The following is a 40,910-nucleotide window of genomic DNA, read 5'->3' as shown; positions in this document are numbered from 1 at the left end:
ACATCGTGGTCGTCCCGAAGCGGCACATCCCGTCGCTGGTGGACCTCGGCGACGGTCCGGGCGGCCACGGGCTTTCGGTCCGCCCTTCGGCTCTTCGGTCAGCCCTTCAGCGGCGGCCGGTAGGCGGTGTCCGGGCCCTGCGGGCCGACGCCCGGCTCGACCACCTCGCCCTGGATCACCTTGCCGTCCGGGCGGTGGATGCGCAGCTGCTCCTGCAGCCGCATCGCGTCCGCGAGCGGATCGGCGCCGACGGCGGCGGTGCTGCGCAGCGCCTTGTCCGCGAAGCGGCGCCCGGCGGCCCGCCAGAGCGCCCGGGTCGGCGGGAAGAGCAGGGTCAGCGCCAGCGCGTCCGAGAGGAAGCCCGGCAGCATCAGCAGCAGGCCGGCCAGCACGGTGAGGCTGGTGCCGGTCTGCGGCTGCTGCGACTTCGGGTCCCGGCTCTGGTCGATCGCGGCCGAGAAGGCCTTCAGCCCCGCGCGCTTGATCAGCGAGCCGCCGATCACCGCGCCGGCGATCAGCAACAGGACGACGGTCAGGCCGCCCAGCCACGAGCCGACCTGGACCAGCAGCCAGATCTCCAGCACCAGCCAGGCGGTGACCACCAGCGGCAGTACCCGGCGGAGCTTTCCGCGCCGGGCCTGAGGGGCAGGGGTAGCTTGCTGGCTCACGGTACGAATCCACTCCATAGCGGTGCTCTGCGCGCCGCACGGGAGGTCCGGGCCGGCTACGGCACCACCTGGTCCAACGATCCGCCGGCGGCCGGTGTTCCGAGCCCCGAACGGCGGCGGGCGAGCCGGTCACTCGTCCGGGCGGGACACCCCCGGGCCGGTCACTCGGCCTGGCGGGTGCCCCGGCGGCGGCCGATCAGCACGGCCGCGCCGCAGGCCAGCAGGCCCGCGACGGCCAGCGTCCACTCGGGCCCGGCGCCCACCCGGTCGGCCACCGTGGTGCCGTCGCGCAGCGGGACGACGGCGGACAGCTCGGCGGCGGTCAGCTCCTCGGTGCGCTGCTCCACCGTGCCGTCGGGGGCGATCACGGCGCTAATCCCGCTGGTTGCGGCGATCAGCACGGCCCGGCCGTGCTCGACGGCGCGCAGCCGGGACATCGCCAGCTGCTGTTCCGGCTGCCCGGTCTTCGCGTAGGTCGCGTTGTTGGTCTGGACGACGAGCACCCGGGCGCCCTGGTCCACGCTGTCCCGGACGATCTCGTCGTACGCCACCTCGAAGCAGATGACGTCGCCGATCCTGGCCGGCCCGAGCTGCATGACGCCGTTGTGGTCACCGGGGTAGAAGTCACGGGCGACCCGCTGCAGGCGGGTGATCACCTTGGAGAGCTGGTCGCGGAACGGCACGTACTCGCCGAACGGGACGGGGTGCTGCTTGGTGTACGAGGCGCCCGGGCCGGTCTTCGGGTCCCAGACGATGCCCTCGTTCTGGACGTGCTGCTCGTCCGGCCCGTCGACCAGGGTGCCGACCAGGGTGGGCACGCCGATCGCCTTCACGGCCTCGTCGATGCGCCGGTAGGCCAGCGGGTCGCTGAACGGGTCGAGGTCGGAGGAGTTCTCCGGCCAGATCACCAGGTCCGGCTTCTCGACCTTGCCGGCCTTGATGTCGGCGGCGAGCTTCTCGGTGGCGGCGGCGTGGTTGTTGAGGACCATCATCGGCCGGCCGAGGAAGTCCATGCCCGGGTTGGGCACGTTGCCCTGGACCAGGGCGACCTTGACGGTGTCGGCGGCCGCGGTGGGCACCGGGACGAGGTAGCCGGCCAGCAGGGCCGCGACGGCGCCCAGCGCGGCCAGCGCGGCGGCCCGGGGCGCCCGGCGGGGACCGCGCAGCCGCAGCGCCGCCCAGGCCAGCAGGGCGCCGGCCAGCGCGACGGCGAAGGTCACCAGCGGGGCGCCGCCGATCGCGGCGAGCGGCGTGAACGGGGTCGCGGTGTTGGCGAAGGCGAGCCGGCCCCAGGGGAAGCCGCCGAGCGGCAGCCGGTCGCGGGCCCACTCCTGGGTGATCCAGAGGCAGGCCGCCCAGAGCGGCCAGCCGGGCAGCCGGGAGGTGAGCGCCAGGCCGGAGCCGAGGGCCGCCAGGAAGAGCGCCTCGATCACCGAGAGGCCGACGGTGGCGTCCCAGCCGACCACCCGCAGCCAGCTGAGCAGCAGCAGGAAGAACGGCAGGCCGAAGGCGAAGCCCGTCCAGGCGGCCTGCCGGACGGTGCGGCCCCTGGTGAGCAGCGAGAGCGCCGCGACGCCGGCCAGCGAGAGCGGCCAGAGGTCGAACGGCGGGAACGCGAGCGCGAGCAGCAGTCCGGCGAGCACGGCCAGGCCGGTGCGGGGCAGCCCCGCACGGACCCTGGCGAGGGCGCGGGCGGCCCGGCCGGCGACGGGGGCGGCGGGCGTCACGGACGCCTCGGGGAGGGCATCCGGCCGCTCCTGTGTGACGGGCAGTGCCACCGGCGCACCATCTTCCTGGTCGGGCTGTCCGCGCTTGGCTGTCCGTTGGCGCGTTCTTCACCGCCCGTTGAGTTCGGACGCTGTGCGAAAGACGGTACCCCGGAACCGGCCCCGTGCGTGAGGCCGGGTGGCCCGCCGAACTGCGGGTTCCCGGCCCGGCGGCGCGGCGTCAGCGCGGGCTGTAGCGGACCGCGCGCAGCGGCCAGTCGGCGGCGAGCCAGGCCGACACGGCGCGGTACAGCGGGGCGTCCAGCTCGGCGCGGTCGGCGCGGACCCAGGAGCTGACCACGGTGGTCGCCGGGTCCTCCCGGTCGGGGTGGATGTACACGCAGCCGACGACGTCGTCGCCGGGGCTCGCCAGGACGGTGTAGGTGAAGCTGCGGCGGTGCTCGAAGTCGGCGGCGTACCGGCGCAGGTCGGCGAGGTTCCGCTCCGGCGTCATGCCCTCGGCGGGCGGCCAGGTGCCGGTCCAGCCGGGGGTGGCGTGGATGTGGTCGATGCTCGACGTCCAGGCCGCGAGGTCGGAGGCGTTGTGCTGCTCGCCGAGGGGCTCCAGGCGGAACCCCTCGGCGGCGAGGGCGCGGGGGACGACGAAGTCGGCGGGTACCAGCGGATGATCACTCATACCGTCAACCTACGCGGTGCGGTCGTCCCGCCCCCCCGGACCTACCGCACGGCGCCGCCGCCCGCCGCGGCCTCGTGCGGCGCCGCGGCCTCGTGGACGGTCCGGCCGCGGACCACGGTGCGCAGGCAGACCGGGAGCGGGCGGCCCGGGGTGAGGTCGGGCAGACCGGGGGTGCCGGAGCGCGGGTCGGTGGACCAGCCCGCCACCCGGGAGTCGGGGGCCTGCACGACGAGCTCGTCGGCCGCCCAGACCGCGTAGCTGGCGATCGCACCGGGGACGAGGACGCCGTCCTGGTCGCGGCCGATCGCCCGCCAGCCGCCCCGGGTGTGGGCGGTGAAGGCGGCGCGGGCCGAGATCCGGTGGTCGAGGGTCCGGTGGAAGGCCGCCGCCCGGACGGTGCCCCAGGGGTCGAGCGGGGTGACCGGGGCGTCCGAGCCGAAGGCCAGCGGGACGCCGGCCCGCAGCAGTGCGGCGAACGGGTTGAGCGCCGCGGCGCGCTCGGCGCCGAGCCGCTGGACGTACATGCCGTCCGGGCCGCCCCAGGCGGCGTCGAAGGCGGGCTGCACGGAAGCGGTGAGACCGAGCTCGGCGAAGGCCGCGACGGACGCCTCGTCCAACGCCTCGGCGTGCTCCACGCGGTGGCGCTGCGCCTTGACGCGGTTGGCGCCGACCCGCTCGCCGGCCGCCCGGACGCCCGCGATGACGGCGCCGACGGCGGCGTCGCCGATGGCGTGGAAGCCGGCCTGCAGCCCGGCCTCGGTGCAGGCGGCGACATGGTCGGCGACCTGTTCGGCAGTCAGGTAGGAGGCGCCGGTGTGGTCGGCGTCGGCGTACGGGCTGTTCAGGCAGGCGGTGTGCGAGCCGATCGCGCCGTCGACGAAGAGGTCCCCTCCGGCGCCCACCGCGCCGAGCCGGCGGGCCGTCTCGACCCCGCCCAGCTCGCCCCAGTAGCCGAAGACTTCGGGCCCTTCACCGTCGGCAGCGAGGGCCAGCAGGGCGGTCAGGTCCTGCTCCGAGGAGATCTCCGGACCGGCGCACTCGTGCAGCGCGCCGATACCGAGCTCGGCGGCCCGGGCCAGCGTCGCGCGCTGGGCGCGCCGGCGCTGCTCGGGGGTGAGCCGGGAGAGCGCGGTGCGCCGCACCGCGTGGTGGGCGTCGCGGGTGAGCGGGCCGTCGGCGGCGAAGCCGGGCCGGTCGGCGAGGCCGTCGGCGAGCGCGCGCAGCGCCGTGGTGGCCAGTGCGGAGTGCACGTCGGTGCGGGAGAGGTAGAGCGCGGCGCCGTCGGCGGCCGCGTCCAGCTCGGCCAGGGTCGGCGGGCGGCCCTCGGGCCAGCCGGTCTCGTCCCAGCCGTGGCCGATGAGCACGCCGCCCGGCTCGGGGCGGGCCGCCACGAAGGCCGCGACGGCGTCCAGCGCGGCGGCGAGCGAGGGCAGGCCGGTGAGGTCCAGACCGGTGAGCGCCAGGCCGGTGGCGGTGGCGTGCACGTGGGCGTCGACGAAGGCGGGGGTGACCAGGGCGCCGTCGAGCTCGACGATCTCGTCCGCGGCGTCGGCGTACGCCTCGGCGGCGCCGTCGCTGCCCACCCAGGCGACGTGCTCGCCCTCGACGAGCATCGCGGTGGCGAAGGGGTCGGCGGGGCTGTAGACGGCGCCGCCGCGCAGCAGGACGGTTCGTGGGCCCCTCCTGCCCGAGGGCGGGCGAGGAGGGAGGGTGCGTTCGGTCATGACGCCAAGTCTGCACCTCCCCGGGGGGCGGTCAGAGCTTCGGGGGCCTCGCCTCGTAGGGCGTGGAGAGCACGACGGTGGTGCGGGTGGAGACGCCGGCCGCGCTGCGGATCCGGGCCAGCAGGTCCTCCAGGTCGCCGGGGGCGCCGACGCGGACCTTGAGGATGTAGTTCTCGTCCCCGGCGACGCTGTGGCAGGCCTCGATCTCGGGCAGCCCGGCGAGGCGTTCGGGGGTGTCGTCGGGCGCGCTGGGGTCGAACGGCTTGACCGAGATGAACGCGGTCAGCGCCAGATCGACCGCGTCGGGGTCGACGATCGCGGTGTAGCCGCGGATCACGCCGCGCTGCTCCAGGCGGCGCACCCGCTGGTGCACCGCCGAGGTGGACAGGCCGGTGGCCTTGCCCAGGTCCGTGTAGCTCATCCGGCCGTCCTCCAGGAGCAGCTGAACGATACGTTGGTCGAGATCCTCCACAAGGCGCAAACCTACCCGGTCGGGGGCGCGCGCGACGCCACCGAGGGCGCGCACGGAGTCACTCGTGGTCGCCCGGGGTGCCGGGCGGGCACATGCCGGGCGAATGTGGCGAAGGACACACCCGGTGCATCACAGTGCACCGGCCTGCAGGGTTATGAGTCCGCATCGGCGGGAAGTGCTGGTTGTGGCCCCGGGCGACCACGCCGGGCCCGATCCGAGGGGGATCACCATGCGTGCAACTGACCGGCATTCGCTGAGCGCCGACGACACCCACGATATGACCGGCCGCGAGGATCTCGCGGTCCCCCACGACCTCGCGGCGGGGGTGGATCCTGGCGAGGGCGAGACCTGGGAGATCTTCCGGGTGCACTGCCCCGAGTGCCGGCGCCCGATCGCCCTGGTGGGCGATGAGGAGCGGCTGCCGCAGCACGCCGTGCTGCCGACCGCCTGGCACCCCTTCTCGCCCGCGCTCTGCCCCGGTTCGGGCGCACCGACGGACGACCTGGCGGAGGTGGAGTCGGCGGAGGACGCCGAGGTCGCGGGCCTGGCGGCGCTGCTCGCCCTTCCGGCCGAACTCGACTGGCGCACCCAGCCGTTCTCCCACGCCGTGGCGCACCATCCGGTGCGGACGGCGCCCGCGCCGGCCATCCCGCAGCAGCGCAGTCGTCTCGTCCGGCGCTGACGACCGCCCCCGCCACAGGGGTTGACCGACCGTCAGTAATGGGTCGACCCCGGGCGGGAGACGCCTCCGGGCGCCACTCCGCACCCTGGAGTGACACCCGGAGGCCGTTCCGGGGGCCGTCAGCCCGCGGTGAGGTGGCGGCCGATCACCAGGCGCTGGATCTGGTTGGTGCCCTCGACGATCTGCAGCACCTTGGCCTCGCGCATGTAGCGCTCGGCCGGGAAGTCCTGCGTGTAGCCGTAGCCGCCGAGCACCTGGACGGCGTCGGTGGTGACCCGCATCGCCGCGTCGGTGCAGAACAGCTTGGCCATCGCCGCCTGCTTGGAGAACGGCCGGCCGGCGTCGCGCAGGCGTGCGGCGGCCAGGTAGAGGGAGCGCCCGGCCTCGATCTGGGTGGCCATGTCGGCGAGCATGAAGGACAGGCCCTGGAAGTCGGCGATCGGCCGGCCGAACTGGCGGCGGGTGCCGGCGTAGTCGACCGCGAGGTCGAGCGCGGCCTGGGCGACACCGATCGCGCAGGCGGCGATGCCAAGCCGGCCGGAGTCCAGGGCGGCGAGCGCGAGCTGGAAACCCTGGCCCTCGGTGCCGATCAGCCGCGCGCGGTCGACCCGGGCACCGTCGAAGTGCAGTTGCGCCGTCGGCGAGGAGCGCATGCCCATCTTGTGCTCCGGCGGCGCGGCCGAGAGGCCGGCCACCCCGGCGGGCACCAGCAGGCAGCTGATGCCGCGCGGGCCTGGCTCGCCGGTACGCACCAGGGTGCTGTAGAAGTCCGCCTGCCCGCCATGGGTGATCCACGCCTTGGTGCCGCTGACCACGTACTCGTCGCCGTCCAGGTCGGCGCGGGTGCGCAGGGCGGCGGCGTCCGAGCCGGACTGCGGCTCGGAGAGGCAGTAGGCGCCGAGCTGCTCACCGGAGAGCATGCCGGGCAGCCAGGCGGCGCGCTGCTCGTCGCTGCCGAAGCCGGCCAGGGCGTGGCAGGAGAGCGTGTGCACGCTGACTCCGAGGCCGACCGCCAGCCAGCCGCCCGCGAGCTCCTCCAGGACCTGGAGGTAGACCTCGTACGGCTGGTCGCCGCCGCCGTACTTCTCCTCGTACGGGAGGGAGAGCAGGCCGGCCTCGCCGAGGGTGCGGAAGAGCTCCCGCGGGAAGCGCCCGGCGGCCTCGTCCTCCGCGGCGCGCGGCTGGATCTCGCGCTGGACCAGGTCCCGGGTGAGGCTGAGCAGTTCGCGGGCCTCATCGGTCGGCAGCTGGCGTTCCACGGCGTTCGCAGGGGACGGGGTCATGGCGGCTGGTCGCCTCCTCGTTCGGGCATCGGACCCTGGTGTGGCGGGCCCGACGCGGGGTGTGGCAGGTCGGCCCGACCGGCACCGGGTTGCGGTGAACGGCCGTTCACATGCGTGGCGAAGTGAGTATGCCCGATCCCGGCGCTGCCGTCACGACCTGCGGAGAATCACTGTCCGTCCTGGCGTACGGGCCACCGTAGGGTTGCCGATGTGGCCTCTTCCGAAACCTCCAGAACCCCTCCGGGCGACCTGACGGCCCCTGCGGCCGGCGGGGCGCGCGACGCCCACGGCCGGCACCCGGAGCGCGGCCCGTACGACGCCCGCGGCCCGCTGGACGCACTCGCCGCCGAGCTTCGCGCGCTTGCGCCGTCCTGCGGCCCGGTCCGGCTGGTCGCGGTGGACGGGCACGCGGGCTCCGGCAAGACCACCTTCGCCGGCCGGCTGGCCGCCGCACTCGGGGGTGCGCCGGTGGTGCACCTGGACGACCTGGCGACTCATGCCGAGCCGTTCGGCTGGACGGAGCGGCTGCGCGCGCAGGTACTGGACCCGCTGGCGGCCGGCCGGAGCACCGCGCACCAGGTGTACGACTGGACGCTGGGCCGCTTCGCGGGGACGGCGGCGGTGCCGCTCGCCCCGGTGGTGCTGATCGAGGGGGTCGGCGCCGGGCGGCGGGCGGTGCGGCCACGGCTGGCCCGGCTGATCTGGATGGAGCTGGCGGCCGAGGACGCGCGGCGGCGTGGCGAGGAACGGGACGGGCCGGCGCTGGCCGAGTTCTGGGCGGGCTGGGCGCGGGCCGAATCGGCACATTTCGCAGCCGACCCCAGCCGCCCGTACGCCGGCACGACCGTGGACGGGGTGACCGGGCGGATCTCGCCGGGCACCGTCGGTGAACCTTCAACAAGCCCTTGACCTGCGACATCACCAGGACTTAGGTTCTCTCCAGTTGCCGAAATCGTTGATCGCGCAACATCGGACTCGGCATCCCCGGCTTGTTCCCCCGTGAGCCGGGGGTGCCGTCCCCCCTCCCGCCGCCCGGCGTCGTCCTCCCGGGCCGGCGCCCGGCCGGATCCGCACCGGCGCCCAATCACCGCACGCCCGATCGTATTCGGCTTCGCACGGCACTCTTCCGGATCAGCGCCGCGCCGGTACGATTCCTGAAGGCGCATATGCGCCCCGGGGGATATCGACGACCGGCCGGCTTCTCCGCACCTCGAATCGCCGACCGAGCCCCGAGGCACACCGCGGGGGGCGTGAGTGACGACGGTGGACAGTTCCGACGGCAACAACGCGGGCGGCCCGGCTCCGAACCGGCTCGCCGACCGCGCCTGGCTGCGCGCCATGGACGCCTACACGGCGGGCGCCTACGCCCGCGCCGAGGAGGAGTTCCGCGCGGCCGTGCGGCTGGATCCGGGGATGGCCGACGCCTGGCTGGGCCTGCACGCCCTGCGCAGCGACACCTCCGGCGCGCTGCTCGCGATGTACCGCCACCGGAAGCGTTTCGGCGAGCAGCGCCGGCTCCACCGGCGCCCGCTCAGCTCCTGGTACTGGCTGGGCTGGTGGGTGCAGCCCGTCCTGGAGGACGGCCGCGACCTGGCACTGGCGCACGCCTCGCACTGGCTCGACGGCCGCCATCTCGCCGAGCTGGAAAAGGCGTTGGGGCAGTGTCCGCTCCCCGAGGAGGACCCTTCGGCGCGCTTCCTGCACGCGTGCCGCTCCTACCTGCTCAAGGACTGGGAACAGCTGATCCGGGACACCGACCGGCTGCTGGACGACCCCCTGCTCGGCATCGAGGCAGGCCTCTTCGCCGGCATGGCACGAGTCCGGCTGGACATGTGTGCCCAGGCCCAGGCGCCGCTCGCCGCCTCGCTCGCCCGCTGCCGCTCCGAGCAGCCGCAGCGCAAGGAGCTGCGGTACTGGCTGGCGCGGGCCTACGAGGGGGCCGGGCGCAGCGCCGCCGCGCTGCCCCTCTACCGGGCGGTGCACCGGGCCGATCCGGCCTTCATGGACACCGCGGCGCGGCTCGCCGCGATCTCGGCCGAGGACGGTGTGGTCGACGCCCTGCTGGACGCGGTCGGCGGCCTCGGCCGCGAGGCCGGGACGTCGGCGGGCGGCGACGAGGGCTTCGACGCCCTGTCGTTGGGTCTGGACACGGTGGGCGCCGAGGAGTCGGAGCTGGATCCCTCGGCGCTGGAGGCCTCGGGATGCGAGGCCGCCGGCCTCGACTCCGGCGGGTTCCCGGCCGAGGCGTTCCCGGGCGAGGCGTTCCAGGCCGAGGCCTACCCCGGTGAGACGTTCCCGGGCGAGCCGTTCCAGGCCGAGGCCTACCCGGCCGGGGCCGGTGGACCGGTCGCACCGGAGCCGCCGGCCGAGGAGGTGGCGCCCGACCGGGAGGCCCGGCCGCCGCTACCCGCCGGCGAGCGCTCCGGCTCGCCGCCGCCCCCGCCGGCCTCCGTCGCATCGGCCGGGCCCGCGGCGCCGCTCCGGGGCGAGGCGCTGACCAGACCGGCGGGCGGCGGCTTCGCGCCGGCCGGACGGGGCGGCGACGAACGGGAGTTGGACGCGGCGCTGGCCGAACTCTCCCGGATGGTCGGCCTGGAGCCGGTCAAGCGGCAGGTCCGGGCGCTCTCCGCACAGCTGCGGATGTCGCGGCTGCGGGCCGCGCAGGGCCTGCCGGTGCAGCCGCCCAAGCGCCACTTCGTCTTCTCCGGCCCCTCCGGCACCGGCAAGACCACCGTGGCCCGCATCCTCGGGCGGGTCTTCCACGCCCTCGGGCTGCTCTCGGGTGACCACCTGGTGGAGGCTCAGCGGGCCGATCTGGTGGGCGAGTTCCTCGGTCAGACGGCGGTCAAGGCGAATGAGCTGATCGACTCCGCGCTGGACGGCGTGCTCTTCATCGACGAGGCGTACAGCCTCTCCAACTCCGGCTACAGCAAGGGCGACGCCTACGGCGACGAGGCGTTGCAGGTGCTGCTGAAGCGGGCCGAGGACAACCGCGACCGGCTGGTGGTGATCCTGGCCGGCTACCCGGAGGGCATGAACCGGCTGCTCGCCACCAACCCCGGCCTCAACTCCCGCTTCACCACCCGGGTCGACTTCCCCAGCTACCGCCCCGGCGAGCTCACCGCGATCGGCGCCGCGCTGGCCGACCGGGACGGCGACGGCTGGGACGAGGACGCCGCCGAGGAGCTGGCCAGCATCTGCATCCACGTGGTCCGCGAGGGCTGGATCGACGACCTGGGAAACGGGCGGTTCATCCGCACCCTGTACGAGAAGTCCTGCGCCTACCGGGACCTGCGGCTCTCGCTGCTGCGCGAACCGCCGGGCCGTGAGGACCTGGCGACGCTGCGGCTGCCGGACCTCGTCCAGGCGTACGGCGAGCTGATCGACGGCCGGGGCTGAGCCGCTCGGCCCCGGCCGTCGTGCAGGCGTGCAGGCGTGCACGCCTTCGGGCGTGCGGGCCTGCCCGCCTGCAGGCGGTCAGGCCCGGATCTCGACCCCGAGCACCTTGGCCTCCCGCTCCGCGTCCAGGCCGACCACCGGCCGGTCCGGGCGCTGGGGGGCCGTACCGCCGATGGACCGCAACCACGCCCAGGTGTCCGCGACCGTCTCCGTGACCGGGCGGCAGCGCAGCCCGGCGGCGACCGCCTTGGCCACGTCGGAGCCGTGCAGGGTGTCGTGCAGCTCGCCCCGCGGGAGCCAGACCGGCAGGTCGCTCCACGGTTCGATGCCGGCCGCCAGGATCGGGGCGGGCTCCGTCCAGCGCAGCTCCGCGTCCGAGGCGGTGGCCCCGACACAGGCCGTCAGCAGCTCGCCCATGGTGGCGTGCCCCTGCGGGCTGACCAGGTCGTACGCGCCGCCGAGGCCGGCCGCCAGGGCGTCGAGGGTCCAGCCGGCGAGGTCCCGGGCGTCGATGAACTGCACCGGCAGGTCGCGCGGGCCGGGGGCGAGCACCGGGCCGCCGCGGGCGATCCGGCCCAGCCACCAGGGCAGCCTGCCGATGTTCTCGTACGGGCCGAGGATCAGCCCGGCGCGGGCCAGCAGCGCCCGGTCGCCGAAGGCGTCGAGCAGCGCCAGTTCGCCGCCGCGCTTGGCCTGCGGGTAGGGGACGTCGCCGGCGTCCGGCGAGCCGTCGACGACCGGCGCGGTCTCGTCCGCCCCGGCCGGGGTCGGGTACGCGTACACCGACCGGCTCGACACGTAGGCGTAGCGGCCGACCCGGTCGGCCAGCAGACGGGCGCTGTCGCGCACCGCCGAGGGCGCGCCGGACCAGGTGTCGACGACGGCGTCCCACTCCCCCTCGGCCAGCGCGGCCAGGCCGCCCTCGGCCGTCCGGTCTCCGTGCAGGGCGCGCACACCGGCCGGCGGCTCGTGCGTCCCCCGGTGGAAGACCGTCACCTCCCAACCCCGCGCCAGCGCCTCCTCGGTCACGGCCCGACCGACGAACTCCGTCCCACCCAGCAGTAGCAGTCTCATGCCGACCACTCTGCCCAGCGAACGGCCGTCTGGGTACAGCCGCATGCTCAGAGCAGAATCGCCCTGAGCGAAACAGAGCGAAGCGGAACAGTGCGGAACGGCGCGGAACCGGGCGGAGCCGAGCCCAGCCGAGCAGGACGGAACAGTGCGGAACGGCGCGGAACCGGGCGGGGCGGGCGTCAGGCGGCGGAGCGGTGGTCCGGGTCGTGCACCTCGCCGACCAGCTCCTCCACCACGTCCTCCAGGGTCACCACGCCCAGCGTGCGCCCGTCCTGGTCGAGCACGGCGGCCAGGTGGCAGGCGGCCCGGCGCATCGCGGCGAGCGCGTCGTCCAGCGGGAGCGTGCCGCGCAGCACGGTGATCGGGCGCCAGAGACGGGCGGGCACCGGCGCCGACTGGTCATCGACGTCCAGGATGTCCTTGAGGTGCAGATAGCCCAGGTAGCCGTGGCCCGCCGGGTCGCCGTCGGTGACCGGGAAGCGTGAGAAGCCGGTGCGCAGCGCCAGCTCCTCGACCTGGCCGGCGGTCACCCCGGTGTCCACGGTGACGAGCTGCTCGGGCCTGAGCAGCACCTCGGTGACCGGGCGGCGGCCCAGCTCCAGGGCGTCCTCCAGGCGCTCCTGGCGACCCTCGTCGAGCAGGCCGGCGTCCCGCGAGTCGACCAGCAGGTACATCAGCTGCTCGGTGGTGAAGACGGACTCCACCTCGTCCTTCGACTCGACCTTGAACAGCCTCAGCACGACGTTGGCGAAGGCGTTCAGGAAGACGATCACCGGCGTGAGCCAGCGGGCGAGGCGGTCCAGCGGCGGGCCGAGCCAGAGCGCGGCCTTCTCCGGCCCGGCCAGCGCCATGTTCTTCGGCACCATCTCGCCCATCACCATGTGCAGGAAGACCACCACGGCCAGCGAGATCCCGTACGAGAGCGGGTGCATCAGCGCGGCGGGCACGCCGAGGGCGTGGAACGGGCCCTCCAGCAGGTGGGCGATGGTCGGCTCGGCGAGCGCGCCCAGGCCCAGCGAGCAGACGGTGATGCCGAGCTGGGCGGCGGCGAGCATCGCGGAGACGTTGGAGAGCGCGTGCATCACGGTGCGGGCGCGCTTGTTGCCGGCCTCGGCGAGCGGTTCGATCTGGCTGCGCCGGACGGAGACGACCGCGAACTCGGCGCCGACGAAGAACGCGTTGCCGAGCAGGAGCAGGAGGGCGACGGCCAGTTGGAGCGCGGTCATCGGGTCCCGTCCTCGTCGTCGCCGGGGTGCGGGCGCCCGGTCGTGCGCTCCACCCGCACCCGGCTGGTGCGGTGGCGGTCCACGGCCTCGACGGTGAACCGCCAGCCGGGCAGCTCGGCCTGCTCGCCGGGGACGGGCAGCCTGCCGAGCAGGTCCGAGACCAGGCCGGCCAGGGTCTCGTAGGGGCCGTCGGGGGCGTGCAGACCGATGGACTCCAGCTGGTCGAGCCGGGCCCGGCCGTCGGCGGCCCAGACGGGCAGGCCCTGGAGCGGCGGCAGCGGCAGCAGCTCGGGCGTGTCGGCGGGGTCGTGCTCGTCCTGCACCTCGCCGACGAGCTCCTCGACGATGTCCTCGACGGTGACGACGCCGGCGGTGCCGCCGTACTCGTCGACCACGATGGCCATCGGCTGGAGCCGGCGCAGCTGGTCGAGCAGGCGCTCGGCGGGGAGCGTCCCGGGGACGAGCAGCGGCGCCACGGCGAGGTCGCCGACCCTGACCAGGGAGCGCCGGGCGGGCGGCACCGCGAGGGCGTCCTTGAGGGTGACGGTGCCGGTGACCTCGTCCAGGCTGTCGGTGTAGACCGGGAAGCGGGAGAGGCCGGTGGCCCGGGTGAGGTTGAGCACGTCGGCGGCGCTGGCGTCGTGTTGGAGGGCGGCGACGTCGATGCGCGGGGTCATCACGGACCCGGCGGTGAGGTCCCCGAGGCCGAGGGTCCGCACGAACAGGGTGGCCGACTCCTCGTCGATCGCCCCCGCGCGGGCGGAGTGCCGGGCGAGCGAACCCAGCTCGGCCGGGGTCCGGGCGTGGCCCAGCTCCTCCTGCGGTTCGATGCCGAAGGCACGGACGGTGCGGTCCGCGGAGCCGTTCAGGAAGCTGATCAGCGGGCGACAGGCGTGCGAGAACGCCGTGTGCGGGGTGACCACCGAACGGGCGACCTGGAGTGGCCGGGAGATCGCCCAGTTCTTCGGGACGAGCTCGCCGATCACCATCTGCACCACGGTCGCCAGCAGCATGCCGACGATCACCGCGATGCCCCGGGCGACCCCGTCGGGCAGACCGACGGCGGTGAACACCGGCTTCAGCAGGACGGAGAGCGCCGGCTCGGCGAGCATGCCGACCACCAGCGAGGTGACGGTGATGCCGAGCTGTGCGCCGGAGAGCTCGAAGGAGAGGTGCCGCAGGGCCCGGGAGACCCGGCCGGACTTGGCGTCGCCGGCGGCGGCGGAGCGTTCCACCGCGCCGCGCTCGACGGTCACGAAGGCGAACTCGGCGGCCACGAACAGGCCGTTGGCGAGGATGAGCAGGAACGCCGCGAGCAGCAGCAGCCAGGCGGTGATCACAGTGCCGCCTGCCTTCCGATACGGGGAGGTCGGGCGGCGCAGGTACTACCGGACGGATCGTCCATGGACGGGGGGAGTCACTCCTCAAGTCGATTCCGGGCAGGGCCCGCTGTCAAATGGCATGGCTTTGCCCTGCTTTTTACCAGCGTAGACGATACCTGTGCGACTGTCGGCCCCCCGTTCGGCCCGCCACGAGGGGTGGCGCGAGACGGCCCGGGCGGCCGTGCGAGGGCGTCCCCGCCGGCTCCGGCCGCGGCGCCCGACCGGGTCAGAGACCTCGGCGCTCCACCAGGTCGCGCAGCGCCCGGGCGTCCGCGATCGCCTGTGCCTTGCCGACCCCGGACTGGATGCCGACCGCGGCCAGCGAGGTGCCGTCGGCGAGGTCGAGGGTCGCCCACGGGTCGCCCTGGCGGAAGTTGACCCGGACGATCTCGGCCCAGGCCAGCCGCCGGCGGCGGACGAAGTTCACCACGGTGATGCCCTCGGCGTCGGCGCTGACCCGGGGCCGGGCCAGCATCAGGCCGGCGCCGGCGAAGAGAACGCCGCTGAGCACCATCATGAGCCGGTCGTTGAACTGCCAGCTCGCCGGGAGCGCGAAGGCGAGCGCGACGAACATCACGACCAGCAGCACGCAGACCGGCAGCAGCACGGCCCGGGTGCGGCGCGGGGCCCAGGTGACGGGGAACTCGTCGGGGGTGGTCACGTGGGGTCTCCGGGGGTCCAGTCGGGGTGGCCTCCGACAACCAGCTGCCGGCTGTCGGCTGTCAGCGAAGGGGCGGGGGCGCCGACCGGCGCCCCCGCCCCATTGAACCGCTGCTTAACTCCGCGCCTTCACGCGCGGGGGTGGTTCAGAGCCGGCAGGCGTGGATGTTGGTGACCAGGATGGCCCGCGCGCCGATGCCCCAGAGGTCGTCCATGATCCGCTGGGCCTCCTTGCGGAGCACCATCGAGCGGACGGCCACCCAGCCCTCGGTGTGCAGCGGGGAGACGGTCGGCGACTCCAGGCCGGGGGTCAGCGCGACGGCGGCGCCCACGCTCTCGGCGCGGATGTCGTAGTCCATCAGCACGTAGCGGCGGGCCACCAGCACACCCTGGAGACGGCGCAGGAACTGGTCGACGCCCGCGTCCTCCCCCGCGCCCTTGGGGCGGATCACCACGGCGTCCGAGATCAGGATCGGCTCGCCGAAGACCTCCAGCCCGGCATTGCGCAGGCTGGTCCCGGTCTCCACCACGTCGGCGATCACATCGGCCACGCCCAGCTGCACCGCGGTCTCCACCGCGCCGTCCAGCTTGGTGACGGTGGCCTTGACCCCGTGGTCGGCCAGGTGCTGCTCCACCAGACCGGTGTACGAGGTGGCGATCCGCAGCCCCTCCAGGCCCTGCACGTCCTTCACGTCCACGCCCTCCGGGCGGGCGAAGCGGAAGGTGGAGCCGCCGAACCCGAGGGCCAGCACCTCCTCCGCGTTGGAGTGCGAGTCCAGCAGCAGGTCGCGGCCGGTGATGCCGACGTCCAGCCGGCCGGAGCCGACGTAGACCGCGATGTCGCGCGGGCGCAGGAAGAAGAACTCGACCTCGTTGTTGGGGTCGACGAGCACGAGCTCCTTGGGGTCCTTGCGCTGGCGGTAGCCGGCCTCATGGAGCATCTCCGCCGCGGGACCCGAGAGCGAACCCTTGTTGGGGACGGCGATGCGCAGCATGGAGGTCGGTTCCTTACCTGTTGGGAGGGGGGTGTGCTGTTCGGGCCGGTTCAGAGGTACTTGTAGACGTCGTCGAGCGTCAGCCCACGGGCGACCATCATCACCTGAAGGTGGTAGAGGAGTTGGGAGATCTCCTCGGCGGTCTGCTCGTCCGACTGGAACTCGGCGGCCATCCAGACCTCGGCGGCCTCCTCGACGACCTTCTTGCCGATCGCATGGACGCCCTGCTGGACGAGCTGCGCGGTACGGGAGGACGAGGGGTCGCCGGTGGCGGCCTTCTGCTGGAGCTCGGTGAAGAGCTCCTCGAATGTCTTCGAAGCCATGATGGACTCACCTTACGGCGTGCGGGCTTACAGGCGGTAAACGGTCCCGGACCGTGGACAGTCGTTTGGACGTCCACGGTCCGGGACCGTACCGGTGACCGGGTGCCGCGGTCAGGCGAGCGACCTGAGGACGGCGGCGGTGGCGACGGCCGCCGTGACGGCCTCGTGGCCCTTGTCCTCGGCGGAGCCCGGCAGGCCCGCGCGATCCAGTGCCTGCTGCTCGTTGTCGCAGGTCAGGACGCCGAAGCCGACCGGGACGCCGGTGTCGACACTGACCTGGGTGAGGCCGACGGTGGCGGCCTGGCAGACGTAGTCGAAGTGCGGGGTGCCGCCGCGGACGACCACGCCGAGCGCGATCACCGCGTCGTAGCCGCGGTCGGCGAGGCGCTTCGCGGCGACCGGCAGTTCGAAGGTGCCGGGCACCCGCAGCACGGTCGGCTCGTCGATGCCGAGCTCCTTGAGGGCGCGGTGGGCGCCGTCCAGCAGGCCGTTCATCACCTGCTCGTGCCACTGGGCGGCGATCACGGCGACCTTGAGGCCGGCGGCGTTGTCGATGGTCAGCTCGGGGGCTCCGTGGCCGCTCATGTGCTGTTCCTCTTTCGGGGGTCGGGACGGAGGTCGTTCAGGAGCCGAGGCCGGGCAGGTCGTGACCCATCCGGTCGCGCTTGGTCCGCAGGTAGCGCAGGTTGTGCTCGCCCGCCGGGGTCTCCACCGGCTCGCGGCCCTTGACCTTGAGGCCGTACTCGGTGAGCGCGGCGAGCTTGTCCGGGTTGTTGGTGAGCAGGGTGAGCGAGTGCACGCCGAGGTCCCCGAGCATCTGCGCGCCGATGCTGTAGTCGCGCGCGTCGGCGGGCAGGCCGAGGTCGAGGTTGGCGTCGACGGTGTCGCGGCCCTGCTCCTGGAGCTCGTAGGCACGCAGCTTGTGGGCGAGGCCGATGCCCCGGCCCTCGTGACCGCGCAGGTAGAGGACGACGCCTCGGCCGGCTTCGGCCACCCTCTGCAGGGAGGCCTCCAGCTGCGGGCCGCAGTCGCAGCGCAGCGAGCCGAACACGTCACCGGTGAGGCACTCCGAGTGGACGCGCACCAGCACGTCCTCGCCGTCGGGCAGGCGGCCGTCGGCGTCCAGGCCGCCGGCGACCAGGGCGAGGTGCTCGACCCCGTCGATGGTGCCGCGGTAACCGACGGCGGTGAACTCCCCGTACGCGGTGGGCAGCGCGGTGACGGCGGCCCGGTCCACGTGGAGCTCGGTACGGCGGCGGTAGGCGATCAGGTCCTCGATGGAGATGATCGCCAGGCCGTGCTCGCGGGCGAACGCGACCAGCTCGGGCAGCCGCGCCATGGTGCCGTCGTCGTTGACCACCTCGGCGATGGCGCCGGCCGGTGCCAGCCCGGCCAGCCGGGCCAGGTCGACGGCGGCCTCGGTGTGGCCGGGGCGGACGAGCACGCCGCCCTCGACGGCCCGCAGCGGGAAGACGTGCCCGGGGCGGGTGAGGTCGCCGGGCTCGGTGCCGGCGGAGGAGAGCAGCCGGACGGTCCGGGCGCGGTCGGCGGCCGAGATGCCGGTGTCGACCCCGTCGCGGGCGTCGACCGAGACGGCGTAGGCGGTGCCCTTGCGGTCCTCGTTGACCTGGGTCATCGGGGGCAGCTTGAGCCGGTCCAGCTCCGCCCCGGTCATCGGGACGCAGATCACGCCGGAGCTGTAGCGGATGGTGAAGGCCATCAGCTCGGGGGTGGCCGCGGAGGCGGCGAAGACGATGTCGCCCTCGTTCTCGCGGTCCTCGTCGTCGACCACGATCACGGCGCGGCCGAGCGCGATGTCGGCGACGGCCCGCTCGACGGGGTCGAGCGCGAGGTCGAGGTCGTCGGTCTGGTTGGCGGTCATGCCGTGGCTCCCTGCGGGACGGTGGCGGACGTGGCGCGCGGCTCACGGGTGCTCAGCCACCAGGAACGCAGGCCGAGCAGTACCAGGACGAAGTAGATCGAGTAGGTGAGGCCGGAGAAGGAGTAGCCGCTGTTGAAGGCGAGCGGGACGCCGACCACGTCGACGGCGATCCAGGCGAACCAGAACTCCAGCCAGCCGCGGGCCTGGGCGACCATCGCCGCCAGCGTGCCGACGAAGATGTAGGCGTCCGACCAAGGGCTCCACGACAGGCTGGGGTTGGCCAGGAAGAGCCAGGCCAGCGCCCCGGTGCCGAGCGCGGTCCCGGCCACCAGGGCGGCCCGCTCGGGCCAGCTGGCGAACCGGACGACGATCCCGTCCGCCCCGCGCCGGCCGCGCCGCCACTGCGTCCAGCCCCAGGCGGCCGTGGCGACCACGATCAGCTGCTTGCCGATCAGGCCGGGGACATGGCCGTTCAGGTAGGCCGTGATGAGCACGGCGCCGGAGAGCAGCTGGACCGGCCAGCTCCACACCGAGCGGCGCCAGCCGAGCGCGAGGCCGCACAGGCCGAGCAGGTTGCCGATCATGTCGGCCCACTTCACGTGCTCACCGAAGACGGTGAACGCTTCTGCGCTGAGCCAGTTCACTGGGCTTCTCCGGCGATCGTCGAGGGCAGGGCGCGGGAGTCGAGCAACCGCTCCACGTACTTGGCGAGGACGTCGACCTCCAGGTTGACGCTCTCGCCGACGGCCTTGGTCCCGAGCGTGGTCAGCGCGAGGGTGGCCGGGATGAGGCTGACGGTGAAGCTGTCGCGGGCGGCCTCGACCACGGTCAGGCTGACGCCGTCCACGGTGATGGAGCCCTTCTCCACCAGGTAGCGGGAGATGGTGGCGGGCAGCGAGAAGCGCAGCACCTCCCAGCGGAGGTTGCCGTCGGCGTCGCGCTCGCCGGCCTCGCGGCCCAACAGGGCGCCGGTGGCGTCGACATGGCCCTGGACCAGGTGCCCGCCGAGGCGCGCGCCGAGTGCCATCGCGCGTTCCAGGTTGACCCGGGAGCCGGGCGCGAGCTCGCCCAGGCTGGAGCGGTGGAGCGTCTCGGCCATCACATCGGCGCTGAACTCACCGACACCGGCGGCCAGTTGCTCGGGGCTGTCGACGACGGTCAGGCAGACGCCGTTGACCGCGATGGAGTCGCCGTGGTGCGCGTCCTGACAGACCACCGGACCGCGCAGGCGGATTCGCGAGGAGTCGCCGATCTCCTCGATCGACACGACCTCGCCGAGCTCTTCGATGATGCCGGTGAACACCCGGGTTCTCCTCGCGCTTAGGGGCGCGGACTCCGGGGTGGTGGCACGGGAGAGGACACGGACGGGCACCGGTGCGCGGGCCGGCGGACAGGACCCGTCGCCGGGCTGCCGCAGAACGCCGGGAGAGAGCTCTCCCGTCGCACACCTCCCCGAGGTCCACCGGGGGACCACGGGTACTGCTCTTCGTCCGCCGCGCACGCCTCCCATCCGGACTTTAACCGTCGGTCCAGGAATTTCACCTGGTCAACCGGCCGCTGGCTGCGGACGGGTCGCGGACTGTAACCGCCGGTTCGGATTTTCACCGACCCCGGAGTGCGCTGAACGTCACTGCTACTACTGACGTCATTGTGCCATGGCCCGCCTAGGCCGAGGGAGAGGCTTCGGCTGTGGTCTGTTTCACGCGCGGGGCGGGAATGCGCGGGCGTCGGGCGGGCGTCGCGCGCGGTGGGTCCGCCCCGGGCTCCGGGCCGCCCGGGTGGCGAACCGGGGTGCGGCGGGCGCAGGCTGGTGGTACGCGGCCGGCACCGGCCGACCGGACTCCTGGAGGTGCGAGGACGATGGCCAAGTTCATGGACGTCCACCACGGCATGACCGGAATCACCGGCGAGCAGCTGCGGATGGCCCACCAGGCCGATCTGGCGGTCGAGGGCGAGGAAGGCGTGCACTTCGAGCAGGCCTGGGCCGATCCCGAGTCGGGCACCGTCTACTGCCTCTCCGAGGCGCCGTCGAAGGAGGCCGTGCAGCGCATCCACGAGCGCACCGGCCACCCGGCGGACGAGATCCACCCGGTGCCGCTCGTGGTGTGACGCCCTCCGCCCCGGCGGGCCCCGCAGGACCCGCCCCTGCGGGCTCGGCAGGAGTTCAGAGAGCCGGCACCAGCGTGAAGTGGCTGACTTCGGGCGGGTGGGCGAGGTAGCGCAGCTCGCCCTCCGACCAGACCGGCCTGATCCGCCACATCGGCCCCGCGTACCCGCGCAGGGCGTCCTCGTCGCGCCACCGGCTCAGCACCAGCACCCGGTGGCCGTCCTCCGCCACCGAGCGCAGCAGTTCGCCGCCCAGGCAGCCGTCCGTCTGCCCGAGCTGGGGGATCACCTGCGTGGTCAGCACGGCGCAGAACTCCTCGACGCGCCCGGCCACGACCTGCCCGGCCCAGATCCTGACGATCACGTCCACCACCTCCCGCGAAAGCCCCTGGCCCCATTATCAGCGCAAAACCGCTGGTCGGAAGGGTTCGGGAGGGTCGTGACGAGAGCCGCCCGGTCGCTGCCCGGAACGCCTTCGCTAGATTCCCGGGTATGACCACCACCCCGGAAACCGTCGTTCCGTCAAGCGGCGGGCCCACCGCGCCGACGAGCCTGTTCGCGGCCCTCAGTGCGGACGCGGTGCGCGCCGCGGCGGAGCTGCGGGAGATCTACGAGCAACCCGGCGACCATGCGCGGCGCAAGCAGGTCGACCACATCCACGAGGTGGCACGGAAGCTGATCGCCTGCTCCTCGCTGGTCTTCGTGGCGAGCGCGGACGCGGCCGGGCGGTGCGACGTGTCGCCGCGCGGCGGGCCGGCCGGGCTGGTGTCGGTCCTGGACGAGCACACGCTGGCACTTCCGGACGCCACCGGGAACAAGCGGCTGGACACCCTGCACAACATCGTCGAGACCGGCCAGGTCGGGCTGATCTTCGTGGTGCCGGGCCGGGACACCACGCTCCGGGTCAACGGACGGGCCTGCGTGTCCACCGACCCGCGACTGCTGGAGCAGCTGACGGCGGTCGGCAAGCCGCCGCGCAGCGCGATCGTGGTGGCGGTCGAGGAGGTGTACGCGCACTGCCCGAAGGCGTTCCTGCGCAGCTCGGCGTGGAAGCCGGGGAACTGGCTCGGTACGGACGAGCAGCCCAGCTCGGCCGAGATCACCCTCTCCCACCTGCGGGATCCCGACCTGACCATCGAGATGATCGAACAGACCGAGCGGGAGGCGCTGCTCTACCGGTACGAGTAGGCGGGCCTGCCCGTGCGGGTGGGCGGGCCGGCCCGTGTTCGTCGGCGGGCCTGCCGGTGTGGCGCGGCCGGGCGGCGCGGCCGGGCCGGGAACGCCGTGGGCCGGCTCCTCGACGGGACGCGCGGCGCGCCCCTCCCGCACCGTGTGCCCGCGCGTCCGCGCGTCCGCGCGCCCGCACCCCGTCGACGGCCGGACGGGTGAAGTGCCGCCGCGCCGAGGCCGTGGGGGTGCCGGGCCGGCGGGTGGTGGCTTGAATGAACGGATGGACTGCGTCTTCTGTGCGGTGGTGGCGGGCGAGGAGCCGGCCCACCTGATCCTGGACGACGAGGCGGCAGTGGCCTTCCTGGACCGCCGGCCACTCTTCCCCGGCCATGTCCTGGTCGTGCCGCGCGCCCACCACCGCACACTGGCGGACCTGCCGGCGACGGAGGTGGGCCCGTTCTTCCTGCGGGTGCAACGGGTGGCCGCCGCCGTGGAGCGCGGGCTCGGGGCGGCCGGCAGCTTCGTCGCGGCGAACAACCGGATCAGTCAGTCGGTGCCGCACCTGCACGTCCACGTCGTGCCGCGCAACCCGAAGGACGGGTTGCGCGGCTTCTTCTGGCCGCGCGGGAGGTACCCGGACGAGGCGGGCGCGGCGGCCGTCGCCGACCGGCTGCGGGCCGCCCTCGCCGCGCCCGGCCGGTAGGCCCTCGGCGGGCGGGGCCCCGGCCGTCAGCCGACGCGGACGTCGTCCAGCACCCAGTACCAGTTGTTGCTGCCGGTGTAGCGGAAGCGCAGGCGCAGCCGGCTCGCGCCGGGCGGCACGGCCAGGGTGAGCAGCTGCCGGCCGTTGGTCTCGGCGCTGTAGCTCCTGACGGCGACGGGCGTGCCGCCGTCCCAGACGGCCAGCACCTGGGCGGTCTGGGCGCCCTCCTGCTGGTAGTAGGTGGTGAAGGAGACCGGGACGGTGCCCAGGCCCGCCACCGGGTACTCGGGGCTGACCAGGGTGGAGTCGTAGCTGCCCTTGAAGGTCTTGTCGGCCCATTCGTCGGAGTCGGCGACCGCGAAGACGTTGCGCGAGCGGACGTTCAGCTCGCGGTACTGGTCGCGCTGGGTCTTCGTCCAGAACTCGTCGGTGGTGAAGGCCCAGCCGCGCCACTCGGTGACGCCGCCGGTGCCCATCGCGGAGTTGTCGATCGACCAGCCGCTCGGCGGGGTGTGGGTGAAGCCGACCGTACCGGCGGCGATGCCGGTCTCGTCCACCGGGCCGGAGAGCCGCGGGCGCAGCGCGCCGAAGGCGTCCGGGACGAGGCTGCCGATCGGGCTGCCGTCGAGGTTCCAGGCCGGGTCGATCGCGATGCCGAGGTGGGCGATGGCGGTGGGCGCGATGTCGACCATGCGGACGTCGTGGCGGACCGAACCCGCCGGGAAACCACCGCCGTTGGCGATCACGAAGGTCTGCCGCTCACTCCACGTGGAACCGCCGTGGCCACCCGTGTCGGTATGGCCGTGGTCGGCGGTGACCATGATCAGCCAGTCCTCCTGCCCGTAGCGACCCCGGACGGCGGCGACGAGCTGGCCGACCTGGACGTCCACACCGCGGATGGCGTCCAGGTAGGCCTGGCTGGCGGCGCCGCTCGCGTGGCCGGCGTGGTCGACGTTGTCGAGCTGGACGAAGACCGCGTCCGGGTTGCCGTCTCGCAGCTCGGCGACGGCACGGGAGGTGGTGCCGGTGTCGTACTCGGCGTCCGGGGTGGCCACCCGGGCGTCGACCCGGCCGGAGTAGACGGTGTTGGCGATCGGCGCCCAGGAGGCGACGACGTAGGTGGCGAGCGCGGGGGCGGCCGTCTCGATCCGGGTGAGGAAGTCGGGGTAGGCGGCGAAGGCGGGGGCGGTGAAGTCGTTGTTCCGGACGTTGTGCTTGTCGGGCCAGACCCTGGTGGCGATGGTGGACCAGCCGGGGCCGGAGGAGGTGTCGGCCATCGGGGCGGCGTAGAGGCTACTGGCGGCGGTGAGGCCGCCGGCCATCAGGGCGTTGAGGTTGGCGGCGCCGGCGTCCTTGATCCGGTTGAGCATGGCGCCGTCGAGGCCGATGACCAGGACCTTCGGCGTGCGGCCGGCGGTGGTGGCGGCCGAGGCGGGGCGGGCGGCGAGGGTCGGCAGGCCGGCCGCGAGTGCGGCGGCGGCACCGAGGAACAGGCTGCGGCGGGGCATTCCTGCGGTCACGTCGTACTCCTGATGATCCGTCACGAAGCGGAGTGGGGCAGCGACAAGACTCGGAGCGGCGGGTGGACGGCGGCCGCCGGGGTTTCGTCCCGGGGCGTGAACAGCACGGGAACTCGGTCCAGACCCGTTACCATTCAGTGATCTAGGAGGGGTGGTCGCACGACACTGCGGGACAGCGTGCGGCAGAGAATCCGGTGCGGTTCCGGGAGGGCTCCGCCCCGGGCGGACACGCATCCGGCCAGGCGGCGACCAGCGGCGTTCAGTCGGCTTCCAGCCGGGTCGTGAAGCTGAACCGGTCACCCCGGTAGAGCGAGCGCACCCGCTCCAGCGGAACGCCGGCCGTGTCCCTGGTCAGCCGGTGGAGCAGCAGCATCGGCAGCGCCGGTGGGGTCCCGACCAGCAGGGCCTCGCGCGGGGACGCGAGCACCGTCTCGATCCGCTCGTCGGCGGCACCGAACTCGATGCCGGCCTTCTCCCGGAGGAAGGCGTAGAAGGACGCTCCGGGGTCGAACTCCCGGTCCAGCGCGGGTACCCGGGCCACCGCCAGGTAGGTGCTCTCCAGGCCGACCCGCTCGCCGTCCGCGAGCAGCACCCGCTCCAGGTGCCAGACCCGCTCCCCCACCGCGATGGCCAACTGCCCGGCGAGCAGCGGATCCGCGGCGAACTGCTCCAGCCCGATCAGGTTGCGGCCGGGGACCCTGCCCTGACGGCGGACGCCCTCGGTGTAGCTGGCCAGCGAGAGCGGCTGCTCCAGCTTGGGCCCGGCGACCACGGTGCTGCGCCCGCGACGGCGGACCCGCCCCTGGATCAGCAGGTCGCGCAGGGCCTGCCGGAGGGTCTCCCGGGCCACCTCGAAGCGGGCCGCGAGGTCTCGCTCGGTCGGCAGCACGCCGCCTTCGCCGAGTTCGTCGAGCAGCTCCTCCAACTGACCCTTGACCGCGTAGTACTTGGGCACCCGGCCGTGTTCGGGGATGCCCGACCTGATCGGCGCGCCGGGGCCGGGCGGGGCGGCCGGCCCGGAGGTCTCTTCCATCCCGCCATCCTCGCAGACTCCGCGGCACCGTCCGGTTCCGGCCGAATTCGCCCCGGCGCGCCGTCACCCTCTTGACAGGTATAGACCATTCCGCTTGAGTCTGAGGTCAGCCCCGCACGGCCCGCACCGGCCCGTACCCCGGTCGGCCCGCAGGCACCCCGGTCCGCCCGCACCCCGGTCGGCCGGCACCCGTCGGCCCGTCCCCCACGACACGCCGCCGCGCCGCGGGGCGAGGCTCCCTGCCACGACCCACCTCCCTCCACGACCGTGCGGCCCCCACCGCACAAGGGGTGATCAAGTGTCAACGAAACGCCTGCTCGCACTGCTCTCCGCGATGGTCACGGCCCTGGCCGTCATCCTGCTGCTGCCCGCCGCGGCGGCCAACGCGGCAGCCTGCGCCACGCCCTGGAACGCGTCCACCGCGTACACCGGCGGCGCCGCCGTCTCCTACGGCGGGCACAACTGGTCCGCCAAGTGGTGGACCCAGAACGAGACCCCGAGCACCGCCGGCACCGGCGTCTGGGCCGACCAGGGCGCCTGCGGCGGCCAGACCGACCCCACGCCCACCCCCGGCGGCTGCGCCTACCCGGACTGGGTCGCCGGACGCGCCTACACCACCGGCGCGATCGTCCACTACACCAACGGCGGGCTCTACCGGGCCACCCACGACAACCCGGGCTACGACCCGGTGATCAGCACCTGGTACTGGGAGCCGTACACCTGCGGCCCGACGACGCCGACCCCCACGCCGACCACGACCCCGAACCCCGGCGGATTCCCGGTCAGCCAGGCGCAGTTCAACCAGATGTTCCCGAACCGGAACTCCTTCTACACCTACCAGGGCCTGCTCGACGCGCTCGGCGCCTACCCCGGGTTCGCCAACACCGGCAGCGACACCGTCCGCAAGCAGGAGGCCGCGGCCTTCCTCGCCAACGTGAACCACGAGACCGGCGGCCTGGTCCACGTGGTCGAACAGAACACCGCCAACTACCCGCACTACTGCGACGGATCACAGCCGTACGGGTGCCCGGCCGGGCAGGCCGCGTACTACGGGCGCGGCCCGATCCAGCTGAGCTGGAACTTCAACTACAAGGCCGCCGGCGACGCCCTGGGCATCGACCTGCTGCACAACCCCGGCCTGGTGCAGACCGACCCGGCGGTGGCCTGGAAGACCGCGCTCTGGTACTGGAACACCCAGACCGGCCCGGGCACCATGACCCCGCACAACGCCATCGTCAACGGGTACGGCTTCGGCGAGACGATCCGCAGCATCAACGGCTCGCTGGAGTGCAACGGCGGCAACCCCGCGCAGGTGCAGAGCCGGATCAACGCCTACCAGTCCTTCACCCAGATCCTCGGCACCGTCCCCGGCTCGAACCTGGGCTGCTGACGCCGCACCAGGGGTGACACCACCCCGGTACGCCCCGCCGCTCCCCCGGCACACCACGGGGAGCAGCGGGGCATACGCCTGCCGGAGGACCGGCGGGGGCCGGAATCATCGTCACGGCGGACGACCGGGCACCGACGGGGCCCCTACGCTCGAAACCATGAACGACCTTGGCAGCCTTGTCCAACAGACCGCCGACCGACTCGCGGCCCAGCAGGTCGGCGTGGTGGTCACCGCCCTGGCCGGCGGCGCGGTGGAGATCCGCGGCGCCGGGAGCACCACCGCCGGCCCGGCCGGCGAAGCCCCCGGTCCGCGGACGCTGTTCGAAATCGGTTCGGTGACCAAGGTGTTCACCTCGCTCGCACTGGCGCGACTGGTGCTCGCCGGCTCGGCCGGGCTCGACGAGCCGCTGGCCGACGTCCTGGCGGGCGCGCTGCCGCCCGGCGCGCGCGTCCCGGCGCGGAACGGCACGCCGATCGCGCTCCGCCACCTCGCCACCCACACCTCCGGCCTGCCCCGGCTGCCCGCCGGGATGCTGCTGCCGGCCCTGCTCCACCCGAACAAGCCGGACCCGTACCGCGACTGCACCGGCGAGATGCTGCTCGCCGGGCTCGCCCGGACCAGACTGCGGGCGGTGCCGGGGCGCGGCTTCCGCTACTCCAACCTCGGCGCCGGGCTGCTCGGCCTGGCCCTCGCCCACCGGGCCGGCACCGGGTACGAGGAGCTGGTGACCCGGGAGATCTGCGAACCGCTCGGGCTCGCCGACACGGTGATCGGCGTCGACGGGGAGCGGGCCGCCCGGCTCGCCCGGGGGCACACACCCGGGCGCCGCCCGGTGCCCGGGTGGCAGTTGGCCGACCTCGCCGGCGCCGGCGGGCTCCGCTCGACCGCCGCCGACCTGGCGGTGCTGCTGCGGGCCCAACTGGCCTCCGGCACGGGCGGCGACTCGCCCCTGGCGCCCGCGATCGCCCTCACCCGACAGGTGGAGCACAAGGTCAATCCCTTCGCCTGGGTGCACCTCGGCTGGCTGGGCCACCGGTTGCACCCGCGTCAGGGCGGCCACCTGCAGATCTGGCACAACGGCGAGACCGGGGGCTTCCGCTCCCTCGTCGCCTTCGACCCCGAGAAGCAGGTGGGCGTCATCGTCCTGGCCAACACCCGCCGATCGGTCGACCCGGGAGGCATCGCCCTGCTGCGCACCCTGCAGAACAGCTATCCGGCACCGGCCGCCGAACAGCGGCGCCGTGCCGCCGACGGGAGGGAGTGACCGCGGACCGGTTCGAGCGAGGGCGCGATAGTTGGATTCTCAAACTCACTCCCCTATAGTGGGTTTGAGAATCCAACTACCATCCTGCTCCGGGCCGGCCGCCCGGGGCCCCTCAGAGGAAGGCGGCCGTCATGCGTGACGCCGTAATCGTCGAAGCCGTCCGCACCCCCATCGGCAAGGGCAAACCGGGAGGCGCGCTCTCCGGCGTCCACCCGGTGGAACTGCTCGCGCACACCCTCCGGACCCTGGTCGGGCGCAGCGGGATCGACCCGGCCCTGGTCGACGACGTGATCGGCGGCTGCGTCGACCAGGTCGGCGAGCAGGCCATGAACACCACGCGTTACGCCTGGCTCGCGGCCGGCCTGCCGGAGTCCGTCCCGGCGACCACCGTCGACCGGCAGTGCGGCTCCTCCCAGCAGGCCGTCCACTTCGCCGCCCAGGGCGTGATCGCGGGCGCGTACGACCTGGTGGTGGCGTGCGGCATCGAGTCGATGAGCCGGGTACCGATGTGGTCCAACGTGCCGCCGGGGGCGGACCCGTTCAGCGCCTCGATCGCCGCCCGCTACCCCGGCGGGCTGATCCCGCAGGGCGTCAGCGCCGAGCTGATCGCCGCCAAGTGGTCCGTCTCGCGCGAGGCGATGGACGCCTTCGCCCTGGAATCACACGCCAAGGCCGCGCACGCCCACGCCGCGGGCTGGTTCGAGGCGGAGCTGGCCCCGGTCTCGACGCCCGCCGGGATCGTCGCGACGGACGAGTCGGTGCGTCCGGGCAGCACCGCCGAGGCGCTGGCCGGGCTCCGGCCCTCCTTCGCCGACCCGGCCATGGCCGAGCGGTACCCGCAGATCGACTGGTCGGTGACGGCCGGCAACAGCAGCCCGATCAACGACGGCGCCTCAGCGGTGCTGATCACCAGCAGCGAGACGGCCGCCCGGCTGGGCCTGCGTCCGCTGGCCCGGCTGCACTCCTTCGCGGTGACCGGCTCGGACCCGCTACTGATGCTCACCGGCGTGCTCCCCGCCACCGAGAAGGTCCTGCGGCGGTCCGGGCTCTCCCTGGCGGACATCGACCTGTTCGAGGTGAACGAGGCGTTCGCCTCCGTGGTGCTGGCCTGGCTGCAGGAGACCGGCGCCGACCCGGCGAAGGTGAACGTCAACGGCGGCGCGATCGCGCTCGGCCACCCGCTCGGCGCGAGCGGCACCCGGCTGATGACCACGCTGGTGCACGCGATGCACCGGCGCGGCGCGCGCTACGCACTGCAGACCATGTGCGAGGCGGGCGGCCTGGCCAACGCCACCGTGCTGGAGGCACTGGACTGACCGGCCGGCCGCCGGCCCCACCGCCCGGGCAACCGCGCGCAGGACGTCGGACCGCGGCCGACGTCCCGCGCCGGGCGGGCGAGGCGGGGCGGGCTGGCGGAACGCGCGGGGCCGCGCCACCGCGTGGGAAGATGGCAGGGCTGGCAGAAACGATCTCCGGGCGGTTCTCTGGCCATGGTGAACGAGCAGCGTGATACCGGCGGGCCCGAGGCGCCGCGCCCGGGGCAGCCGGGTACCGCGGAGCCGCGTCAGGACGCCCTGCTGATGGTCCCGATCGCGACCGCCCTGATCGAGGCGAACGGGCGGATCCTGCACTGGAGCAACGACGCCGAGGCCCTGCTCGGCTACAGCGCCGAGGAGGCGATCGGCTCCCTGGCCGCACAGTTGCTGGCCACCGACGACCAGCGGCCCGAGGTGCTGGAGCTCTTCCAGGGGATCGTGGACGGCCGCGGCTGGTCGGGGGTCTTCCCGGTGAAACACCGGGACGGCCACTACGTCAACCTGGAGTTCCGCACCCACCCGATCGCCGGCCCCGGCGGCAGCCCGCTGGTCCTGGCCGTCGCGTCCGACGTGACGACGCTGCGCCGGATCCAGGCCGACCTCGCCGTCCTGAACGGGTTCTTCACACAGTCCCCCGTCGGCATGGCCGTGTACGACACCCGGCTGGCCTTCGCCCGGCTGAACGACGCACTGGCCCGGGTCAACGGCCTGCCCGCCGAGGCGCACCTGGGCCACCGCCTGACCGAGCTGCTGCCCGGCATCAACGGCGCCGAGAGCGAGGCGGTGATGCGGCGGGTGCTGGAGAGCGGCGAGCCCGTCGTGGACACCCGCTCCCACGGCCGCACCCCCGCCGACCCGGAGCACGACCACGCCTGGTCGGCCTCCTACTTCCGGCTGGAGGACCCGGGCGGGGAGGTCCTCGGGGTCAGCTCGACGGTCGTCGACATCACCGAGCGGTTCCGCGCGGACGCCCGCGCCGCCCGCGCGCAGGAGCGGCTGGCGCTGCTCGTCGACGCCACCGCGTCCATCGGCACCACCCTGGACCTGCGGCAGACCGCCCGCGAGCTGGCCGACGCGATGGTGCCCAGGGTCGCCGACATCAGCGGGGTGTTCGCGCTGGAGGCGCTGGTCGCCGGACGCACCGTGGAGCCGCTCGACCCGACCGCGCCCCACCTGGTGCGCCGGCTGGCACTCGCCACCACCGACCCGCTCTACCCCGCCGAGGCGCTGCCGGTGGACGCGGTGCACGAGCTGGCGCCGGACTCGCCGTACGGGCGGGCCCTGGCGACCGGGCGGACGGTGGTGGTGCCGTCCTGGGAGCTGCCGCTGCTGAGTGCGGCGATCACCGAGAGCCGCCGCCAGGCCTACCTCGGCGACCGCCCGCGCTCGGTGCGGATCACCCCCCTGGTGGCACGGGGCACCACGCTCGGCATGGTGGTGTACTCGCGGCGCGGCGAGCGCGAGTCCTTCGCCGAGGCGGACATAACTCTTGGTGACGAGCTGGCCTCTCGGGCGGCCGTCGCCATCGACAACGCCCGGCTCTACCTGCGCCAGCACCAGACCGTCCTCGCCCGCCAGCAGGCACTGCGCGAGGCGAAGGCCGCGCAGGAGCGGCTGGCGCTGGTCAACGTCGCCTCGGCGCGGATCGGCACCACCCTCGACCTCGCCCAGACCGCCCAGGAGCTGGCCGAGGTCGCGACGCCCCGGCTGGCCGACGCCGTGGTGGTGGAGGTGCTGGACGACCTGGTGCGCGGCGAGCGCGAGGTGCGCACCCTGGCGGACGGCTCCGCCGTGCTGCGCCGGATGGCGTTCCACTCGGCGCACGGCTCGACGCTGGAGCCGCTCGACCGCACCGGCGGGGTGCAGCGGTTCCCGCCCGGCTCGCCGTACGCGTGGAGCCTCAACCACCGCAAGCCGGTGCTGGTGCCGCGGATGGACGAGCAGGGCATGGCCTGGTTCGCCGACGACCCCGTCCGCACCGCGGCCGCGAAGAATCAGAACGTCCGCTCGTTCATGGTGGTGCCGCTGATCGCCCGCGGCTCGCCGGTCGGTATCGCCGCGTTCTACCGGACGGGGGTCGAGCGCCCGTACGAGGACGACGACCTGACGCTGGCCGGTGAGTTGGTGGTGCGGGCGGCCGTCTCGATCGACAACGCGCTGCTGTTCACCCGGGAGCGCGACGCGGCCGCCGCCCGCCAGCGCGCGCTGGACGAGGCGTGGGCGGCCCAGCAGCGGCTCTCGCTGCTCAACGAGGCGAGCACCCGGATCGGCACCACGCTCGATCTGCACCGCACCGCCGAGGAGTTGGTGGAGGTCGTGATCCCGCGCTTCGCCGACTTCGTCACCGTCGACCTGCGTGACGCGGTGCTCGGCGGCGAGGACCCGAGCCCGGTGCCGGACGACGGCTCCGTCCTGATGCGGGCGGTCGCCGTCGGCGAGGCCGGCGCGGACGGCACCATGGCCGCCGCGGCGGACCAGGTGGGCGCCACCTCGCAGTCCGCGCAGGTGTACGCGGAGAGCCTGCGCACCGGCCGCTCGATCCTGGTCTCGGAGGTGGACGAGGCGGCGCTGCGCCGGATCGTGGCCTCGCCGGACCGGGTGCAGCCGGGCCTCGACGCCGGGGTGCACTCCTACCTGATGGTGCCGCTGCTGGCGCGCGGCATGGTGCTGGGCGGCGCGGAGTTCCTCCGGACCCGCAACCCGGTGCCGTACGGACCGGCTGACCGGGCGCTGGCCGAGGAACTGGCCGCGCGGACGGCGCTCGCGATGGACAACGCCCGGCTCTACCGCCGCGAACGGGACACCGCGCTCACCCTGCAGCGCAGCCTGCTGCCGCAGGAGATCCACCGCACGATCGGCCTGGAGATCGCCTACCGCTACCTGCCCAGCAGCGTGGTGAGCGAGGTCGGCGGCGACTGGTTCGACATCGTCCCGCTCTCCTCCGGCCGGGTCGCCCTGGTCGTCGGCGACGTGATGGGCCACGGCATCCGCGCCGCCGCCACCATGGGCCAGCTCCGCACCGTGGCACGGACGTTGATCACCCTCGACCTCGACCCGGAGCGGGTGATGCACCGGCTCGACGAGGCCACCTCGGAGATCGGCGAGGGCCAGTTCGCCACCTGTGTCTGCGTGGTCTACGACCCGGTGGACCGGCGCTGCGTCGCCGCCTGCGCCGGCCACCTGCCGCCGGTGGTGGCCGACGCCGAGGGCCGGGCCCGGCTGATCGAACTGCCCGCGGGCGCGCCGCTCGGCGTCGGCGGAGTTCCCTTCCAGAGCGTCGAGTTCACCCTCCCCGAGGACGGCATCCTGGCGCTCTACACGGACGGCCTGGTCGAGCGCCGGGGGCGGGACATCGACGAGGGCCTGGAGCTGCTCTGCCGGACCGTCTCCGACCGGCACCGCTCGCTGGAGCAGACCTGCGACGCGGTGCTCGCCGAACTCACCGGCCGCACCAGTGAGGACGACATCGCGATCATCCTGGCGCAGGCCCTACCGACCGGCACCGACCGGATCGCCACCCTCCCGCTCGGCGAGGACCACGCGATGGTCGCGCACTCGCGCCGCTTCACCCGGGAGACGCTGACCGGCTGGGGCCTCGGCCCGCTCGCCGACTGGGCCGAGCTGCTCACCAGCGAGCTGATCACCAACGCACTCGTGCACGCCGGTTCCCCCGTCCAGCTGCGACTGTTCCACAACCGGCTGCTCACGGTGGAGGTCACCGACCGGGACAGCGAGTCGCCCCGGATCCGCCGCGCCCGGGAGGAGGACGAGGGCGGGCGCGGCATGCACCTGGTCAACGAACTCGCGCACCGCTGGGGCACCCGCCGCACCCGGGAGGGCAAGGTGGTCTGGTTCGAGCTGGAGCTGCCGCCGGGCAGCACGCCGCCGTAAGCCCGGGCCCCCGGGGAAACCCCTCCGACCTGGCACGACAACCGGTGTTTGTCGCCTTTCCCGCACGGTTGTTGGCCCGTCCCGGCGACCGGGGGCTTGGCTTGGTCCCGCATGACGCCGGACGGCGCACCCGGGCAGCGGGCCCGGGTGGCCGTCCCGGACCGGACCCGAGGAGCTCCCGTGAACCAGCTCGACCCGCGCGCCGTCGTGGAGCGCTACGTCACCGCCGTCGCCACCGGCGATCTGCCCACCGCGGCGTCCTCGTTCGCCGAGGACGCCACCTGGTCGTACCCGGGCGACCTGCCGCTGTCCCGGGTCTGGCGCGGCCGGACCGCCATCGTCGAGGACTTCCTCGGCTCGGTGGGTACCCTCTTCGCACCCGGCGCCGTGCTGGAGGTGACGCTGACCGGTCTGCTCGCCGACGGCCCGCAGGTGGTCGCCGAGTGGACCGCGCGGGGGACGGCGGCGAACGGCGCCGCCTACGACAACCGGTGCCTGGGCATCTTCACCGTCGAGAACGGCCTGATCACCGCCGTCCGCGAGTACCTCGACACCCAGCACGCGGCGCGCACGCTGTTCGCACCGGCGGCCGACTGACGACCGGTCGGCGGCCGCCGGTGACGGCGCTGGGAGTGTGAAAACTAGGCGAGCAGCAGGTTGACGTCGCCGAACTCGTGCCACAGGTAGCGATCGTGGACCGCCGCCGCGTAGCAGCGTTCGAGCAGCGGCCGGCCGGCGACGGCGGCGAGCATCAGCAGGTGGGAGGCCCGGGGTTCGTGCCAGCCGGTGAGCAGACCGTCCACCGCGCGCACCCCGCGCTCGGGCGTGACCACCACCTCGGTCCAGCCCTGCGCCTCCCGGACGCTGCCGTCCGGGCCGGCCGCCGACTCCAGGGCCCGGACGGCGGTGGTGCCCACCGCGATCACCCGCCCGCCGCCGGCCCGGACGTGTCCGACCAGCCGGGCGGTGGCGGCCGGCACCCGGAACCACTCGGCGTACGGCGCCTCGTGCGCCTCCGGCGAAGCGACTCCGGTGTGCAGCGTGATCGGCGCGACCAGCACGCCGCGCCCGGCCAGCCGGGCCACCATCTCGGCGGTGAACGGCCGTGCGGCGCTGGGCATCTCACTGCTGCCGGGGACGGTGGCGAAGACCGTCTGATAAGCCTCGATCGGCCAGTCGCGGTCCACGTACCCGTACCGGATCGCCTTGCCGTGACGGCCCAGGTAGCCGGTCAGCGGCTCGGGCAGGGCGAGCCGGGCGTGCCAGAGCCGGGGCGTGAACGCCTCGACCAGTTCGGCCGCGGCGCCGCCCGGCAGCGCCACCCGCAGCCCCGGGCGGGCCGGGGACTCGTCCGGCGGGTAGCAGGCGGCGGCCGTGCCGGGTACCGTGCGGCGCAGCTCGACCAGGAAGGCACCGCGCCGGTCCGGCCGGGCTGAGGAGAGGTGCAGCGCGACGGGGCTGCCGTCGGGCAGCCGGCCGGCGAGCGCCGCGGGCAGGGTGGCCGAGTTGTTGACCACCAGGACGTCCCCGGGGCGCAGCAGCGTGGGCAGGTCGGTGAAGCGGCGGTGCTCGACGGTCGCGCCGCGCCGGCGGCCGACCAGCATCCGCACACTGTCCCGGGCGGTGCCGCGTGCCTCCGCCGGGGCGCGGGCGGAGAGTTCGGGCGGGACCGTGACGTCGATCCACGGGTCCGCCGACGCCGTCATCACTCGCCCCGGGCGACGGCCGGCAGGTGGGAGGCGCGGTAGCGGCCGGAGGCCCGGCTGCCGCTCACCAGGGCGAGCAGGGCGGGCACCACGGTCTCGGGGAGCGGCTCGTCGGAGATGTCCTCGCCCGGGCAGGCGTCCTGGTACATCCGGGTGCGCATGGTGCCCGGATCGACCGCCCAGACCCGCACCGCCTCCTCCTCGCGGGCCAGGACGGCGGAGGCCTGGTCCAGCGCCGCCTTGCTGGCGCCGTAACCGCCCCACCCGGGGTAGGCCTCGACGGCCGCGTCCGAGCTGATGTTCAGGACCGCCCCGGCGTGCCTGCGCAGCTGGGGCAGTACGAGCTGGGTGAGCGCGATCGGCGCCAGGGCGTTGACCTCGAAGGTCTCCAGCAGATCGGGCAGCGGGACGTCGGCGAGCCGGGGCAGCGGGACGTCGGTCGTGTCGGAGCCGCTGAGCGTGCCGGCGTTGTTGACCAGGAGGTGTGCTCCGCCGAGCCCTGCGGCGGCCTCGGCGAGGCGGGCGCGGTGGTCGTCGTCGACGACCGAGCCGGCCAGCGCGACCACGGTGGTGGTGGCGGCCAGTTCGGCCTCGGCGGCGGAGAGTTCGGCCGCGTTGCGGGCGGTGATCACGAGCTGCCAGCCGCCGGCGGCGAGCCCCCGGGCGAGCGCCCGGCCGAGGCCGCGCGAGGCACCGGTGACCAGGGCGACGGGGGCGGCGGATCCTGCGGTGTTCTGCGGTGCGTTCATGGCACCACGATCGCTCCGGCGGGCCCGGTCCCGGATCGGCCGCCAGGCCGGGGCGCCGGTCGTCCGTTCGGCCTAGACCGCCGGACCGAGACCGGGTCCGCGCTCCGGGCCGGGGTTCGGGCCGGGGTGGGGCGCCTGGTCCGGGCCGGGCTGCACGAGCGGACCGGAGCTGCCCAGGAGCTTTCTGCCACACCCTGGTTCGGCTGCCAGCCGTCCGCAACCCATGGCTGCGCGAGATCCTCGACAGCCTCACTCGGCACATTCGCGCCGGCTTCCTCCGACCGGCGACGCAGCTGACGGGCCCCGGCAGGACGTCGAGTCGACACGCCCCCGGACCCCGGTCGGTTCGGCCCACCGCGATGCGGGAGAATGAACCCATGAGCGACGACCAAACCCCGCCCGCCTCGGCAATCGAACGTCGGCAGCGACTCCTGGACATCATGCGGGAGGACGGCGGCACCTGGGACTGGCGGCGAGCCCGCGAGACCTACCTGCCCCGCCCGGACCCGCGCACCGTGCGCCGCGACCTTCAGTTGCTCTGCAAGGCCCAGCACATCTTCCGCGCCGAGAACGGCGAGTACCAGGCCGTCGGCTAGGGGAGGCCGGCGGCCGTCAGGCCGGCTCCCTTCCACAGCTACCTCCCGGACCGAGCCCCGGTGCCTGGTCCGGGCCGGGCGGGCCGAGCCGGCCGGGAGCTGCCCAGGACTGCGGCTCCGCCCAGGCGGCCAGGGTCCGGCGGGTCTCGAAGCGGCGCGGCAGACCGCTCAGCGGGTCGGTGAACTCGACCACGGAGGCGAGCAGTTGCAGCGGCCGGCGAAAGTCGTCCGGCGCCGGCTCCGGCAGCACCACCGGATACACCGGATCCCCCAGGATCGGCACCCCGAGACCGCTCATGTGCAGCCGCAGCTGATGGGTGCGCCCGCTGAGCGGCCGCAGCCGGTAGCGGCCCAGCCCGTCGCGGTGCTCGACCAGGTCGATCCGGCTCTCGCTGTTCGGCGGGGCGTCCAGCTCCTGCGCCGCGATCACGCCGCGCTCCTTGACGATGTGACTGCGCACCGTGCGGGGCAGCGCGAGCGCCGGGTCGTAGGCCGCCACGGCCTGGTACTCCTTGCGCACCAGCCGGTCGCGGAAGAGCGTCTGGTAGGCGCCCCGGTCCTCGGGCCGCACCACGAACATCGCCAGGCCCGCCGTCAGCCGGTCCAGCCGGTGCGCCGGGCTGAGCGCGGGCAGGCCGAGCCCGTGGCGCAGCCGGGAGAGCGCCGTCTCGACGACGTGCCGGCCGCGTGGGGTGGTGGCCAGGAAGTGCGGCTTGTCGACGACCACCAGGTGGTCGTCCCGGTGCAGCACCTCCAGCGCGAACGGGACGGGGACCTCGTCGGGCAGGTCGCGGTAGAGCCAGAGGTGCCCGGCGGGGCGGAACGGCTCGTCCGGCCCGATCGGGCCGTCCACCCCGACGATCTCGCGCCCGCGCAGCAGCGCGTCGATCCGCTCCGGGTCGACGGTCGGCAGCCGCTCGGCCAGGTAGGCGCGCACGGTCGGCCACGGCCCCTCGGCCGGCAGCCGCAGGTGCACCGGGTCCACCCCCCGGCGTTGCGGCAGGGGTGCGGTCGGTGCCTTGCGCTTGCGTCTCATCTCGCGGCCAGCCTAACCGGGGCCGCCCCGGGGCCGGAGCCGCCGGACGCCCGAGGTGCCGGGGGCCGCCGGGCCGGTGGAGAGTGGACAGTGAGGCACCGCCGCCCGCCCACCGGAGGGAGGTGAACGGTGACCGCCGACGGCCCGCAGGACCCGCTGCCGCCGTTGCGCCTGCCCCGACGGACGCGGAGGCTGCTCTGCTGCGCGTTCGTCCTGCTGGTCGTGGCCGTGGTGGCCGACCTGCTCACCGGGCCGGGGACGACGCTGTCCCCCGTCCTCGCGGTGGCGCCGATACTGGCGGGGGCGACCAGCCGCTCGGCCCGGGTGCCCGTGTTCGCCGGGGCGGTCGCCACCGCCGCCGTGGTGCTGCTGGAGTTCAGCAACAGCGGCGTGCCCACCTCCGTCCATCTCACCGCGCTGATCACCGTCCTCGCCGCCACCCTGGCCAGCGCCGCCAACGTCGTCCTGGTGTCGGCCCGGGAGCGCGAGCTGACCCAGGTGCGGACGGTGGCCGAGGCGGCGCAGCGGGCGCTGCTGCGTCCGCCGCCGGAGCGGCTCGGGCCGCTGCGGGTGGCCGTGCGGTACGCCGCGGCGGCGGCCGAGGCGCGGATCGGCGGGGACCTCTACGAGGTGGTGGACACCCCGCACGGGATCCGGATCCTGCTGGGGGACGTGCAGGGGCACGGGCTCCCCGCGGTGGAGACGGCCGCGGACGTCCTGGGGGTGTTCCGGGAGGCGGCCCGGACCGAGCCGGACCTCATCCGGGTGGCGGAGCGGCTGGACGCCGCCCTGGCTGGCCGCCCGGCCAACGAGCGCTTCGTGACCGCTTTCCTGCTCGACGTGGAGCGCTCCGGCGGGCGGGCGGGCTTCGTCAACTGCGGTCACCCGCACCCGCTGCTGCGCCGCGCGGGGCGGGTGACCGAGCTGGCGCCGCCGCAGCACGCCCCTCCGCTGGGCCTGCTCGGGCTGATCGGCGGGCACTACCGGGCGGGCGGCTTCGACCCGCTCCCGGGAGACCTGCTGCTGCTCTACACCGACGGCGTCTCGGAGGCGCGCGACGCCGCGGACCGGTTCTACCCGCTGGCGCAGCGGCTCGCCGGGCTGCCCGCGGCGAGCCCCGGGGCCGTGCTGGACGCGCTGATCACCGATGTCGGCGACTGGCTCGGCGGCGCCGGGCCGACCGACGACGCGGCGCTGCTCGCTCTGCGCTGGGAATCCTGACCACCCCGGGCGCCACTGTCGGCGGCCCGTGCCGGGCCGTGGACGCGACCGGCGGGATGCCGGCCGAGCAGCGTCGTCGAGGGGCGGCTCGCCGGCCGGGTGGTGGCGGGCACCGGGGCCGGTGAGCCGGCGGCGAGCACCGGCACGTTCGAGCCGTCGACGGACGACGAGCGCCGGCACACCTACGTCCTGCGGTACCAGCCGGGCCGACCCTGCCGGGGGCGCGCCGGGCCGGTCTCCGCGCGGCGCCCGACCGTTCACCCGGGCCGCTGTCACGATGATGCGATCAGTGCACGATCGACATCGGAGGGTGACGCATGCCCGGTACTGCCACGACCTCGACAACGGCCGACGGCGTGGTCACCGTCGACGGGGTGATCGCCCGGCTGCGGGAGATCGGCGCCGGGCTGCCCCCGGACGACGGCGTGGCGGTGTTCAACCGGATGTACCTCACCGTGACGGACGCGGTGCGCCGCCGGCTCGCCCGACCGCGCGCGGACCCGACCCGCCGGACACCGCCACACCACACACCGCCACGCCCCGGCCGCCCGTACTTCGCCGACCCGGCCGCGATGGCCGAGCTGGACGTGGTGTTCGCCGGGCGCTATCTGCAGGCCGTGGACGCCGCGGCGGCCGGGCGGCCGGCGCCGGCCTGCTGGCGGCCGCTCTTCGAGCTGCGCGCGCACCGGGGCGTGCACCCGGTGCAGTTCGCCCTGGCCGGGATGAACGCCCACATCCAGCACGACCTGCCGCTCGCCGTGGTCGACACCTGCCACCGGCTCGGCTGCGGGCCGGAGCGCCTCGCCGAGGACTACCACCGGATCAACGGCCTGCTGGCCGGGGTGGAGACGGTCGTCCGGGAGCAGCTGATGCCCGGACCGGACCTCCTGGAGCGGGCCGAGCCGCTGACGCACCTGCTGGGCGCCTGGTCGGTCGACGCCGCCCGGGACGCGGCCTGGGCGACTGTTCCGAAAGGGACCTGTGAATGACGATGGTGGCGCCCACCTCGGCCGCCTGTACTTCAGCGTAGGACACGGCAACGGGTGTGTCGATCAGCGCCACGGAACGTGCGGCGGTGCCCGTATGGCCGGCCTGCGAGCCTTCCAACTCGAAACCTGGGTGAACCAGTTGGGATGCTCTGCAAGACTTGGGCCGTGACGATTGACTCCCGCTTCCGCTCGCGCAGCTTCGAGGTCTCCTGGCCGCATTGGATCATCAAGGCCGAGCTTGAGCGCCTCATTGAAACGAGCGACGGGCCTCATCACCACGTCACGAACTGGTCCGACGAGTGCGAGCTGCTCCTGATCGAGGCGTTCACGTCGACCGAACCGGTGGACGAATTTCGCGCCCTTCCAGAGCGCCGGAGCGGCTGGGGCACCGACCCATGGGATGAGACTCCGACAGCCTCACGCAAAGACTGGATGAGAGGCCTCTACGAGGCGCTCAACGTCCTGCCAGTTCCGGCGCCACGCCTGCCGTACTGGTCAGAGCGGCGCACGGGCCCGAAGGCGTCACCCTCGACCGACTTGGCTGCGACTTCAAGACGCTTCGCTTGGACGATCGGCAAAATGATCGACGGCGGCTACTTCGCTTGGGCGTTTGGCGACGCCTGTGTGGACGGCGATTACGACGGAGAGCTCGGACCGGACCCCGCCGAGGAAATGCACCGCGAACTCGGCCGTGGGGATCTGTGGCCAGTGCCCGACCATTCTGAGGGTTACACCCTTGATGATCTGTGTGATGTCATCGAGTACTTGGCCGATCACGTTCGTCGGCCACTTCGCCGCCGGTACCACGACTACGCCGGCTGCGGATGGCACTACGAGCGGTTCTCCGCCGAGCGCGGCGCGCAAATCTACCGCTTGCGTGTGAACCAGGTTCTGTCCCAAAGCGTCCTCGGCCTGACCCTGGCGGAGAACGGCCGCCTGGAGACGATCGCGCCTAGCGCCGTGGAAGATCTCGTCACGGCAGTCCGCGCAGCCGAGAACGTGCACGACGCTGACGACATGGAGCTGGAGCACGCCCTGACCCAGTTCAGGGCACGCGGCGCAAGCGAGATGGACCGACGGCAAGCCGTCATCGCGCTGGCTGGCGTCCTGGAGCGTCGGCGGGGGCTCGTCAAGGAGCAACTGCTCAGCAAGGACGAGGGGGCACTGTTCCAGATCGCCAACCAGTTCGGCATCCGCCACCAGGACGCCAAGCAGCAGAAGGCGTACGACTCCTCACTGTACCTGGAGTGGATCTTCTACTGGTACGTCGCGACTATCAACCTGACGAACCGGATCGTTGCTGCGCAGTCGTAGGTATCAAGCGGGGCCAAATCGGCCCCCGGGCCGTTGGCCATCAATCCGATGGTCGGCTAACCATCCAGGCTGCGATGCTGCGGCGATACGACCCGGAAGGAGACCGCTGAGTGAGCGCGCCAAAGTCTGTGGTATTCAACAGGAAGGACCACCGTCTCATTCTGGCCAGCGGCACCGAGCGCACAGGCTACGACGGCGACGTCTTTATGCTTCACGTCGACGACCTGAAGGGGATGCGACCGCCGGAGCTTAAAGCGGCTCTAAGTCGAGTCATGGATGGCGATGAGGTCCGGGTGAATATCACCCAGGACGATCGGGTTGACGAAGATTACTCCCTTGTCGAGGCTATTGACTTCACCTACGCAGACGGCCAGCTGCTCGTCACACTGAACTTCGCTACCGATCACTACGACTATGACGAGCAAGGCGTTGCAGACTCTCTCGGGTCAATCCTCCATCCTTACCTCCGGCGCAATAGGGCAGCGTTTGTTAGGGCAGAACTGGACCCTTACCATCAAGCACCATTCATCTGGCACGTCGTGATTTCGTGCTCCACTCGCAACCGAGACATGGCCGACATGTTTTGCATTGGCGAAGGGGCCTTGGCCCTGCTCCAGGCCTACGAGAGTGGCGAACTAAGTGGTTGGCTCCGGAAGTCCTTCGGGGGTTGATCACGTTGCCAGGGCGACGGAGGATTCTTCCTGGTGATCGGCGGTGTGCCGGTCGAGCCTGG

At 73.7% G+C, this 40,910-nt stretch carries 38 protein-coding genes and 1 riboswitch; of the genes, 16 read left to right on the top strand and 22 right to left on the bottom strand.

Annotation, left to right across the window (positions count from 1 at the left end; all coding sequences use genetic code 11):
* Positions 1 to 98: 98 nt before the first annotated feature.
* From fxsA to AB0J08_RS33630, 5 genes are all read right to left on the bottom strand, one after another.
* Positions 99 to 668, bottom strand: coding sequence for an FxsA family membrane protein (gene fxsA / locus AB0J08_RS33650; RefSeq protein WP_360641669.1), 570 nt, complete (start codon positions 666 to 668; stop codon positions 99 to 101).
* Between the two features lie 161 nt (positions 669 to 829).
* Positions 830 to 2,446 (bottom strand): apolipoprotein N-acyltransferase, encoded by a 1,617-nt coding sequence (gene lnt / locus AB0J08_RS33645; protein ID WP_360641668.1) that lies wholly within the window; start codon positions 2,444 to 2,446, stop codon positions 830 to 832.
* Positions 2,447 to 2,615: 169 nt separating this feature from the next.
* On the bottom strand, positions 2,616 to 3,071 hold the full coding sequence (locus tag AB0J08_RS33640; RefSeq protein ID WP_360641667.1) for an N-acetyltransferase: 456 nt from the start codon (positions 3,069 to 3,071) through the stop codon (positions 2,616 to 2,618).
* A gap of 41 nt (positions 3,072 to 3,112) precedes the next feature.
* A complete protein-coding gene (locus AB0J08_RS33635; protein ID WP_360641666.1) occupies positions 3,113 to 4,795 on the bottom strand; it encodes an amidohydrolase family protein in 1,683 nt (560 codons plus the stop codon).
* 31 nt (positions 4,796 to 4,826) lie between these two features.
* On the bottom strand, positions 4,827 to 5,267 hold the full coding sequence (locus AB0J08_RS33630) for an Lrp/AsnC family transcriptional regulator (RefSeq protein ID WP_350524989.1): 441 nt from the start codon (positions 5,265 to 5,267) through the stop codon (positions 4,827 to 4,829).
* A 229-nt stretch (positions 5,268 to 5,496) separates the two neighbouring features.
* On the opposite strand from AB0J08_RS33630, the gene AB0J08_RS33625 reads away from it, so the two are divergent.
* Positions 5,497 to 5,949, top strand: a complete 453-nt coding sequence (locus AB0J08_RS33625; protein WP_360641665.1) for a hypothetical protein — start codon at positions 5,497 to 5,499, stop codon at positions 5,947 to 5,949.
* Between the two features lie 119 nt (positions 5,950 to 6,068).
* Here the strand turns inward: AB0J08_RS33625 and AB0J08_RS33620 are convergent, their stop codons facing one another.
* Entirely contained in the window at positions 6,069 to 7,232 is a 1,164-nt protein-coding gene (locus AB0J08_RS33620) for an acyl-CoA dehydrogenase family protein (protein ID WP_360641664.1), read from the bottom strand.
* A gap of 330 nt (positions 7,233 to 7,562) precedes the next feature.
* Here AB0J08_RS33620 and AB0J08_RS33615 point away from each other — a divergent pair, with 330 nt between their 5' ends.
* Together AB0J08_RS33615 and AB0J08_RS33610 are read left to right on the top strand one after the other, a co-directional pair.
* On the top strand, positions 7,563 to 8,141 hold the full coding sequence (locus AB0J08_RS33615; RefSeq protein ID WP_360641672.1) for a hypothetical protein: 579 nt from the start codon (positions 7,563 to 7,565) through the stop codon (positions 8,139 to 8,141).
* A gap of 429 nt (positions 8,142 to 8,570) precedes the next feature.
* On the top strand, positions 8,571 to 10,631 hold the full coding sequence (locus AB0J08_RS33610) for an AAA family ATPase (protein WP_360641671.1): 2,061 nt from the start codon (positions 8,571 to 8,573) through the stop codon (positions 10,629 to 10,631).
* Between the two features lie 78 nt (positions 10,632 to 10,709).
* Here AB0J08_RS33610 and AB0J08_RS33605 read toward each other — a convergent pair whose 3' ends face one another.
* The 10 genes from AB0J08_RS33605 to AB0J08_RS33560 form a co-directional block, all read right to left on the bottom strand.
* Entirely contained in the window at positions 10,710 to 11,705 is a 996-nt protein-coding gene (locus AB0J08_RS33605) for an NAD-dependent epimerase/dehydratase family protein (protein ID WP_360641663.1), read from the bottom strand.
* 179 nt (positions 11,706 to 11,884) lie between these two features.
* Positions 11,885 to 12,931 carry a hemolysin family protein gene (locus AB0J08_RS33600; RefSeq protein WP_360641662.1) on the bottom strand — a complete coding sequence of 349 codons (1,047 nt, stop codon included), beginning with the start codon at positions 12,929 to 12,931 and terminating at the stop codon, positions 11,885 to 11,887.
* Positions 12,928 to 14,271, bottom strand: a complete 1,344-nt coding sequence (locus AB0J08_RS33595; protein WP_360641661.1) for a hemolysin family protein — start codon at positions 14,269 to 14,271, stop codon at positions 12,928 to 12,930. The genes AB0J08_RS33600 and AB0J08_RS33595 overlap by 4 nt, the downstream gene beginning before the upstream one ends.
* Before the next feature lie 268 nt (positions 14,272 to 14,539).
* Complete coding sequence (locus tag AB0J08_RS33590) at positions 14,540 to 14,974, bottom strand: PH domain-containing protein (RefSeq protein ID WP_360641660.1); 435 nt, start codon at positions 14,972 to 14,974, stop codon at positions 14,540 to 14,542.
* Between the two features lie 145 nt (positions 14,975 to 15,119).
* Complete coding sequence (gene hisG, locus AB0J08_RS33585; RefSeq protein WP_360641659.1) at positions 15,120 to 15,968, bottom strand: ATP phosphoribosyltransferase; 849 nt, start codon at positions 15,966 to 15,968, stop codon at positions 15,120 to 15,122.
* A 50-nt stretch (positions 15,969 to 16,018) separates the two neighbouring features.
* Positions 16,019 to 16,291 (bottom strand): phosphoribosyl-ATP diphosphatase, encoded by a 273-nt coding sequence (locus tag AB0J08_RS33580; RefSeq protein ID WP_030306151.1) that lies wholly within the window; start codon positions 16,289 to 16,291, stop codon positions 16,019 to 16,021.
* A gap of 111 nt (positions 16,292 to 16,402) precedes the next feature.
* Positions 16,403 to 16,876, bottom strand: a complete 474-nt coding sequence (gene ribH / locus AB0J08_RS33575; protein WP_360641658.1) for a 6,7-dimethyl-8-ribityllumazine synthase — start codon at positions 16,874 to 16,876, stop codon at positions 16,403 to 16,405.
* 37 nt (positions 16,877 to 16,913) lie between these two features.
* Positions 16,914 to 18,173 (bottom strand): bifunctional 3,4-dihydroxy-2-butanone-4-phosphate synthase/GTP cyclohydrolase II, encoded by a 1,260-nt coding sequence (locus AB0J08_RS33570; RefSeq protein WP_360641657.1) that lies wholly within the window; start codon positions 18,171 to 18,173, stop codon positions 16,914 to 16,916.
* Positions 18,170 to 18,817, bottom strand: coding sequence for a nicotinamide mononucleotide transporter family protein (locus AB0J08_RS33565; protein ID WP_360641656.1), 648 nt, complete (start codon positions 18,815 to 18,817; stop codon positions 18,170 to 18,172). The genes AB0J08_RS33570 and AB0J08_RS33565 overlap by 4 nt, the downstream gene beginning before the upstream one ends.
* Positions 18,814 to 19,476: a riboflavin synthase gene (locus tag AB0J08_RS33560; RefSeq protein WP_360641655.1), complete on the bottom strand. Its 663-nt coding sequence runs from the start codon at positions 19,474 to 19,476 to the stop codon at positions 18,814 to 18,816. Before AB0J08_RS33560 ends, AB0J08_RS33565 begins: the two co-directional genes overlap by 4 nt.
* A gap of 191 nt (positions 19,477 to 19,667) precedes the next feature.
* A riboswitch (FMN riboswitch) is annotated at positions 19,668 to 19,795 on the bottom strand.
* Between the two features lie 238 nt (positions 19,796 to 20,033).
* Between AB0J08_RS33560 and AB0J08_RS33555 the strand changes: the two genes are divergently transcribed.
* The gene (locus tag AB0J08_RS33555; protein WP_360641654.1) at positions 20,034 to 20,282 is read left to right on the top strand and encodes an SCO4226 family nickel-binding protein; all 249 of its coding nucleotides are present in this window, start codon (positions 20,034 to 20,036) and stop codon (positions 20,280 to 20,282) included.
* Between the two features lie 55 nt (positions 20,283 to 20,337).
* On the opposite strand, the gene AB0J08_RS33550 is transcribed toward AB0J08_RS33555, so the two are convergent.
* Positions 20,338 to 20,643, bottom strand: a complete 306-nt coding sequence (locus AB0J08_RS33550; protein ID WP_360641653.1) for an antibiotic biosynthesis monooxygenase family protein — start codon at positions 20,641 to 20,643, stop codon at positions 20,338 to 20,340.
* A 128-nt stretch (positions 20,644 to 20,771) separates the two neighbouring features.
* Between AB0J08_RS33550 and AB0J08_RS33545 the strand changes: the two genes are divergently transcribed.
* Together AB0J08_RS33545 and AB0J08_RS33540 are read left to right on the top strand one after the other, a co-directional pair.
* Positions 20,772 to 21,467: an MSMEG_1061 family FMN-dependent PPOX-type flavoprotein gene (locus tag AB0J08_RS33545; RefSeq protein WP_360641652.1), complete on the top strand. Its 696-nt coding sequence runs from the start codon at positions 20,772 to 20,774 to the stop codon at positions 21,465 to 21,467.
* A 262-nt stretch (positions 21,468 to 21,729) separates the two neighbouring features.
* A complete protein-coding gene (locus tag AB0J08_RS33540) occupies positions 21,730 to 22,152 on the top strand; it encodes an HIT family protein (protein ID WP_360641651.1) in 423 nt (140 codons plus the stop codon).
* 26 nt (positions 22,153 to 22,178) lie between these two features.
* Here the strand turns inward: AB0J08_RS33540 and AB0J08_RS33535 are convergent, their stop codons facing one another.
* Together AB0J08_RS33535 and AB0J08_RS33530 are read right to left on the bottom strand one after the other, a co-directional pair.
* Positions 22,179 to 23,672 carry an alkaline phosphatase family protein gene (locus tag AB0J08_RS33535; protein ID WP_360641650.1) on the bottom strand — a complete coding sequence of 498 codons (1,494 nt, stop codon included), beginning with the start codon at positions 23,670 to 23,672 and terminating at the stop codon, positions 22,179 to 22,181.
* A 259-nt stretch (positions 23,673 to 23,931) separates the two neighbouring features.
* A complete protein-coding gene (locus AB0J08_RS33530; RefSeq protein ID WP_360641649.1) occupies positions 23,932 to 24,705 on the bottom strand; it encodes a GntR family transcriptional regulator in 774 nt (257 codons plus the stop codon).
* A 334-nt stretch (positions 24,706 to 25,039) separates the two neighbouring features.
* On the opposite strand from AB0J08_RS33530, the gene AB0J08_RS33525 reads away from it, so the two are divergent.
* The 5 genes from AB0J08_RS33525 (at position 25,040) to AB0J08_RS33505 (ending at position 33,163) form a co-directional block, all read left to right on the top strand.
* Positions 25,040 to 26,095: a glycoside hydrolase family 19 protein gene (locus AB0J08_RS33525; protein ID WP_360641670.1), complete on the top strand. Its 1,056-nt coding sequence runs from the start codon at positions 25,040 to 25,042 to the stop codon at positions 26,093 to 26,095.
* 157 nt (positions 26,096 to 26,252) lie between these two features.
* Positions 26,253 to 27,359, top strand: a complete 1,107-nt coding sequence (locus AB0J08_RS33520; RefSeq protein ID WP_360641648.1) for a serine hydrolase domain-containing protein — start codon at positions 26,253 to 26,255, stop codon at positions 27,357 to 27,359.
* Positions 27,360 to 27,490: 131 nt separating this feature from the next.
* Positions 27,491 to 28,675: a thiolase family protein gene (locus tag AB0J08_RS33515; protein ID WP_360641647.1), complete on the top strand. Its 1,185-nt coding sequence runs from the start codon at positions 27,491 to 27,493 to the stop codon at positions 28,673 to 28,675.
* Between the two features lie 174 nt (positions 28,676 to 28,849).
* The gene (locus AB0J08_RS33510; RefSeq protein ID WP_360641646.1) at positions 28,850 to 32,566 is read left to right on the top strand and encodes a SpoIIE family protein phosphatase; all 3,717 of its coding nucleotides are present in this window, start codon (positions 28,850 to 28,852) and stop codon (positions 32,564 to 32,566) included.
* A gap of 180 nt (positions 32,567 to 32,746) precedes the next feature.
* Positions 32,747 to 33,163: a nuclear transport factor 2 family protein gene (locus AB0J08_RS33505; protein WP_360641645.1), complete on the top strand. Its 417-nt coding sequence runs from the start codon at positions 32,747 to 32,749 to the stop codon at positions 33,161 to 33,163.
* A gap of 44 nt (positions 33,164 to 33,207) precedes the next feature.
* Here AB0J08_RS33505 and AB0J08_RS33500 read toward each other — a convergent pair whose 3' ends face one another.
* Positions 33,208 to 34,272: an S-adenosylmethionine:tRNA ribosyltransferase-isomerase gene (locus AB0J08_RS33500; RefSeq protein WP_360641644.1), complete on the bottom strand. Its 1,065-nt coding sequence runs from the start codon at positions 34,270 to 34,272 to the stop codon at positions 33,208 to 33,210.
* On the bottom strand, positions 34,272 to 35,021 hold the full coding sequence (locus AB0J08_RS33495; protein ID WP_360641643.1) for an SDR family oxidoreductase: 750 nt from the start codon (positions 35,019 to 35,021) through the stop codon (positions 34,272 to 34,274). The genes AB0J08_RS33500 and AB0J08_RS33495 overlap by 1 nt, the downstream gene beginning before the upstream one ends.
* Positions 35,022 to 35,398: 377 nt before the next feature.
* Here AB0J08_RS33495 and AB0J08_RS33490 point away from each other — a divergent pair, with 377 nt between their 5' ends.
* Positions 35,399 to 35,617 carry a hypothetical protein gene (locus AB0J08_RS33490; protein ID WP_360641642.1) on the top strand — a complete coding sequence of 73 codons (219 nt, stop codon included), beginning with the start codon at positions 35,399 to 35,401 and terminating at the stop codon, positions 35,615 to 35,617.
* 16 nt (positions 35,618 to 35,633) lie between these two features.
* Here AB0J08_RS33490 and AB0J08_RS33485 read toward each other — a convergent pair whose 3' ends face one another.
* Complete coding sequence (locus AB0J08_RS33485) at positions 35,634 to 36,653, bottom strand: pseudouridine synthase (RefSeq protein WP_360641641.1); 1,020 nt, start codon at positions 36,651 to 36,653, stop codon at positions 35,634 to 35,636.
* Positions 36,654 to 36,782: 129 nt separating this feature from the next.
* Between AB0J08_RS33485 and AB0J08_RS33480 the strand changes: the two genes are divergently transcribed.
* The 4 genes from AB0J08_RS33480 to AB0J08_RS33465 all read left to right on the top strand — a co-directional run bounded on the left by AB0J08_RS33480 (position 36,783) and on the right by AB0J08_RS33465 (position 40,848).
* A complete protein-coding gene (locus tag AB0J08_RS33480; protein WP_360641640.1) occupies positions 36,783 to 37,874 on the top strand; it encodes a PP2C family protein-serine/threonine phosphatase in 1,092 nt (363 codons plus the stop codon).
* A 317-nt stretch (positions 37,875 to 38,191) separates the two neighbouring features.
* Entirely contained in the window at positions 38,192 to 38,863 is a 672-nt protein-coding gene (locus AB0J08_RS33475; protein WP_360641639.1) for a DUF5995 family protein, read from the top strand.
* A 165-nt stretch (positions 38,864 to 39,028) separates the two neighbouring features.
* A complete protein-coding gene (locus AB0J08_RS33470; RefSeq protein WP_360641638.1) occupies positions 39,029 to 40,177 on the top strand; it encodes a hypothetical protein in 1,149 nt (382 codons plus the stop codon).
* A gap of 110 nt (positions 40,178 to 40,287) precedes the next feature.
* Entirely contained in the window at positions 40,288 to 40,848 is a 561-nt protein-coding gene (locus tag AB0J08_RS33465; protein WP_360641637.1) for a hypothetical protein, read from the top strand.
* Positions 40,849 to 40,910 lie beyond the last annotated feature (62 nt).

The sequence above is a fragment of the Kitasatospora sp. NPDC050463 genome (genome assembly GCF_040655255.1).
In the GTDB taxonomy this organism is placed as follows: domain Bacteria; phylum Actinomycetota; class Actinomycetes; order Streptomycetales; family Streptomycetaceae; genus Kitasatospora.
Note: the sequence above shows the minus strand (reverse complement) of the source record. Positions and strands in the feature narration are given on the sequence as shown.

Coding starts and splice junctions, on each gene's coding strand:
- AB0J08_RS33640 (WP_360641667.1), bottom strand. CDS start 3,071: ATGAGTGATCATCCGCTGGTACCCGCCGACTTCGTCGTCCCCCGCGCC.
- AB0J08_RS33635 (WP_360641666.1), bottom strand. CDS start 4,795: ATGACCGAACGCACCCTCCCTCCTCGCCCGCCCTCGGGCAGGAGGGGC.
- AB0J08_RS33625 (WP_360641665.1), top strand. CDS start 5,497: ATGCGTGCAACTGACCGGCATTCGCTGAGCGCCGACGACACCCACGAT.
- AB0J08_RS33620 (WP_360641664.1), bottom strand. CDS start 7,232: ATGACCCCGTCCCCTGCGAACGCCGTGGAACGCCAGCTGCCGACCGAT.
- AB0J08_RS33610 (WP_360641671.1), top strand. CDS start 8,571: ATGGACGCCTACACGGCGGGCGCCTACGCCCGCGCCGAGGAGGAGTTC.
- AB0J08_RS33605 (WP_360641663.1), bottom strand. CDS start 11,705: ATGAGACTGCTACTGCTGGGTGGGACGGAGTTCGTCGGTCGGGCCGTG.
- AB0J08_RS33600 (WP_360641662.1), bottom strand. CDS start 12,931: ATGACCGCGCTCCAACTGGCCGTCGCCCTCCTGCTCCTGCTCGGCAAC.
- hisG (WP_360641659.1), bottom strand. CDS start 15,968: ATGCTGCGCATCGCCGTCCCCAACAAGGGTTCGCTCTCGGGTCCCGCG.
- AB0J08_RS33580 (WP_030306151.1), bottom strand. CDS start 16,291: ATGGCTTCGAAGACATTCGAGGAGCTCTTCACCGAGCTCCAGCAGAAG.
- ribH (WP_360641658.1), bottom strand. CDS start 16,876: ATGAGCGGCCACGGAGCCCCCGAGCTGACCATCGACAACGCCGCCGGC.
- AB0J08_RS33570 (WP_360641657.1), bottom strand. CDS start 18,173: ATGACCGCCAACCAGACCGACGACCTCGACCTCGCGCTCGACCCCGTC.
- AB0J08_RS33555 (WP_360641654.1), top strand. CDS start 20,034: ATGGCCAAGTTCATGGACGTCCACCACGGCATGACCGGAATCACCGGC.
- AB0J08_RS33545 (WP_360641652.1), top strand. CDS start 20,772: ATGACCACCACCCCGGAAACCGTCGTTCCGTCAAGCGGCGGGCCCACC.
- AB0J08_RS33540 (WP_360641651.1), top strand. CDS start 21,730: ATGGACTGCGTCTTCTGTGCGGTGGTGGCGGGCGAGGAGCCGGCCCAC.
- AB0J08_RS33530 (WP_360641649.1), bottom strand. CDS start 24,705: ATGGAAGAGACCTCCGGGCCGGCCGCCCCGCCCGGCCCCGGCGCGCCG.
- AB0J08_RS33525 (WP_360641670.1), top strand. CDS start 25,040: ATGGTCACGGCCCTGGCCGTCATCCTGCTGCTGCCCGCCGCGGCGGCC.
- AB0J08_RS33520 (WP_360641648.1), top strand. CDS start 26,253: ATGAACGACCTTGGCAGCCTTGTCCAACAGACCGCCGACCGACTCGCG.
- AB0J08_RS33515 (WP_360641647.1), top strand. CDS start 27,491: ATGCGTGACGCCGTAATCGTCGAAGCCGTCCGCACCCCCATCGGCAAG.
- AB0J08_RS33510 (WP_360641646.1), top strand. CDS start 28,850: ATGGTGAACGAGCAGCGTGATACCGGCGGGCCCGAGGCGCCGCGCCCG.
- AB0J08_RS33500 (WP_360641644.1), bottom strand. CDS start 34,272: ATGACGGCGTCGGCGGACCCGTGGATCGACGTCACGGTCCCGCCCGAA.
- AB0J08_RS33495 (WP_360641643.1), bottom strand. CDS start 35,021: ATGAACGCACCGCAGAACACCGCAGGATCCGCCGCCCCCGTCGCCCTG.
- AB0J08_RS33490 (WP_360641642.1), top strand. CDS start 35,399: ATGAGCGACGACCAAACCCCGCCCGCCTCGGCAATCGAACGTCGGCAG.
- AB0J08_RS33485 (WP_360641641.1), bottom strand. CDS start 36,653: ATGAGACGCAAGCGCAAGGCACCGACCGCACCCCTGCCGCAACGCCGG.
- AB0J08_RS33475 (WP_360641639.1), top strand. CDS start 38,192: ATGCCCGGTACTGCCACGACCTCGACAACGGCCGACGGCGTGGTCACC.